This window comes from Thermodesulfobacteriota bacterium, assembly GCA_025062045.1.
Lineage (GTDB): Bacteria > Desulfobacterota > Syntrophorhabdia > Syntrophorhabdales > JANXAF01 > JANXAF01.
This window is the reverse complement of the sequence record JANXAF010000011.1, coordinates 1-56,632: the sequence shown is the minus strand read 5'-3', so window position 1 is coordinate 56,632 and position 56,632 is coordinate 1. Positions and strand designations below refer to the sequence as shown.

Annotated in this window: 51 protein-coding genes and 1 other RNA gene; 18 read left to right on the top strand and 34 right to left on the bottom strand. The window is 42.3% G+C overall.

The features are described 5' to 3' along the window. Nucleotides 1–213 (top strand): hypothetical protein (locus NZ583_07940; GenBank protein ID MCS7281530.1); only part of this gene is annotated, 213 nt, incomplete at its 5' end. Between the two features lie 225 nt (nt 214–438). Here NZ583_07940 and ssrA read toward each other — a convergent pair. From ssrA to NZ583_07900, 8 genes are all read right to left on the bottom strand, one after another. Beyond that, nucleotides 439–789, bottom strand: a transfer-messenger RNA (tmRNA) gene (ssrA, locus tag NZ583_07935). 10 nt (nt 790–799) lie between these two features. Then, a complete protein-coding gene (smpB, locus tag NZ583_07930) occupies nt 800–1,246 on the bottom strand; it encodes an SsrA-binding protein SmpB (GenBank protein ID MCS7281529.1) in 447 nt (148 codons plus the stop codon). A 31-nt stretch (nt 1,247–1,277) separates the two neighbouring features. Then, nucleotides 1,278–3,401, bottom strand: a complete 2,124-nt coding sequence (locus NZ583_07925) for an ATP-binding protein (GenBank protein MCS7281528.1) — start codon at nt 3,399–3,401, stop codon at nt 1,278–1,280. Continuing rightward, complete coding sequence (pgeF, locus tag NZ583_07920) at nt 3,398–4,102, bottom strand: peptidoglycan editing factor PgeF (GenBank protein ID MCS7281527.1); 705 nt, start codon at nt 4,100–4,102, stop codon at nt 3,398–3,400. The genes NZ583_07925 and pgeF overlap by 4 nt, the downstream gene beginning before the upstream one ends. Then, nucleotides 4,099–5,019: an RluA family pseudouridine synthase gene (locus tag NZ583_07915; GenBank protein MCS7281526.1), complete on the bottom strand. Its 921-nt coding sequence runs from the start codon at nt 5,017–5,019 to the stop codon at nt 4,099–4,101. The genes pgeF and NZ583_07915 overlap by 4 nt, the downstream gene beginning before the upstream one ends. Then, on the bottom strand, nt 5,012–6,427 hold the full coding sequence (gene selA, locus NZ583_07910; protein MCS7281525.1) for an L-seryl-tRNA(Sec) selenium transferase: 1,416 nt from the start codon (nt 6,425–6,427) through the stop codon (nt 5,012–5,014). The genes NZ583_07915 and selA overlap by 8 nt, the downstream gene beginning before the upstream one ends. Before the next feature lie 59 nt (nt 6,428–6,486). Continuing rightward, nucleotides 6,487–7,224: an amino acid racemase gene (locus tag NZ583_07905; GenBank protein MCS7281524.1), complete on the bottom strand. Its 738-nt coding sequence runs from the start codon at nt 7,222–7,224 to the stop codon at nt 6,487–6,489. Nucleotides 7,225–7,270: 46 nt separating this feature from the next. Further along, nucleotides 7,271–8,479, bottom strand: a complete 1,209-nt coding sequence (locus NZ583_07900) for a dicarboxylate/amino acid:cation symporter (GenBank protein MCS7281523.1) — start codon at nt 8,477–8,479, stop codon at nt 7,271–7,273. 154 nt (nt 8,480–8,633) lie between these two features. On the opposite strand from NZ583_07900, the gene NZ583_07895 reads away from it, so the two are divergent. The 3 genes from NZ583_07895 to bioB all read left to right on the top strand — a co-directional run bounded on the left by NZ583_07895 (nt 8,634) and on the right by bioB (nt 11,336). Then, nucleotides 8,634–9,662 carry a zinc-dependent alcohol dehydrogenase family protein gene (locus NZ583_07895; protein MCS7281522.1) on the top strand — a complete coding sequence of 343 codons (1,029 nt, stop codon included), beginning with the start codon at nt 8,634–8,636 and terminating at the stop codon, nt 9,660–9,662. Nucleotides 9,663–9,827: 165 nt separating this feature from the next. Next, nucleotides 9,828–10,316, top strand: coding sequence for an Rrf2 family transcriptional regulator (locus NZ583_07890; GenBank protein ID MCS7281521.1), 489 nt, complete (start codon nt 9,828–9,830; stop codon nt 10,314–10,316). Nucleotides 10,317–10,349: 33 nt separating this feature from the next. Then, nucleotides 10,350–11,336, top strand: a complete 987-nt coding sequence (gene bioB / locus NZ583_07885) for a biotin synthase BioB (GenBank protein MCS7281520.1) — start codon at nt 10,350–10,352, stop codon at nt 11,334–11,336. Here bioB and NZ583_07880 read toward each other — a convergent pair. The 9 genes from NZ583_07880 to NZ583_07840 form a co-directional block, all read right to left on the bottom strand. Further along, nucleotides 11,313–12,083 carry a hypothetical protein gene (locus NZ583_07880; protein ID MCS7281519.1) on the bottom strand — a complete coding sequence of 257 codons (771 nt, stop codon included), beginning with the start codon at nt 12,081–12,083 and terminating at the stop codon, nt 11,313–11,315. The two genes, bioB and NZ583_07880, sit on opposite strands and share 24 nt — an antisense overlap. After that, nucleotides 12,043–12,531, bottom strand: a complete 489-nt coding sequence (locus NZ583_07875) for an HIT domain-containing protein (GenBank protein ID MCS7281518.1) — start codon at nt 12,529–12,531, stop codon at nt 12,043–12,045. The genes NZ583_07880 and NZ583_07875 overlap by 41 nt, the downstream gene beginning before the upstream one ends. 3 nt (nt 12,532–12,534) lie before the next feature. After that, nucleotides 12,535–13,065 carry an HNH endonuclease gene (locus NZ583_07870; protein ID MCS7281517.1) on the bottom strand — a complete coding sequence of 177 codons (531 nt, stop codon included), beginning with the start codon at nt 13,063–13,065 and terminating at the stop codon, nt 12,535–12,537. 64 nt (nt 13,066–13,129) lie between these two features. After that, a complete protein-coding gene (murJ, locus tag NZ583_07865; protein MCS7281516.1) occupies nt 13,130–14,635 on the bottom strand; it encodes a murein biosynthesis integral membrane protein MurJ in 1,506 nt (501 codons plus the stop codon). Continuing rightward, on the bottom strand, nt 14,632–15,285 hold the full coding sequence (locus NZ583_07860; protein ID MCS7281515.1) for a protein-L-isoaspartate(D-aspartate) O-methyltransferase: 654 nt from the start codon (nt 15,283–15,285) through the stop codon (nt 14,632–14,634). The genes murJ and NZ583_07860 overlap by 4 nt, the downstream gene beginning before the upstream one ends. After that, a complete protein-coding gene (gene proC, locus NZ583_07855) occupies nt 15,282–16,082 on the bottom strand; it encodes a pyrroline-5-carboxylate reductase (protein ID MCS7281514.1) in 801 nt (266 codons plus the stop codon). Before proC ends, NZ583_07860 begins: the two co-directional genes overlap by 4 nt. Before the next feature lie 54 nt (nt 16,083–16,136). Next, complete coding sequence (locus NZ583_07850) at nt 16,137–17,849, bottom strand: aldehyde ferredoxin oxidoreductase (protein MCS7281513.1); 1,713 nt, start codon at nt 17,847–17,849, stop codon at nt 16,137–16,139. 81 nt (nt 17,850–17,930) lie between these two features. Then, a complete protein-coding gene (locus NZ583_07845) occupies nt 17,931–18,863 on the bottom strand; it encodes an ATP-binding cassette domain-containing protein (GenBank protein MCS7281512.1) in 933 nt (310 codons plus the stop codon). After that, on the bottom strand, nt 18,833–19,783 hold the full coding sequence (locus NZ583_07840) for an ABC transporter ATP-binding protein (GenBank protein ID MCS7281511.1): 951 nt from the start codon (nt 19,781–19,783) through the stop codon (nt 18,833–18,835). The genes NZ583_07845 and NZ583_07840 overlap by 31 nt, the downstream gene beginning before the upstream one ends. Nucleotides 19,784–19,921: 138 nt before the next feature. On the opposite strand from NZ583_07840, the gene guaB reads away from it, so the two are divergent. The 5 genes from guaB to NZ583_07815 are packed head-to-tail and all read left to right on the top strand — an operon-like array spanning nt 19,922 to nt 28,647. After that, nucleotides 19,922–21,379: an IMP dehydrogenase gene (gene guaB / locus NZ583_07835; protein MCS7281510.1), complete on the top strand. Its 1,458-nt coding sequence runs from the start codon at nt 19,922–19,924 to the stop codon at nt 21,377–21,379. Beyond that, nucleotides 21,379–22,923 (top strand): glutamine-hydrolyzing GMP synthase, encoded by a 1,545-nt coding sequence (guaA, locus tag NZ583_07830; protein ID MCS7281509.1) that lies wholly within the window; start codon nt 21,379–21,381, stop codon nt 22,921–22,923. The genes guaB and guaA overlap by 1 nt, the downstream gene beginning before the upstream one ends. 6 nt (nt 22,924–22,929) lie before the next feature. Then, nucleotides 22,930–26,367, top strand: coding sequence for a DNA polymerase III subunit alpha (locus NZ583_07825; protein ID MCS7281508.1), 3,438 nt, complete (start codon nt 22,930–22,932; stop codon nt 26,365–26,367). Then, nucleotides 26,364–27,317: an acetyl-CoA carboxylase carboxyltransferase subunit alpha gene (locus NZ583_07820; protein ID MCS7281507.1), complete on the top strand. Its 954-nt coding sequence runs from the start codon at nt 26,364–26,366 to the stop codon at nt 27,315–27,317. The genes NZ583_07825 and NZ583_07820 overlap by 4 nt, the downstream gene beginning before the upstream one ends. Nucleotide 27,318: 1 nt before the next feature. Then, the gene (locus tag NZ583_07815) at nt 27,319–28,647 is read left to right on the top strand and encodes a glucose-6-phosphate isomerase (protein MCS7281506.1); all 1,329 of its coding nucleotides are present in this window, start codon (nt 27,319–27,321) and stop codon (nt 28,645–28,647) included. On the opposite strand, the gene NZ583_07810 is transcribed toward NZ583_07815, so the two are convergent. Further along, nucleotides 28,631–32,782, bottom strand: a complete 4,152-nt coding sequence (locus NZ583_07810; GenBank protein MCS7281505.1) for an acyl-CoA dehydratase activase — start codon at nt 32,780–32,782, stop codon at nt 28,631–28,633. The genes NZ583_07815 and NZ583_07810 overlap by 17 nt on opposite strands. Nucleotides 32,783–32,868: 86 nt before the next feature. Here NZ583_07810 and NZ583_07805 point away from each other — a divergent pair, with 86 nt between their 5' ends. From NZ583_07805 to hemC, 5 genes are read left to right on the top strand one after another with little or no spacing between them, the layout of a single operon-like run. Further along, entirely contained in the window at nt 32,869–33,144 is a 276-nt protein-coding gene (locus NZ583_07805) for an acylphosphatase (GenBank protein ID MCS7281504.1), read from the top strand. After that, a complete protein-coding gene (locus tag NZ583_07800; GenBank protein ID MCS7281503.1) occupies nt 33,128–33,772 on the top strand; it encodes a bifunctional precorrin-2 dehydrogenase/sirohydrochlorin ferrochelatase in 645 nt (214 codons plus the stop codon). Before NZ583_07805 ends, NZ583_07800 begins: the two co-directional genes overlap by 17 nt. Further along, complete coding sequence (gene ccsB / locus NZ583_07795) at nt 33,769–34,584, top strand: c-type cytochrome biogenesis protein CcsB (protein MCS7281502.1); 816 nt, start codon at nt 33,769–33,771, stop codon at nt 34,582–34,584. The genes NZ583_07800 and ccsB overlap by 4 nt, the downstream gene beginning before the upstream one ends. Next, nucleotides 34,584–35,870 (top strand): glutamyl-tRNA reductase, encoded by a 1,287-nt coding sequence (gene hemA, locus NZ583_07790; protein ID MCS7281501.1) that lies wholly within the window; start codon nt 34,584–34,586, stop codon nt 35,868–35,870. Before ccsB ends, hemA begins: the two co-directional genes overlap by 1 nt. Then, nucleotides 35,833–36,741, top strand: coding sequence for a hydroxymethylbilane synthase (gene hemC / locus NZ583_07785; GenBank protein MCS7281500.1), 909 nt, complete (start codon nt 35,833–35,835; stop codon nt 36,739–36,741). Before hemA ends, hemC begins: the two co-directional genes overlap by 38 nt. On the opposite strand, the gene NZ583_07780 is transcribed toward hemC, so the two are convergent. After that, a complete protein-coding gene (locus NZ583_07780; protein MCS7281499.1) occupies nt 36,738–37,007 on the bottom strand; it encodes an HU family DNA-binding protein in 270 nt (89 codons plus the stop codon). The genes hemC and NZ583_07780 overlap by 4 nt on opposite strands. A 154-nt stretch (nt 37,008–37,161) precedes the next feature. Between NZ583_07780 and NZ583_07775 the strand changes: the two genes are divergently transcribed. Beyond that, nucleotides 37,162–37,782, top strand: coding sequence for a site-2 protease family protein (locus NZ583_07775; protein ID MCS7281498.1), 621 nt, complete (start codon nt 37,162–37,164; stop codon nt 37,780–37,782). Here NZ583_07775 and NZ583_07770 read toward each other — a convergent pair. The 7 genes from NZ583_07770 to tatA are packed head-to-tail and all read right to left on the bottom strand — an operon-like array spanning nt 37,779 to nt 44,648. Then, complete coding sequence (locus NZ583_07770) at nt 37,779–38,924, bottom strand: aminotransferase class V-fold PLP-dependent enzyme (GenBank protein ID MCS7281497.1); 1,146 nt, start codon at nt 38,922–38,924, stop codon at nt 37,779–37,781. The genes NZ583_07775 and NZ583_07770 overlap by 4 nt on opposite strands. 47 nt (nt 38,925–38,971) lie before the next feature. Beyond that, entirely contained in the window at nt 38,972–39,220 is a 249-nt protein-coding gene (locus NZ583_07765; GenBank protein MCS7281496.1) for a hypothetical protein, read from the bottom strand. A gap of 3 nt (nt 39,221–39,223) precedes the next feature. Then, a complete protein-coding gene (locus NZ583_07760) occupies nt 39,224–40,864 on the bottom strand; it encodes a diguanylate cyclase (protein ID MCS7281495.1) in 1,641 nt (546 codons plus the stop codon). Continuing rightward, nucleotides 40,857–42,677: a glutamine--fructose-6-phosphate transaminase (isomerizing) gene (glmS, locus tag NZ583_07755; GenBank protein MCS7281494.1), complete on the bottom strand. Its 1,821-nt coding sequence runs from the start codon at nt 42,675–42,677 to the stop codon at nt 40,857–40,859. Before glmS ends, NZ583_07760 begins: the two co-directional genes overlap by 8 nt. After that, nucleotides 42,653–43,678, bottom strand: a complete 1,026-nt coding sequence (locus NZ583_07750) for an NTP transferase domain-containing protein (GenBank protein ID MCS7281493.1) — start codon at nt 43,676–43,678, stop codon at nt 42,653–42,655. The genes glmS and NZ583_07750 overlap by 25 nt, the downstream gene beginning before the upstream one ends. After that, nucleotides 43,675–44,409 carry a twin-arginine translocase subunit TatC gene (gene tatC, locus NZ583_07745; protein ID MCS7281492.1) on the bottom strand — a complete coding sequence of 245 codons (735 nt, stop codon included), beginning with the start codon at nt 44,407–44,409 and terminating at the stop codon, nt 43,675–43,677. The genes NZ583_07750 and tatC overlap by 4 nt, the downstream gene beginning before the upstream one ends. Continuing rightward, entirely contained in the window at nt 44,409–44,648 is a 240-nt protein-coding gene (gene tatA, locus NZ583_07740; GenBank protein ID MCS7281491.1) for a twin-arginine translocase TatA/TatE family subunit, read from the bottom strand. Before tatA ends, tatC begins: the two co-directional genes overlap by 1 nt. Before the next feature lie 88 nt (nt 44,649–44,736). Between tatA and trpS the strand changes: the two genes are divergently transcribed. The 3 genes from trpS to NZ583_07725 are packed head-to-tail and all read left to right on the top strand — an operon-like array spanning nt 44,737 to nt 48,499. Further along, nucleotides 44,737–45,741 carry a tryptophan--tRNA ligase gene (trpS, locus tag NZ583_07735; protein ID MCS7281490.1) on the top strand — a complete coding sequence of 335 codons (1,005 nt, stop codon included), beginning with the start codon at nt 44,737–44,739 and terminating at the stop codon, nt 45,739–45,741. Next, nucleotides 45,738–46,562, top strand: coding sequence for a glutamate racemase (gene murI, locus NZ583_07730; GenBank protein ID MCS7281489.1), 825 nt, complete (start codon nt 45,738–45,740; stop codon nt 46,560–46,562). The genes trpS and murI overlap by 4 nt, the downstream gene beginning before the upstream one ends. Beyond that, the gene (locus tag NZ583_07725) at nt 46,517–48,499 is read left to right on the top strand and encodes a hypothetical protein (GenBank protein ID MCS7281488.1); all 1,983 of its coding nucleotides are present in this window, start codon (nt 46,517–46,519) and stop codon (nt 48,497–48,499) included. Before murI ends, NZ583_07725 begins: the two co-directional genes overlap by 46 nt. Before the next feature lie 30 nt (nt 48,500–48,529). Here the strand turns inward: NZ583_07725 and NZ583_07720 are convergent, their stop codons facing one another. The 8 genes from NZ583_07720 to NZ583_07685 form a co-directional block, all read right to left on the bottom strand. Further along, the gene (locus tag NZ583_07720) at nt 48,530–48,955 is read right to left on the bottom strand and encodes a hypothetical protein (protein MCS7281487.1); all 426 of its coding nucleotides are present in this window, start codon (nt 48,953–48,955) and stop codon (nt 48,530–48,532) included. A 171-nt stretch (nt 48,956–49,126) separates the two neighbouring features. Next, the gene (locus tag NZ583_07715; GenBank protein MCS7281486.1) at nt 49,127–50,503 is read right to left on the bottom strand and encodes a sigma-54 dependent transcriptional regulator; all 1,377 of its coding nucleotides are present in this window, start codon (nt 50,501–50,503) and stop codon (nt 49,127–49,129) included. Then, nucleotides 50,493–52,274, bottom strand: a complete 1,782-nt coding sequence (locus tag NZ583_07710) for an ATP-binding protein (protein MCS7281485.1) — start codon at nt 52,272–52,274, stop codon at nt 50,493–50,495. Before NZ583_07710 ends, NZ583_07715 begins: the two co-directional genes overlap by 11 nt. Beyond that, a complete protein-coding gene (gene gltX, locus NZ583_07705; GenBank protein ID MCS7281484.1) occupies nt 52,259–53,608 on the bottom strand; it encodes a glutamate--tRNA ligase in 1,350 nt (449 codons plus the stop codon). The genes NZ583_07710 and gltX overlap by 16 nt, the downstream gene beginning before the upstream one ends. After that, nucleotides 53,601–54,077: a 2-C-methyl-D-erythritol 2,4-cyclodiphosphate synthase gene (ispF, locus tag NZ583_07700; protein ID MCS7281483.1), complete on the bottom strand. Its 477-nt coding sequence runs from the start codon at nt 54,075–54,077 to the stop codon at nt 53,601–53,603. The genes gltX and ispF overlap by 8 nt, the downstream gene beginning before the upstream one ends. Nucleotides 54,078–54,096: 19 nt before the next feature. Next, the gene (ispD, locus tag NZ583_07695) at nt 54,097–54,795 is read right to left on the bottom strand and encodes a 2-C-methyl-D-erythritol 4-phosphate cytidylyltransferase (protein ID MCS7281482.1); all 699 of its coding nucleotides are present in this window, start codon (nt 54,793–54,795) and stop codon (nt 54,097–54,099) included. Further along, the gene (locus tag NZ583_07690; protein ID MCS7281481.1) at nt 54,796–55,842 is read right to left on the bottom strand and encodes a TRAM domain-containing protein; all 1,047 of its coding nucleotides are present in this window, start codon (nt 55,840–55,842) and stop codon (nt 54,796–54,798) included. It abuts the gene before it with no gap. A gap of 2 nt (nt 55,843–55,844) precedes the next feature. Next, nucleotides 55,845–56,369 carry a CarD family transcriptional regulator gene (locus NZ583_07685; protein ID MCS7281480.1) on the bottom strand — a complete coding sequence of 175 codons (525 nt, stop codon included), beginning with the start codon at nt 56,367–56,369 and terminating at the stop codon, nt 55,845–55,847. Nucleotides 56,370–56,632 lie beyond the last annotated feature (263 nt).

The window sequence follows — 56,632 nt, the reverse complement described above, 5'->3', positions numbered from 1 at the left end:
AACGAAGAGATTTTAAACTCAGATGCACTTCGGAGGATATGGGATTCGATAAGGAAAAAGTTCAATCTTGACAAAAGCTTCAGGTCATATGACGCAACGAGACATCCCTTCGCAAGTAATCTAATAAATCAGAACGTGCCTATTTCAAAGTGTCAAAACTTCTGGGACAGACCAATATTAAAACAACCGAAAGATACGCCCATGTCGATATAAACAGTTTGAAAGCTGATTTAAATAAAGTTTCAATTTTGCAGTTCAAAAAGGAAAAAGAAAAAAACTGAAAAGCAGTCTCGTTAAAAAAAAATTCCTTACAAAACATTTCTATACAATTTTCTATCCACAAGGACATGGTAAATCCGATTTTTTATCTGGGGACAGTTTGGGGACAGTTTTTTAGGGGGGTTCGAAAACGAAATCTAATAATTTCAATAACTTACATGGTGGAGGCGGCGGGAATCGAACCCGCGTCCAGAAAAGAGGAGACATAAGAGACTACATGCTTAGTCAGTGTTTTAGTCTCGGATAGGGAAACACCCACTGACAGGTTTTTCCCTTCCAAAGCCTATCTTTTTTCGCCAGTCCGTATAGGCGTCTGGACTGGCTATCCTGCTTGGTTTACACCACTCTGGACTTAAAGCAGGAGGAAAGTCCAGGTGATGTGGCCGCATTAAGCGGCCATCGCATACTCGTAAGAGTCTGCGGTTATGTTTATCTCTGCCTAAATACGGGAAGGCAGAAACCCGGCATGCCTCTCTGCCCCCTTCTTCCCTGTCGAAACCTGTCGCCCCCATTTTGTACATCATAAGTATTTTCTCTCCAACTCCTCGATCCTTTTTTCGTCTCTTTTCTTTATTGCTTCCCGTTTATCGTATTTTGATTTTCCTTTAGCCAAAGCTAATTCCACTTTAGCCCTATTGTTCTTGTCAAAGTATATGGAAAGGGGAACAAGTGTGTATCCCCTTTCTTTAACCTTCCCTAGAAGCTTCATAATTTCTCTTTTGTGCATAAGCAGCTTTCTTTCTCTTTCGGGATCGTGGTTATTCACATTCCCATATGAATACGGACTTATGTGCGAATTTATGAGGAAAATCTCACCATTTCTTATCTTCGCGTAGCTGTCCTTTATGTTCGCCCTCCCCTCTCTTAGGGCCTTCACTTCTGTACCTTTAAGTACTATACCGGCCTCATAAGTCTCTAATATTTCATAATCGTGTCTTGCTTTTCTATTCATGCAAACGACTTTCATGGACTAATTATAACACATAATGGAGACTTTTTCAGGTATGGGCTATGGGCAACCTAATAATGAACCTGGTCCCCTTAGGATGATTATCTTTTACCTCGATTGAACCGTGGTGTTCGAGAACGATTGAATTTACTATGGCAAGGCCAAGGCCCGTTCCTTCCTTGTCTTTTGTGAAATAGGGATCAAAAATTCTCGGCTTATCTTCATCCGCTATGCCTTTACCATTGTCAGCGACTTCCAGGGTTATATAACCGGATTCGGTGTCCTTATGCGTCCTAATCTCGATGATTCCTTCCTCACTGTCTATGGCTTTTAACGAATTCGTTACGAGATTTAGAAGTACCCTCTTTATCCCTTCTCTGTCGCAAAAAACTGGCGGTATTTCTCCTTTTTCAAATTTTATTAAAACATTAGGGACTACGTTTTTGTATAAATCTATTGCCTCTTCAACGATCCCGTTTAAATCTTCCTCTTTCTTTGAAGCTGGATAAGGAGCAATTCTTGTAAGATCGTTAACTATTCCCTTTATAACATCGGCGGAGTTGATTATGACCCTTGTGGACTCATCCAGTACCTCCTTATCCTTTCCTGAAAGCGACTTTAGAAACTTGCGCCTCAGCCTTTCTGCTGAAAGCAAAATCGGTGTTAGAGGATTCTTTATCTCGTGAGTGAGCTTCTTTGCCACTTCTTGCCAGAGAGAGAGTCTTTCGGCTTGGATAACGTGAGTTATATCATCAATTGCTATGATGAATCCCTCGGGCGACCCTTGATCTCCACATAGGGCAGTGATAGACGCTCTGACGTGCGTCACTTTATTTTTGAGATTGAGTTTTAAGTCCCTCATTACGGTTTTTCCACTTTCTCTCTTTAGCTCTCTTAGAAAAAGCCTAACGAATGGCCTCAAATCCTCACCCACTATTTGCATAATGGGTCTATTCTTCCAACTTTCCCCTTCAACACCCAGAATGCTTTTGGCAGCTCTGTTTAATAGCAGAACGTTTCCGTTCCTATCTGTACTTATGATACCGGTTGCCACGTTATCGAGGATAACCTCCATGTATCTCCTCTTTTCTTCTAGTTCGTCGGTAACTATTTTGAGCTGCCTCGCCATGGCGTTGAAAGCGGAGACCAGAGTACCGATCTCGTCTTTCGTTTTGTCCTCAAGATTTATGTCGAATTTGCCCTTGGCAATTATTGAAGCTCCCTCCTTGACCCGTTCAATAGGAACACTTATAGCTGTTGCGAGCTTCATGCCTACCCAGATTGAAAAAAATACGGTTATAATCGTGACGATAGAAAGCGGTATAAAAAAGCTGTACTTTACAAGTTTCTTATAGGCCCTCGATTTTTTGAATTCCTTCTGGAAAACTGTCATCTCCTTGAACTTCTCAGATGCCCGAATCTTCGAAGATTCTCCTAAAAATATGGCGAGTTCCAATGTGTCATTTTTCGACCGGATTCCATCTCCGGCTACATGAACCTCCCCTTTTTCGTCTTTTAAAACGTATCTAGCTTTGTTCTCTCTTCCCTTTAATTCAGCCATGTTTCGTACAAGGCTTTCCTCAATATTTGGCGGAAAGTTTCCACATATTTTTTTTCCATCCCCATCGACAACCAGAAAGTAATCGAAGGCCCCTTTCTTTTTCTCCTCCCTAAGAACGCTTTCTATGAGAGAGGTATTTAGAGGACTATTTTTCTCGTAAGATGCTTTTAGATACTTTAATACCCTTTCTTGCCTTTCAAAAATTTCTTCTTTGTATGTTTCGTAAACTTCATACGCGGAGTCAATGGCGTCTTCAATTTTCTGCCCGAACCACTTGTCCATACTCACCTGAAAAAATCCCGACGCCAGTACGAATAAGGTAAAGGAGGGAACAATCGAAATGAAAAGAAGGGTAGAGATGAGCTTTAGTTTCAGGCCGGAGCCCCATATGCCTCTTTTCTTTTCGATGTACGCCTTCATGAACGTTCTAGTTATGAGAAAGACAAGTAGAAGAATAAGGAGCAGATTTACATTAAGGAGTACCAGAACGAGTTTATTCTCCTCCACAGGGAGGAATTTTTTAAAATAGGGAAGCTGTGTCTCAAGGTAAAAGAGGGCAACAAATGCAATAGCGAAAAAAATAGCGGCCTTGAGTCCTTTTTTTCCTCTCATTTTATAATTACAAAGCTTATCTGTCTTTTGTCTTTGTCTCCCCGTCTATGCGAATAAAACGTGTCGGAGTTGCAAAAAGTGCAAAGATCTATAACCTCGATTTTGCTTACGCCCACTCTTGAAAGGAGAAAAATGTTTAACTTCCTAAGATCGAGATAGATCCTTCCTCCAAAGAAACTGAAATAGTCTTTATAACCGAACTCATTCAAAAAGAGTGAGAAGACCTCATCTCCTACGTTGTAGCAACATCTTCCAATGGAGGGTCCAACTACTGCGTATAGGTCTTTCGGTTCTGAACCCAGATCCTCCATAACTTTTACCGTCTTTTCAGCTATTCTCTTTAGGGTACCCTTATAACCGGCATGTATCACTGCAGCAATTTCATGCTTAGGATCCATAAGAACGATTGGGCAACAGTCCGCACTCTTTACTAAAGCCGCAACGTTTCTTTCAAGTACGACAAGCGCGTCTCCGGTTTGGGGGTTTTCCCCGTTTTTTATGATGTTTATCCGATCTGAGTGTTCCTGATTCATAACTACGAACCTTTTAAGCGAAAATACCTCAAGAAAAAAACTCGCATCTTTCGGGTCTTTTAGATCCGGTCCTCTTTTTGTGAAAAATCCATAAACAAAATGAGGACTAAGTTCGCAGGGTACGCTTAGATACTCCCACGGACCGGCATTAAAGGAGGAATAACTCATCTTTCGACCTTTTGCATATGTATTCTAACAAACTCCTTTATATCTTCTGGCTCTGGGGCAATCACTGATATTAACTTTTCCGTATATGGGTGTAAAAACTCAAGGCTAAATGCGTGAAGCAGAGGTCTCTCGGCAAGACCTTTTATCTTTTTCCCGTATACGCTGTCTCCTACGATTGGATGGCCGATCGAGGCGAAATGTACCCGTATCTGGTGAGTTCTCCCCGTATGAGGATACACTTCCACATAGCTATAACTTCCAAGGGGCTCGAGTAGTCTATACTCCGTCAATGCCTCTTTCCCACCCGTTTTCAAAACAGCCATTTTCTTCCTTTCTTTTGGATGGCGGCCTATGTTTCCCTCTATAACTCCTCTCTCATTTTTTAGCGAGCCCCAGACGATTGCTCTATAAACCTTCTTTACCTTTCTCTCTTTGAACATCTGCGAGAGCCTCTCCTGAACTTTGAAGTTTTTTGCTACAAGGATCACACCGGTTGTGTCTTTATCTAGCCTATGGACTATTCCCGGCCTTATGTTTTCCCCGGAGCAGAAAGGAACGGACAAACCAAGATAACCCATTATGGCATTGACAAGTGTGCCATTTTTGTGCCCAAAGGAGGGGTGGACAACCATGCCTTTGGGTTTATTTATTAGCATTAAAAACTCATCCTCGTAGAGTATGTGGAGGGGAATGTTTTGAGGTTCCAGTGCGGGTAAAGGTCCTTCGGGGATCTCGCCTTCAATGACCAAGTTCTTTTTGATTATTAGCGAAGGCTTTGCCTTTCTATCTCTTATCCTCACGTAGCCGGAATCTATCATGTGCTTAACTTTGGACCTTGTAAGAGAAAGCTTTTGGGAGAGAAAAACATCGAGCCTTAACCCGTCCGTATCTGCTTCTATTATGAACTTCTCACCCATCTTTTTCGTATCTTTTTAGCACCTCCACTATCTCGGAGACGAGTAAGGTATCTTCCTCTTCCTGAACCGTTCTCATATCGAAGATCAACTTCTCTTTTTCTATCCTTGCAACAATAGGCGTCTCTAAGCTCCTTATTGCCTCGTACAACACATTAACGCCTATTTTTTTGGGTGTTACGGAGAATCCTACAGATGGAATCTTAACTTCAGGAAGGGAACCCCCTCCAACTTCGGAATAGACTTCCTCTACCCTTAACTCCGCCGTGGGATAAGCGCTTTTTATACCCCTTATTACCTTTTTTACCCTTTTTTTTAGCAGATTAAGATCGTATGTGATCATTCTTAGCGTTGGAATTTCATTTTTTGCGGTATTTTCGTCAAGATAGAGATAGAGTGTTGCCTCCAGGGCGGCAAGGGTCATTTTATCGGGTCTAAGCGCTCTTATGAGCGGGTTTTTTTTCATTCTTTCGATGTACTCTTTTTTTCCGATGATGACCCCCGCTTGCGGTCCGCCAAGAAGTTTGTCCCCACTGAACGAGATAACGCTTATACCTTTTTTTGCCTCTTCAATCACATTAGGCTCGGAATTCTCTGAGAAAACGTTAATTGAAGATAAAAGTCCGCTTCCCGTATCGTAGTAGAAGGGGATACCGTACTTATCTGAGAGTAACTTTAGATCTTCGCTCTTTACGGTCTCCGTGAAGCCTTTTATCACGAAATTGCTCGTGTGTACCTTCATGATGAGAGCTGTATCAGGAGATATAGCATCTTCGTAATCTTTAAGACGGGTCCTGTTAGTTGTTCCAACTTCTTTTATTCTGGCCCCGCTTCTTTTCATAACGTCAGGTATCCTAAAAGAGCCTCCTATTTCCACAAGCTCACCTCTTGAGACTATTACTTCTCTATTTTCCGCCAAAGTATTGAGCACAAGATAAACAGCTGCTGCGTTATTATTAACGATAACTGCATCTTCTACACCTGTTAGCGTTTTTAGAATATGTGAGCAGTGTTCGTATCTATCTCCCCTTCTACCCTCTTTGAGATCATACTCTAGATTTGTGTAATACCTGGAGGTACGAATCAGAGCCTCAACCGCTTTTTCCGCAAGAAGGGATCTACCCAGATTCGTATGCACAATTATACCTGTTGCGTTGATAACTCTTTTAAGTCCAAATGATAAAATTCCTTTAAGCCTTTTTTCCGTTTCTGATAAGATCTCATCCGGTGTGGGAGGTAATGAGAGTTTTTCGAGTTTAATTTTCTCCCGTATCTCTGCAACTACTTCTTTTAAGACCTTCTTTGAAAGCTCAGGCGGGTAATTTCGTACTATGCGCATCCATCCTTCGTTCTTCATTAGTGTATCGATCTTTGGGATCTTCCTTAAGGCCTCTTCCTTTGAATTTTTCATCCGCTTGTATAAGTATCACAAAGGGTTTACCTTATCAATCGAAAAAGCCCTGTATTTTCTTAATCTCCCGGGAAAGGACACTCGGGGGCGGACATCCGTCCTTTGGCAACATCCACTGTTGCCCTAGCCAGAACAGTAAGGACATCGATAATAGGGACGGAAACGTCATCTTCTTTAAGGACAAGAGGGATCTCTGTACAACCCTCGATTATCGCCTGGGCCCCTTTATCTATAAGTTTTTTTACCGCTTCCAATATAAGATTTTTGGCCTTTTCATTCGCTCCTACTCTCTTTATTCCGTTTTCTCCGTAAATTGCCTCCATAACCAGTCTTTCCTGGTCAGAGGCATCTGGCGTGATGATCTTTCTTTTTAGCCTCTTTAAGGGCTCATCAAAAAGTTTCGCATTGATCGTTCCTGTTGTAGCCAAAAGCCCAAATTTCTCAAATTCCTGCTTTTTTATGTATCTTACAGTTTCCTCTATTATGCTAAGAATCGGGATTTTCACTGCCTTTTTTAAATCTGGCAAAAAGTAATGGGCGGTGACACAAGGAATCACTATGAAATCTGCCCCGGCTTTTTCGAGTAGCTTCGCACTTTCAATTAAGAACGGTAAAGGATCTTCAGCTTCCTTTTTTATCGAGAGCGTTCTATCCGGTATTTTGGGATTATTGTCTATTATGATCCTTAAATGGTCCTGATCTTTTTTCGCTCCCGTAAGTTCAAGAATTTTTGAAAAGAAATAAACTGTTGCAAAAGGCCCCATACCTCCTAGAATCCCGACTATCTTTTCTTTCATGGCAAAAAGATGCGTGCCCCTTCTAAGCGTAGAAGGGGCACCGTTTTTACCTTCCCGTTACTAGGATGTCCTCGGGTAAGCTTTCTTTCTCAGTTTTCCCAACTAAAACAGCTGCAACTGCATCATCAGTAACGTTCACGGCAGTTCGTGCCATGTCTAAAATCCTGTCTATCCCGGCAAGTAGCGCGATCCCCTCAAGAGGGATTCCAACTGAGCCGAGAACCATTCCTAACATTATTAACCCCGCTCCGGGTACCCCAGCTGTTCCGATCGAAGCAAGGAGGGCAACTATCCCTATCAAAACGTAGTGTTCAAAAGAGAGTTGGACTCCGAAGGCATTTGCCAAAAACACAGCACAGATTGCCTGATACATACCAGTCCCATCCATGTTAAGGGTCGCTCCCATAGGAAGTACGAAGCTTGTTGTCCCGTCCGATACACCAGCTGCCCTCGTCACTTTCATTGTCACAGGTAAGGTTGCAGAGCTGCTGCAGGTTGTAAAGGCAAAAAGAGGAGCCTCCTTTATCTTGTTTAAGTAACGGAAAGGTCTGATCTTGAAAAGTCTAAGGAGAACTGTATAAACACCGAAAACTTGGATGGCTGTGGCAAGATAAACAAGAAAGATCAAGTACGCATAGGGTTTTAGCACGGAAAGACCGTGGGTACCAACAGTGGAGGCCATAAGCGCAAAGACGCCTATCGGACCAAACCATAACACGTACCCCACAAGCTTATACATAGTCTCGGCAAGAGAGCTAAGAACGTTTCTTAGAGATTCTCCTTGACTTCCAGCAGCGGCCATCGACATACCCAAAACTATTGCAAAGAAGATAATAGGAAGCATATCCCCTTTTGCCAATGACTCGAACGGGTTCGTTGGAACAATCGCAAGTCCAATATCAACGAGCTTTGGAGGCGGTTTTACCTCGACTTTTTTCAACTCTCCCACAGGGAATCCGTGACCAGGGTCAGCCACTCCCGCAATAATTAATGCCACGATCATCGCTATGGCTCCGGTGAAATAGTAAAAGAAGTACGTCTTGCCGAACATCCTTCCAAATTTTCTCCCAGAGAAGGTGGAAACTCCAACAGCTAGAGTTGAAAAAACTAATGGAACGACAAGCATGCGAAGAAGATTAATAAATAGTGTTCCAAGAGGACGGATAACCGTAATTGGCTTCCCAACTATCGCTCCAACGATAATACCCAATACGAAACCTATTAGAATCCACCCTAGTACGCCTATTTTTTTCATAAGACCCCCCTGATTTTATTACTGACCTTTCGCAAATTTTACAGGGCTCATGATACATTGTCAATAATGAATAGCTTTTATCCATAACAGCCGTAGAGACGCGATTTTTTTGCCAACTTTTTCGTGCTAAAATAGCACTGAGAGGAGTTGGAATATGAAAGCCATGATTCTAGATGGAACGTACGATCTTAGGATCACGAAGAACCCTTTGAAACTCGCCGAAGTTCCTGTGCCTGAGCCACAAGATGACGAGGTTTTGATAAAAGTTTCAGCATGCGGGGTGTGCCATACAGAGATTGATGAGATTGAGGGAAGGGCCAAACCTAAAAAATTTCCAATAATTCCAGGGCACCAGATCGTTGGTAGGATTGAAAAGATTGGCAAAAAGGTAAAAAATCTAAAGGTTGGGGAAAGAGTCGGTGTGGGATGGATTAATTCTGCCTGTGGAAATTGTAAGTATTGCCTGGAAGGGAGGGAAAACCTTTGCGATTTCTTTGTAGCCACAGGTAAAGACGTAGACGGAGGATATGCTGAGTACACTAAGGTAAAGGAGGAATATGCTTTTAGAATACCCGAAACCTTTGCCGACTACGAGGCTTGTCCACTTCTTTGCGCAGGGGCCATAGGATACCGATCTCTAAGATTGGCAAATCCAAAGAACGGAGATACGATCGGTCTTATCGGCTTTGGAGCTTCGAATCATCTCGTGATCCAGATGATAACCTTTTTGTATCCCGCATCAAGGGTTTTTGTTTTTGCAAGAAGTGAAAGCGAAAGGAACTTTTCTTTGGAACTCGGAGCCTTTTGGGCAGGAGATATCGATGAAAAGCCTCCCGAAAAATTAAACGTTGCCATAGATACAACGCCAGTCTGGAGACCTGTAATATACGGACTTAAAAATCTCGCCAAAGGGGGAAGACTAGTCATAAACGCCATAAGGAAGGAGGATAAGGATAGATCCGAGCTTCTAAAATTGAGCTACGAAGAACACTTGTGGCACGAAAAGGAGATAAAGAGTGTGGCCAATGTGTCAGTAGCCGACATAAAGGAATTTTTAGACCTGGCAGATAGGATAAGGATAAAGCCAGAGTTTCAGGTATACCCATTGGTAGAAGCAAATCAAGTGATCATAGATATAGTTGAAAAAAAGATAAGGGGAGCAAAGGTTTTAGCTGTTGAATGATTTCAGTTTTTTCTTTTTCTCTGTCGCAAGTTATTTTAACTTATGTCTCTCGATCTTTTCCGAAATATGCCATTTATATTTTTTAAATGCGTCTAGCCGTAAGCATATTTAAAAGTTTGGTGCGAATGTCTTGTCAAGAAAATAGTCTTAATCTTGATTTTGTAAGTGACAAATGGTACGTTTTTTTACATGAAACTTCCAACCCAAATCCGATACGGCACAAGGGCGCTTTTTTACATGGCCTTCCAAAGGGGTGGAGGATTCACTCAGACAAAGGAGATTGCCGAGAAGGAAGGAATCCCAGCGAGATACATGGAGCAGATTTTTCAAAGGTTCAAAAAGGCAGGGATTGTGGGAAGCATGAGAGGGCCCACTGGTGGCTATTACCTTATTAAGAGACCTGAGGAAATAACGATAGGTGACATTGTCAGAGCTATCCTGGGGACAGATTTGGAACTTGTGCCCTGTGATGGAAAAAAGACGAAGAGCTCTTGTCAAAGGAAAGATAGATGTGTTGCGGCTGAAATATGGAGAACGGCATCGAACATAGTAATGGACTACTTCAATTCCATTACCCTAAAGGACATGTGTGAGAGAGCAAAGGAGATGGGGCTCGAAAGAGAAATAGAAAAAAGTCTCATATACTACATCTAGATAGCTCTTCCAGTAAGCTGAAAAATTGACCTTATGGATTCCCTTCTCCTTCTCAAGAAAAAGGCTCTCGAAAAAAAAGATTTAACCTTAGACGATGGGCTTGTCCTATATGAAGAGGGCAAAAAGAATCCCTATCTGCTTATAGCTTACGCTCGAGAGATAACCCATCATTTTAAGGGAGACTCTTTCGAGCTGTGCATGATCGTAAATGCAAAGTCAGGGCTTTGCCCTGAAGATTGCAAGTTCTGTGCTCAGTCCGTCCATTATAGTTCACCAATAGATGTATACCCCCTTATAGATAAAGAGAGGATTGTTGAAAAAGCTAAAGAGGCCCTAAAGGAGGGTGCATTCTTTTTCAGCATAGTAACAAGTGGACCAACAATCGAGAGGGACGATGAGTGGGAGACGATCCTAAGTTCAATAACCGAGATCAGTAAACTTGGGATTAAACCATGTGCATCTTTGGGCATGATAGACAAAACGCGAGCAGAAGCATTAAAAAAGGCAGGCCTTTTTCGGTACCATCACAATCTCGAAACTTCAAGGGAATACTTTAGGGAGATATGCTCGACCCATACGTACGATGATAAGTTGAAAACTATAAAGGATGTAAAAAGTGCTGGGCTTTCTGTCTGTTCTGGAGGGATAATAGGAATGGGTGAGACTATTATAGATAGGATAAAGCTTGCCATAGAGCTTAGGGAACTTGGGGTCGACTCCGTACCCATAAATATCCTCAATCCGCGACCTTTCACACCTTTAGCAAATGTCCCTCCAATTTCAGCTTTCGATGTGATTCTGACGATAGCAATATTTCGGTTCATGTTACCGGATAAGGACATAAGGTTATGTGCAGGGAAGGAACTGAGGCTTAGGCAACTTCTGCCCCTTGCGGTAGCTTCTGGCCTAAACGCAATGATGACAGGTAATTACCTCACAACCCGTGGTAGGAATCCTGCACTGGACAAGGAACTCATCGAAGACCTTGGCCTTAGACTAAAGAACACATTCTTGGAGTAGAAAGTCTAACATTCGGATAATTCCTTTTTTGAAGTTCTCCGAATGAAAGCCAAAGATCCATCTATCCTCCTTTAACTCGTCAGAGACCAAAAGAAAGGCTATTCCCTTCAACTTAAGCTCAGTGCAAGTTTTGTAGAACCGGTATGTTTCCATATCGACTGCGTAGGCTCCCCTCATCAAAAAATGTCTGATCTTCTTTTTAGTTTCCCTATATAGTTCGTCCGTACTCCAAACGCATGCTGGAATGATTCTCATTTTTTCAGTTTTTTCTTGCCACTCCATAAACCAGTTCGAATAGATCAAATGCTCATTCTCTGAAAACGACTCGGAGGTAAAATCTCCATCCCCTAAAGCACATTTTGCCATAATTGTATCTCCTATAGAGAAATCATCTACGATTGAGCCACAAAAACCGAATACTATTATCTCTTTGACTCCGAATTGAGCCAGTTCCTCTATGAGTATAGAAATGTTTGTGCCCGAAGGGTAAGACCTAGTAAAAACGGTGTCTCTTTCTGGCACTTCATAGATCTTTCTGTAAGGATACCAAAACCTGTTTAGATTTGCCTTTGTCTTTTTCTTTAAAAATTCTATCGTTCCCCTGTCGAAGGTTATTATGGCTCTTTTTTTTAGTTGGAGATGAAAAGGATTCCTCCGGGTAAATGAGCAGACCAATTCTTTCGGAGAAATAATCGGTTTTTCTTCGTCATTTGAGTTTTTCGGAAAATCTGGCTCTGAGTTTTTCATACGTAGAATAGAGGTGTTCTGAGATTACCTTAGTTTCCGCTATAACTGGCATGAAATTCGTGTCCCCAAACCATCTTGGGACAACATGTACATGGATGTGGTCTTCTAACCCTGCACCAGCTGCCCTACCTATGTTTAACCCTATATTAAGTCCCTGAGCTTTAAAATCCTCTTTGAATATTGTGCTTGCGATTTTCAATAGCCTCAAAATCTCTAAGGCTTCCTCCTCAGTTAGGTCCTCTATTAGACCCACATGCCTAATCGGTGCGATCATTACGTGTCCGCTAGAATAAGGGTATCGGTTCATGATGACGAAGGCCTTTTTTAATTTCGCCACAATGAGAGCCTTTTCTTCTTCAATCCCGTCTATACACAAGAAACACGGACTATCCGCCTTCTGAGGAGTCGTTATATACTCCACTCTCCAAGGAGCCCAAAGTCTTTCCATCTTTCAGTCCTTCATGAAGACGTATTCTTTCCAATCTTCCGGGAGGGTCCTTATGCCGGTGTGAAGCATTATCATATAAAAAGTAGTAGGTCTGGATGGTCTTTTCTTAAGTGACATTCCTGCTTCTTCTGGGAGTTTATCACCTTTTTTCATGTTGCACTCTATACAGGAGGTGACGATATTCGACCACTCAGTGATACCGCCCCTAGACTTGGGTACTATATGATCACAGGTTAGATACTTCGGTTCGAGTTTTCTTCCACAGTACTGGCACGTGTATCCATCCCTCAGGAAGATGTTCTTCCTCGAAAACTTAACGTTTCTATGGTTAGCGTTCTTCACAAACTTAAGGAGCCTTATAACAGCGGGCTGTTTCAACTCAACCGAAACCCCTTTTATGGTTCTATCGTACTCCTTCAAAACTTCCACTTTCCCCAAAAATAGCAAAGTGATAGCTTTTTTCCATGAGACTATACTTAGTGGCTCGTAGGAAGTGTTAAGAAGGAGTGTCTTGTCCATAACGTATGGAAACATAACGCTTTTTTTCGCCTTATGTCAAGTGAACGAAGCACACAAAACTTACAAATAAACCGTTCTTTTATCGAACTTCCGACCTTAAAATCTCTCGAAAGAATCTTCCAAAGCATCCATACATTAAAGCCCCTGCGAAAAGAACGTTAACAAAAATCAAAAATACGGGGTTTTTCGTCACAAACTTCGTCAAAAAGGTGAAAAACCAGATAATGATACCGCACACGAGCCCCTGAGCTAAAAAAGTAACCGTTTTTCTTTCTAAGCGGTAGCTAACCTTCCTTTTCAAAATCAAAAAGAGGATTATTGTATTTGAAAAGGAAACGATCGATGTTGCAAGGGAAATACCGAAGTTTTTATATGGGATCATAAGCAGAACGTCAAGTATGGCATTACTGACCACGCTTACGAGCCCTACAATGGCAGGTGTCTTAGTATCATGCATCGCATAGAAGATTCGAGTAAAAAGTACTGACGATCCGTAAAAAAGAAGGCCAATTGCGTAGCCTAAAAGAGCCCGTGCAGTAAGTTCAGTCTCAAAGGCTGAAAAGGCACCCCGCTCGTACAGAATTTTCACGATTTCAGTGCTTAGCCCGCACATAAGACCCAAAGAGGGAATAAGGGTAATTGTGAGTAAAATAATGGCATTATCAATGTGAGAGAAGAGCCCGTTTAAGTTTCTTTCGTGATAAAGCCTTGACACACTGGAAAAAGCAACTGTGTAAACCGGTACCGCAAAGAGACTGAAAGGAAGAATAAAGACTCTAAAAGCGTAAGCCAAAGAGGCCACATGTCCCTCGGGAAGAAATGACGCAATAAGCCTGTCTACAAAGCCGTTTATAGGTAGGATGGATGCTCCAATGAGAGCTCCGATAAAGAGTCTTTTGGCCTCCCGTAGAGAGTCGTGCGAAAAGTCAATCTTCCACGTGTACCTGATCCCATTTTTTCTAAGAAAAGGGTACTGCATGGCGACCTGTAGGAAAGAACCGAAACTCACCCCAATTGCCAAACTGTATATCCCAAATGAGCTGCTTAAAAACAAACAAAAGAGAATAAATACAACGTTCCATAGAATTCCCGAAAGTTCGGGAGCGGCAAAGTGGTCTTTGGCGTTCAGGAACGATTTTATGACAGAAAGCATCCCATGGGCCACAATAGTAGGTAGCATCAAAACGAAAAGGTTTTTGGTCAAAGCCTTAGCGGATGGGGAAAATCCAGGGGCTATAATCTTTACGATGCTTTCCGAAAAGAAAAAAGCCAAGACGGAAAATAAAAGCGTAATGAGAAGACTGATGTTTAAAAATGTAGAGTAAACGAGAGAGAATTCTTTCTCGTCTTTTAGGTATTTTGTGCAGATTGGAACGAGAATCGCACTACTCGCTCCAGTAAAGATTATTGTCTGAATAAGTTCAGGGAAGTTAAAAGCCACAATGAAAGCATCAACGAGAACCGTTGCTCCGAATACATAAGCCTGAATGGCTTCTCGAAGGTAGCCAAGGGGTCTACTTACGAGTGTGATGGCGGTTATTACGTAACCTTTTTTTAGGATGTGTTTTGCATCTTCTTCCCTCATTCTTTCCAGCCATATTCCCCTATCAGCTTCACGAAACGGCAGCCTCCGTAATTTTCTTCTTCATAATCATTCTCTCCAACCTTCGTATAAACTATTAGGTCTTGGGAAAATTCACCCCCAATAGGGATCACAAGCCTACCACCTATTTTCAACTGTTCAAGAAGGGGTTTCGGAACGTAAGGAGACGCGGCGGTAACTATAATACCGTCGAAGGGGGCGTACTCTTTCCAGCCAAGTGTACCATCCCCAATCTTAATTAGGACATTAGTGTAATTGAGCTCATCCAGAATCTTTCTTGCCCTTTTTGCAATTGATGGGATCCTCTCAATAGAGTAAACCTTTTCCGCAAGTTCAGCCAGAATGGCGGCCTGATACCCAGAGCCCGTTCCCACTTCAAGTACACTCTCATGCCCTTTAAGGTTCAGCTTCTCAGTCATAAGGGCCACAATGTATGGCTGGGAGATCGTCTGTCTTTCCCCTATCGGAAGAGGGTAATCTTCATAAGCCTGTGGCCAAAGAGCTTCATCAAGAAAGAGATGCCTTGGAACCTTCCGCATTGCCCTAATCACTCTCTCATCCTTTATCCCTCTTGCCACAATCTGTGTCTCCACCATATGTTCTCTTTTTGTTTTGAATTCGTTCGAATTTATGCGCAAAGTTCTCTCGCCCTCCTAAAGGAAGCTTCAAACGCTCTGACGATGGAGGCTTTAAAAGCTCTGTCTTCAAGTTCAAAGAGTCCTGCAATTGTTGTACCGGCAGGAGAACTTATCCTCTCCCTTAGAATCGTTGGATGCACTCTTTCGGTCCTCATAAGTCTTAACGTACCTTCTATGACTTTTTCCGATATCATTATGGCATCGTTTCTAGTAAAACCGATCTTCACACCCGCATCTATCATTGCCTCTAAAAAGAGAAGGAAAAAGGCTGGCCCGCTTCCGGAATAGGCGGTTAGTGCGTCGAACAGGTCTTCTTTTATCTCTAGAACTACTCCAAGACCTGAAAAGACTCCTTTAACGAACTCGAATTCCTCAAAACTTACGGAGTCATTCCTTGTGATTCCGATTACCCCTTCTTTCACCTTAACGCCCAGATTGGGCATTACCCTTATTACTTTTCCACTCCCTCCCAAGTAAGAAAGGATCTTCGATATAGAAACCCCTGCCATGACAGATATGATGACGTGGCTCTCTTTTATATAGGGCAAAAAATCTTCAAAGACCCCTTTTGCGTCAAAGGGCTTGACAGCAATAAGTATGTATTTTGCGTGTCTTAAAAGTTCCTCTGCTGAGAGACACTCCCTGATTCCATACTTTTCTTTCACATACTCCTTTCTCTTATCCGATATCTCCTTAAAAAGGATATTTTCTTTTTTTACGCCTATTTCAAGCAACCCACCTACTATAGCCTCTCCCATATTTCCTACACCAACTATTCCGAAACTTACCATAATTTCCTCCGGCTCAATTTATAGCACAGCCGCTTTTATTTTTAAAAAAATCTTTCAGAAATCGAAAACCATGTCTAACTCTTCTTCTGGAACGTCAAAGACCGTTTCTGCGCCAGGAAGTCTTTCTTTTAAGAAAAACTCCGGGAGTCTGTCATCCTTCCTTGTAAAACCCGCAAGTTCGTTGAACTTCCTCTCCGTCTTTAGGACTTCCTTTCCAAGCTCAAGTAAATAGTTTTCTTCGAGAGTCCTGCCTGTGATAGCGGATACGCAATCTACAAGATGTTTTTGAAGCTCCGGACTATCCAAAAGGGGCAAAGATGCGAATAGGCACAGACCCAAAGTATCTATTGCTGCAAAATACCTCTGGAGGAAAGAAGAGATTTGACCCTGGCCAGTACTCGATGTGGGATTGTAATCGGGATTTGCCGGGCTCGGCAGAGCGTTTCCACACGTGTGATCCGCTCCCATGGGAGATGTTGCGTAAGTAACGCCAGTACCTTTAAGCACCCTCGGATCGTATGCGGCTAAAGACTGCCCCTTAACTTGGGGTATCCTTTTAACACCTAGACTTTTTCCCGTAACTAAGCATCCATTGGCAAGCATTATCCCGTCCTTCGATCCTTTTCTTATGCCTTCAAGGAGACTCAGTACTTTTTTCCCCTCTCCCCATCCGATAAAACCAGCTTCCATCGCACACCCTAAAGCCGCACCAACTTCCATGGTGTCAAGTCCTAGATCGTTAAGAAGTCTATTGATCATGGCAATTTCGTCAAGACTTCCTATCATGCAGTTTGAACCTATCATCCCTATCGTTTCGTATTCGAGTCCTGAGACTATTTCATTTCCGTTTTCGTCTGTATAGATGTTTGAACAACTGATGATACAGCCGCTCATGCACCTGTGAGTCTTTACGCCTTTCGGTCTCTCATCAAGAATCTGAGCTAAGCTCTCGCCAGATATTTTCTCAGCATATTCAAAACTCCCCATCGAATAGTTTTTAGTTGGTAATGCTCCGGCGTTGTTTATCATCATAACAAGAAGTGGTGTGCCGAAAAGTTTCAAACCTTCTGCCAGAGGATGGGAAAGGATCCCCTTCGTGAGCTGAGAAACAGCAATTTTTAGTTTTTCCTGATCCTTAACTTCAACAGGCGACGTATCGGAATCGTCTATGATTATAGCTTTCAAATTCTTGGAACCCATAACTGCGCCAAGACCACCCCTTGAAGCCATCCTTATCTTAAAGTCAGGAGTAGTGACTGCGATGCTTGAGGCCAAAAGCTGCATTTCGCCTGCTAACCCTATGCTTATTATTGAGACATTTTCTCCGTGCTCTCTTCTTAGCCTTTCTATGCAGTCGTAATTTCCAAGCCCTTTGAGCGAATGAGCCTCCGATATAAAACATCCATCTTTGTTTATTTTCACTGTCACCATTTCTTCCGACCTTCCTTCCACAATCAATGCCGAAATTCCAAGCCTTGCAAGCTTTTGAGCCGCGCTTCCTCCTGAATTTGCCTCTTTGATCGTACGTGTGAGAGGGCTTTTTGCACCAATCGAAAGTCTCCCATTATTGGGAACAAGAGTCCCTGCGAGGAGTCCATGTGCGAATATAAGCTTATTTTCGTCTCCTAGGGGGTGAGCAAGAGGAGGTACTTCATCAAGAACGATCTTTGAAGTAAGCCCCCTACCACCGAAACCTGCGTATTTTTCAGGAAGTTCTTCGTATTCTACCTTTTTCTTTGATAAATTGACGCGCAGAATTTTGCCCATAGTTACCCCCTTTTAGTTTTTTTGCAATTTTAGGAAAATTTGAAAACAAAGGGCAAGAGCCATAATTAAAACACTATCTAGCTATAAGGAAAAAGAGAAGCAGGCAACCCTATGTGTTGTTTCTCCTACGAGAATTGGCGACTCAAAGTAGCATCTTGTCTTTCTTTCAGCACATCTATCGTAATAGACGCAGCCTTTTTGGGTTCCGTTTCCGCTCCTTTTTGCAAAAAACAATCCCTTTGAGTAGTTAAGGAGCATCCTCGTGTAAGGGTGCATTGGGTTGGAAAAGACCTCTTCTTTCTTTCCTTCTTCCACGATTCTTCCGCGGAACATCACGATAACCCTGTGGGAGATAAACTTTACGACATTTAGATCGTGGGAGATGAAGATCAAGGATAGTCTTTTGGCCTCCTTTATCTTTAGAAAAAGGCTTAAAATTTGGGCTTGTATCGATACGTCCAGAGAGGAGACCGGCTCATCCGCAACGATAAGGGAAGGATTGGTGGCGAGAGCCCTCGCTATCGCTACCCTTTGTCTCTGACCGCCGCTCATCTCGTGGGGATACTTGTACAAAAAGCTTTCATCAAGTCCAACATCCTGGAGTATATCGATGACAGCGTCTTTCGCTTCCGATTTATTTTTTAACTTAAAATTCATTATCGGTTCTGAGATTATGTCGATAACCCTTTTTCTGGGGTTAAGGGAAGAATACGGATCCTGAAAGACGATCTGAATCTGTTTTCGGAAAGGTTTAAGGTCTTTTTCCTTTAGATTTAAAAGATCGAAGCCCATAAAATTTATCGATCCAGAATCTGGTCTTTCGAGTAAAAGGATACATCTAGCAAGCGTGCTTTTTCCAGAACCACTCTCGCCCACAATCCCGAGCGTATCGCCTTCTTGCAGTTCGAAAGAAACATCATCCAGAGCTTTTATTTTGGTACTCGATATGGAAAAGACAGTCTTTTTAACTTCGTAGGTCTTTTTTAGATTCCGTACAAAAAGCACCGTACCCATCTACCATCTCCCTGATTTAAAAGTTCCGGCTCCTTCCGTAAGCAGACATCTCTTGAAAAGTCACATCTTGGATGGAATTTACACCCGTGAGGTATGTTTCTTAGGTCAGGCACGCTACCTCTTATCGGTTTCAATTCTTCACCTTTTATAAGGGCTGAATTTAGAAGGCCCTGACTGTACGGATGGAGAGGATTTCTAAAGAAATCTTCTTTTTTCTGTTCCTCAACTATCCTTCCGAGATACATTATTCCTATCCTATCGCATATCTTTTCTATTAGGTGAAGATCGTGGGTTATAAAGAGCATCGCCATTTTCTCTTCTTTAACCAGGCTGAGAAGAATGCTTAGCACTTCCCACTCTGAGGCCACATCGAGGGCTGTCGTTGGCTCATCACAGATGATAAGACTTGGTCTTAAAGATATCGCAATAGCAATTAATACCCTCTGTCTCTGGCCCCCACTTAGCTGATGTGGATACTGGTGGTACCTCTTTTCGGGATTTTCGAATCCCACCCTCCTTAAAAGCTCTATCGCCCGCTCTTTAGAGGTTTTTTTGTCTAATCCTAGATGGATTTTAAGCATCTCTCCTATCTGTTCACCTACCTTTATAACAGGGTTTAGCGATGTCATGGGCTCCTGAAAGACGATGGATATCTGTCTTCCTCTTATTTTTTGTATTTCTTTCTCTTCGAGAGATAAAAGATTCTGTCCCTTGAAGATGATACTACCCGTCTTTATCTTAAATCCATCGCCAAGAAGTTTCAAAATAGAAAGTGCGGTTACTGTTTTTCCGCATCCGCTCTCCCCAACAAGTCCGTATATCTCTCCTTCGTTTATCCCAAAACTCACATCCTCTATCACATCTAAGTATCCTAAATCTGTGAGAACGCTAACTGAGAGGTTTCTGATCTCGAGTAGCATGTAGAAGACTTTATGATTTGATTATTTGGACCCTATGAATTATACTACTTGCAAAGAAAATGACAAGCCCTATCAATGCACTTTTTTAAGTCCCTTAAGAAATCGTAAAATTTGAAAGGGGTTGAAAGGATGGCAACTATGATAGAGAATGAAGGTCTTACTTTTGACGATGTTTTACTTGTTCCAGCCTATAGTAGTGTACTTCCTCATGAGGTTGATGTCTCTACTTACCTCACACGGGAAATAAAGCTGAACATTCCCTTACTCAGTGCTGCGATGGATACTGTAACCGAGGCCAAAACGGCCATATGTCTTGCCCAGGAAGGAGGAATAGGCATAATCCACAGAAACATGTCTATAGAAGAGCAAGCCCGTGAGGTAGAGAAAGTAAAAAAATCTGAAAGCGGGATGATCATAGATCCTATCACGATTTCCCCCGAACACAGAATAAGGGATGCCCTTGAACTTATGGCCCAGTACAGGATATCAGGTATCCCAGTAACAGTTGGAAAAAAGCTCGTTGGCATTATCACAAATAGGGATTTGAGATTCGAGACTAACCTCGATGAAAAGGTTGGCAACGTTATGACAAAGGATAACTTAATAACAGTAGAGGAAGGTATAAGCCTTGAAGAATCAAAGAAGATCTTACACAAACACAGGATTGAAAAGCTGCTTGTGGTCGATAAAGAGTTTAACCTTAAGGGACTAATCACAATAAAGGACATTGAGAAGATGAGAAAATATCCTAACTCCTGTAAGGACTATCTTGGAAGATTGAGAGTCGGTGCAGCAATAGGGGTTGGGAAGGAGGCTATAAGAAGAGCGGAGGCACTCCTTAGGGCCGGCTGCGATGTGATCGTCATCGATACAGCCCATGGCCATTCAAAGAACGTTATAGACACTATACGGGAGTTGAAAAGCTCCTTCCCAAACGCGCAGGTCATTGCCGGGAACATAGCAACTCAAGAGGCATGCGAAGATCTTATCAAGGCGGGGTGCGACGCAGTAAAAGTCGGGGTCGGTCCCGGATCCATATGCACAACGAGGGTAATTGCTGGTATTGGTGTTCCTCAGATAACAGCCATAATGGAGGTGGCTAAGGTCGCTAAAAGGCACGGAATTCCAGTAATAGCCGACGGCGGAATAAAGTACTCCGGGGATATCACAAAGGCCATTGCAGCCGGCGCCGATTCCGTAATGATAGGTAATTTATTTGCCGGAACGGACGAGTCTCCGGGCGAGATCGTTCTTTACCAAGGGAGGACTTACAAGGTCTATAGGGGTATGGGGTCAATAGAGGCACTCAAGGCTGGAAGGGCAAGGGATAGATACTGTTCTGCTGATATAGAGGACGAGACGAAAATAGTACCTGAAGGGATAGAGGGTAGGGTTCCGTATAGAGGATCACTCTCTATGGTTATTCACCAGCTCGTAGGTGGGTTGAAGGCGGGAATGGGTTATACTGGTTGCAGAACAATCCGTGAACTTCAAGAGAATGCGAGATTCATGAAGATGACCCCTGCGGGCCTGAGAGAAAGTCATGTCCACGATGTGATAATTACTAAGGAAGCTCCCAACTACCGTTTGGAGTGATGGATTACCATCGTGAACTCATCCTTATTCTCGATTTCGGATCCCAGTACACGCAGCTTATAGCGAGAAGAATAAGGGAGCTTGGAGTTTACTCCGAGATCCATCCTTATAATATGAGCCTTTCAGAGATAGTATCTAAAAAGCCAATAGGGATTGTGCTTTCAGGGGGTCCGAAAAGCGTAAGGGATGAGAACGCACCTTTCTGCGACAGACGAATATTTGATCTTAAGATCCCCATTTTAGGCATATGTTACGGCTTACAGCTCATCACGTACTTCTTCGGAGGCGATGTAGAGAGGGCAAAAAAAGCAGAGTATGGAAAGTCAATTTTAAAAATTGGAAGGTCCGATCCTTTCTTTGAAGGACTTGGCTCAGAGCTAGTTGTATGGATGAGCCACAAGGACCAGGTTGTCAAACTCCCGGATGGCTTTTCTAGCCTGGCCTCCACTGAAAATTCTCCTTACGCTGTTGTGAGGTCTGATACATCCCCCATCTATGGAGTTCAGTTCCATCCTGAGGTCCACCACACAGAAAGAGGTAAAGATATTCTCAAAAACTTTCTCTTTAAGATCTGTGGGGCACGCGGGCTTTATAGTCCCGCCTCATTTATCGAGGAGTCTATAAAAAAGATACGCCAAGAAGTTGGAAACGAAAATGTCATCTGTGCCCTAAGTGGCGGCGTAGACTCATCATGCGTCGCAGCTTTAATGCACAGAGCTATTGGCGATAGATTACACTGTGTTTTTGTGAATAATGGTTTGCTTAGGAAAAACGAGGTGCACGAGGTACTTTCGGCATTCGAGGAGACCCTAAAAATAAGGGTCCATTACGTTGACAAAGAAGCGGAGTTTTTAAGGAGACTGAAAGGTGTAAAGGACCCTGAGAAAAAGAGAAAGATCATAGGGAGGCTATTTATTAGAACCTTCGAGGAGGAAGCAAAAAAAATAGGGAATATAAGTTACCTTGCCCAGGGTACACTCTATCCTGACCTAATAGAGAGCAGATCTCACAAGGGTCCCTCAGCTACTATTAAGACTCACCATAATGTTGGAGGTCTTCCAAAAAGGATGAAGTTTAAACTCATCGAGCCGTTAAAAGAGCTATTCAAAGACGAGGTAAGGATTGTTGGAAGGCTCCTTGGATTACCGGATTATCTTGTTGAGAGACAACCCTTTCCCGGGCCCGGTTTGGCTGTTCGGATAATCGGAGAGGTAACTCATTGGAGGCTCAAAATACTAAGGGAAGCGGACGCCATAATCAGGGAAGAGATCGAAAATAAACCGGATTTTAAGGATCTTTGGCAATCGTTTGCAGTACTCATTCCCGTAAAGACGGTGGGCGTTATGGGGGATGAGAGAACTTATGCTTATGTTATAGCTATTAGGGCTGTTCATAGTGTTGACGGTATGACTGCTGATTGGGCAAGACTCCCGTACGAGACCCTTGATCACATCGCCCGTCGTATAATAAATGAAGTTGAAGGTGTAAACAGGGTGGTATACGACATTACGTCCAAGCCACCTGGAACGATAGAATGGGAATGATGAGCCATGAGTGAATTTGTGCATCTACATGTCCATTCCCAGTACAGCCTTCTAGATGGTGCCATAAGATTTGAAAACCTTTTTGAAAGGATGAGAGAGTTCGGGATGACCTCTTGCGCCTTGACAGACCATGGCTGCATGTTTGGGGCAGCCGAATTTTACTTTTCGGCAAAAGAAAGAGGCATAAAGCCCATAATAGGATGTGAAGCTTATATCGCTCCAAAATCAAGGTTTGAACAGAAAAAAATTAAAGGGGAGGAGAACGCCTATCACCTTGTGCTTTTAGCGATGGATAATACAGGGTACAAAAACCTTATTAAACTTGTGACTCTAGCCCAGTTCGAAGGTTTTTATTACGTACCCCGTATAGACAAGGAGCTACTTGTAAAGTATAACGAAGGTCTGATATGCCTTACAGCCTGCCTCAAAGGGGAGATTCCTTACCTCATACTCAAAGAAGACGAAACCGCTTTAAAAAAGGCGATCGAGGATTACATCTCCATCTTTGAAAATCGGCTTTATTTCGAACTTCAGTATAACGGGCTTGAGGAACAGAAAAAGGTCAACGAATCTTTAATTAAACTTGCAAAATACTTTGGTATTCCTCTTGTCGCTACAAACGATTGTCATTATTTGAGAAGAGAGGAGTACAAATCGCATGAAATTCTCCTTTCGATCCAGACCGGAAAAAAAGTTTCGGATAAAGACAGGCTTTCATTCAAAACTGATCAGTTTTACTTCAAATCGGCCAAAGAGATGGAAAGTATCTTTTCAGATTGCAAAGAGGCTATAAAAAGTACACTCGAAATCTCGGAGATGTGCAATTTGGAGATCGAATCCGGAACCTATCACTTTCCAGAATTCAAAATTTCGGAAAATATAAGTCTTGAGGAGTATTTCGAGCAGGTAACAAGGAGAGGTTTTGAAAAGAAAATAGAGGAAATAAAAAAGAATTACGAGAATTTTTCGGAAGAGATTTTAAAAAAGTACGAGGGACGTCTGAACTACGAAATAGATGTCATAAAGAAGACCGGTTTTGTCGGTTACTTCCTTATCGTCTCTGACTTTATAGACTTTGCCAAAAAAAACGGTATACCTGTCGGTCCAGGCAGGGGTTCTGCAGCTGGCAGTTTGGTTGCTTACTGCTTAAACATAACAGACATAGACCCTATAAGGTATGATCTTTTGTTCGAGAGGTTCTTGAATCCCGATCGTGTCTCACCTCCTGACATAGATGTAGACTTCTGCATGGAAGGAAGGGAGAAAGTAATCGAGTATGTTATGAACAAATACGGAAAAGAAAACGTTGCTCAGATCATCACCTTCGGGACTATGCAGTCTAGGGCTGCTATAAGGGATGTGGGAAGGGCTCTAGGACTATCGTACGGAGAGGTAGACAGGATAGCAAAACTTGTCCCTCCTTTTGCAAAAAGCATAGAGGCTGCTTTGTCTACTGAACCTGCCCTGAAAGAGCTATACGAGAGAGACGAAAGGGTAAAAGAACTCCTCGATACAGCTATCTCCCTTGAGGGCCTTGCAAGACACGCCTCCACCCACGCGGCAGGTATCGTTATATCTAATAAGCCATTGACGGAATACCTTCCTCTCTACAGAGGAACCAATGGCGAGACAGTAACCCAGTACCCGATGAAAATGATCGAAAAGATAGGGCTTGTTAAGTTCGACTTTTTAGGACTTAAGACCCTCACGATAATAGACACAGTAGTTAAAATGTTAAAAGAAAACGGCATAGACCTTGACATCTCCAAGATCCCCCTTGATGATAAAAAGACATACGAGTTACTATCGTCGGGAAACACATCAGGGGTGTTCCAGCTTGAAAGTAGAGGGATGAGGGAGCTTCTTGTGAGACTCAGGCCTTCAAAGTTTGAAGACATAATAGCGCTTATAGCCTTATACAGACCAGGCCCCCTTACAAGCGGAATGATCGAAGAGTTCATAAAGAGGAAGAATAACCCTGCCCTTATCACTTTTGAGGTGGAAAAGCTAAGACCTATTCTGAGCGACACCTACGGAGTTATAGTCTACCAGGAACAGATAATGAGGATGGCTTCCGAGCTTGCCGGCTTTTCAATGAAGGAGGCCGACGCTTTAAGGAAGGCTATAAGCAAGAAGATTCCGGAAGAATTAAAGAACTACAGGGAAAGTTTTCTAGAGGGCTGTCTTAGAAACGGGGTTCAAAAGGATGTGGCAGAAAGAATATACGACGTTATTTTGAGATTCGGAGAATACGGATTTAACAAGTCTCACAGTGCAGCTTATGCACTTGTGGCTTATCAGACCGCGTACCTTAAGGCCCATTATCCAACATACTTTATGGCTGCCCTTCTCACAAGCGAGGTCACGAACACGGATAACATGCTAAGGTACATAACGGAGTGTCGAGAACAGGGTATCAAGGTCCTACCGCCTGACATAAATGAGAGTGATAGATCGTTTACCGTAAAGGACGGGATGATAAGATATGGACTTGAAGGTATCAAAAATGTCGGAGATGCGGCAATAGAGAACATTTTGGAGACGAGAAAGAAGGTTGGAAGGTTTGAGTCCCTTATGCAGTTTCTCGCAATTGTTGATTCGAGAAAGGTAAACAAAAAAGTTTTGGAAAGTCTTGCAAAGGCAGGATGTTTTGATTCCTTTGGGCTTAGGCGCTCCCAAATACTTTACATTTTGAGCCAGAGGTCCGAGCTATCCCAGAGGGAGAGCGAAAAGCAAAAACAGCCCTCCATATTTGACGATATGCGGGATATGCATTTTATGCCGATCCCGGACATAGAGGAACTCTCTAGAGAGGAGATACTATTTGGCGAAAAAGAGGCTTTTGGATTTTACTTTTCCGAACATCCTTTGAGTTCCTACACAGAACTCATAAAAAACATCACGCCTTACGATACTCAGAAACTTAAGGAGATCGAGGAATTAGAGGACCATGAGGTGAAACTTGTGGGTATAGTCAATACTTTAAGGGAGATAAAGACGAAAAAAGGTGAAAAGATGGCATACATTACCTTGGAAGACACCAAGGGGATGGTGGAAGTTGTAGTCTTTCCTGACCTTTTGCAAAAAGTTTCCCATCTTTTGAGGGATGATAAACCAATCGTGGTTCTGGGAACAGTAGAAAAAGGCGAAAACGATGTGGTAAAGTTAAGGGCCAAGAACGTGAGCTCTTTTGAACTTCCACGGAACGGTCCCACCAAAAAGGTGCATATATCTATCGATTGCAATTTTGTAAAAAAAGAAGATCTAAAAAGGCTTAAAGATGTCCTTTTTACAATCAGAGGCGATTCTGAGCTTCACATTCACTTTCTTGAAAATGGAGAAGAAAGAAGCATAAGAGTAGAAAATTTGAAGATAAATCCTGAGCGACTTGAAATCTTAAAAAGATATTTTCCTTTTGGTGTAACATATAAGGTTTCTCCATGAAACACTACCTCGATTTTGAGATGAAATTAAAACCGCTTGAGGCCAGGCTAGAGGAGATAAGAAAGTTTCACGACCCTAACGATCCTCACTTTGCAAAAGAGATAAGGAGCTTAGAGCGGAAAATAGCAAAACTCGAAAAAGAGATTTACAGTGATCTCTCTCCCTGGCAGAAGACCCAGATTTCAAGACATCTCAATAGACCAAGAACTCTCGATTACGTAAGTAACCTTTTTAACGATTATTTCGAAATTCATGGAGATAGAAAGTTTAAAGACGATCCCGCACTAGTAGGTGGTTTTGGGAAGTTTAACGGAAGATCTGTTGCTTTTCTCGGACACCAAAAGGGAAGGGACATAAAAGAGATGGCCTATAGGAATTTCGGAATGGCCCACCCAGAAGGATATAGAAAAGCGATAAGAATAATGGATTTGGCAAACAGGTGGAAGAAACCTCTCATCACGTTTATCGATACACCGGGAGCTTATCCGGGTGTGGGGGCAGAGGAAAGGGGACAGGCAGAGGCGATCGCCTCAAGCATATATTTCATGTTTACCCTCGAGATACCCATAGTTAGCGTAGTTATAGGTGAGGGAGGAAGCGGTGGAGCATTGGCTATTGGGGTCGCCGATAGGATTCTTATGCTCGAAAACTCGATTTACTCCGTTATATCCCCTGAAGGGTGTGCTGCCATCCTTTGGAGGGACGGGACAAAAGCACACCAGGCTGCTTCATCTTTAAAGTTGACCGCCCAGGACCTTTACGAACTTAAAGTCGTGGATCAAATAGTCAAAGAACCTTTTGGAGGAGCCCACAGAAATTGGAGTGAAACTTTTATGAACACAAAAGAGGCTATCCAGGCCCACCTTCAAGAATTGACGAACATTCCACCTGAAGAGCTAAAGGAAAGAAGATACGAGAAATTTAAAAGAATGGGAATATTTCTCGAGTAACATGATTCATCTAGACTACACTTACTGCCTAAAAAGAAAAAACCCTTCTGGAGTCTCGGAGGAGGAGCTTGCACAAACGATAAGTAGACTTGAAATCCTAAACGAAAAACTACACGAAAATCCCTATCCCTTTATGAGGCTTCCCTTTGAGAAATACGAGCTCTACGAGATGAAGCAGAAGGCAGATGAGATTAAAAATGGACAAATAGAAGATATTCTTCTTTTGGGGATAGGAGGTTCTGCCCTAGGTGCCTACGCTATATTCAATGCCCTTCTGAGTCCTTATCACAATTATTTAAAAAAACCAAGATACTGGATTTTGGACAACATAGACCCTCTCACGATAAAAACGGTTGCAGAACTCCTAAATAAAGAAAAAACGATCCTTATTGTGATCAGTAAGTCGGGAGAAACCCCGGAGACACTAACTCAATTTATGTTCTTTTTTAAGCTGCTTGAGGATCTTCCCGATCTAAAAAATAGGATAGTCGTGATAACAGACAAAAAAAGGGGATCTTTAAAGAGAATCGCCGATGAAGAAAGACTTTTTACCCTTTCTGTTCCGGAAGATGTGGGTGGTAGGTTTTCCGTTCTAAGTCCCGTTGGTATGTTTCCTTCTTTACTTTTGGGTCTAGATGTCGAAAGCATTCTTCTCGGTGCAAAAAAGATGGCCGAACATATAAAAGGGTCAAATGGGGAAAAGAATATTGGCCTTCTCCTTTGCGCTCTTCTTTACCTCATGGATAAAAAGGGGAAGAAGATCCACGTGATGATGCCTTACTGTGACAGGCTTTACGGTTTTTCAGAGTGGTTTAGGCAGCTTGAGGCCGAAAGCTTAGGTAAAGACGGAAAAGGGCCCACCCCACTTTTGGCAAGGGGTGTGACTGACCAACATTCCCAGCTTCAACTCTACGTGGGAGGACCCAAAGATAAATTCTTGATCTTTATCTTTGCACCGTCTATAGATCTGCCCATTCCTATGAGTTTCCCCTACGTGGATGAGCTTAATTATCTTTCCGGTAGAACATTTGGCCAACTCTTTCTCTCTGAATTTAAGGCCACAAAACTCTCTGCCAGTGAGGCAGGAGTACCAGTATTAGAGATAGATCTCGATAATGTATCTTGCGAGACAATCGGCGCTTTATTTTACCTTTTCGAGATGGCGATCGTACTTTTCGGCGAACTTTTAGGAATTAACCCCTTCGATCAGCCCGGAGTTGAAAAAGGAAAGATCTACACAAAGGCCTTTATGGGCTCTCCTAGCTACAGTGATTTACTTTCACAACTTAAAGCTCAAGAAGGCCTAGAAGAATTTAAAGTCTCGTTTTGAGCTTCTTTCTTTCGAAGTGTTCCCAAACCTGATACATGAATGCTTCAATCCTCGTATTTATGTTTGACAGGCCTTGACCATCAAAAGCTATGTTCAAAACTGGAACTCCGTATCTTTTCTGAATAAGTCTCATAATCGCACTCGATATAGTGCCTGGCATACACGTAAAAGGCATTGCATTGATTATTCCGGAAACACCCTTCTCTATAAAGTCTATCGATTTTCCAACCGTAAGGATAGCCTCACCCTCAAAACTCTCGTGTATGTACGGACTCGCCTTCTTTAGGATGCTCTCTATTTCGGGCTCTTTCCCATAGCTTATATGCTCTAGGAAGATCCTTTCCATCTCATGTTCATCCTTTTTCTGGAAATACTCGGTAAGTAGGATGCTAAAAAGGCTCGAATAACTTTTAAACCTTAAAGCCTTCTTCTTTCCCATGTGGTTTATGTAGGAGATCCATTCTGTAATCGGGGCAAGCCAAGCTATTCCTCCATATTCTTCCACCTTCTTCACTATCTCGCTGTTACTGAAAGCGTTCTGTCTTACGTATATCTCTCCGACTATTCCAACGATCGGCCTTTCGTCATTGTATCTTGGGACTGAAAGCATGGCTCTTAGAACATCTTGTAAAACCTCCATAAAGTCTATGGCGTCCCTTTCTATGGAGCGGCAAACCTTCTCAAGGCATTCCTTATAAACCCTGTCCGCCTCTCCTTTATTTATCTCTCTAGGCCTTATCTCATGAAGAAGTTTTGTCATAAGATCCACAGAAACAATTGCCTTCCAGCCTAGCCTTTTGAACTTCTTTCCCATTATGTTCAATTCCTGGTAAAACCTATGATCCTGATTTGGAGCGTAGATAGGAACATCTTCAAAGCCTAACTCGTCTAAGACAAGCCTATGGAATCTATGGTACTGACCGAACCTGCACGGACCACCTCCCGAGGGCATAAAAAACGCGCTCCTTTTGGGGTCAAAGTCTTCCCTTAAGGCGGTTTTTACCATATCACCGGTTGTTAAAATGCATGGATAACATTCCCTGCCAGACGTGAATTTCCTACCTAAAACCAAAGTATCCTCATTGGACGGTTCCATAACCTCTGCATCGACCCCACAAGCCCTAAAAGCACTTGCAAACGGATAAGAATGGTCACACATATGGGGGATGTATATCTTTCTTTTCCCATTGGTCGTAAATACTCTAATCTTTTTCACAGTTTGACTCTCTTTTCTCTTTGCGTGCCTTATACTATCCAAAAAAGCTTCCAGTCTCGTAATAATACCCGCATCTGCGCTGTGTTCGTCTATCTCCAGCTGTAAAAAAGGCTTTGAACCTACGATCCTTTTGAAGAAATGGGTGATGAATGAGTCAGGGCCACATCCGAAGTTCGTTATGTAGATGGGGTAAAGGTTCTGCCTTTCTTTTACAAACTTTGCTGCCCTCAAGATCTTCTGTCCGTATCCCCAGTACATGTCTTTGAGATCCTCATCATCTTCAGCACCTTCAAGGATAGGTAGCATATCATACGGGACCGGAAAAACTCCAAGATCCATAAGCTTCCTATGGATATTCAGGTTAGCTCCCGGATCGAAGCTATTGTACGGCCTTCCAATTATTACCATTCCCATCTTTTCATCGCCTAGCATTTCGAGATACTCCATACCGAGCTTGAGGCATCTTTTATAAAACTCATCCTGAACTTTTTTTGCCACTTCGTATGCTCTCTTCACATCTTTCTTTGATCTTTTTATCTTCTTTCCAAAATCGATGAGGTTTTTAAGGGTCAAATCCTCACCCTGGCCGAAATACACAACTGGAGTTAGAACCTTTACCCCTTTTTCATCAAAATCGATGGAACCTTTCACAGTGTAAGGGAAGGACTGTGCGTACGGACATACAAAAGTATTCGATACTATTCTTGAAGGACTCTTGATATTTATCACACTGGGCAAAAATATGGTCTTTACACCTTTTTCTATGAGGTTTAGGACATGTCCATGCGCAAGTTTAACCGGAAAACAACTCTCGACGATCACGTTTTCCACGCCTTCTCTTATTATCCTTTTGTTTGTCGGATCTGATGGAACAACCGAAAACCCAAGCTCTGAGAGAAAAGCCTTCCAGAAAGGAAAGAACTCGTGAGAGTAGAGAATCAAAGGAACACCGATAGGCTCTCCACTACTTTCTCTGTCATAAGTTTTTATGAGTAGCTCCTCCCTGATCTTAAAGTAGTCCTTCATCTCCACTTTTTTTGTCCTTCTTACAACATCGTACTTCTCACACCTACTTCCGTAATAGAGAGGTGATTCTCCCTCCACCTTGACCTTCCTTATCTCACAGAGATTTTCACATCCTTTACACTCGAAGGTCTCGATCTCGTAGTTCCTTTTGCTCAAATCGAACCCTTTAAATGAACTCTTTTCCCATGTACGCTCTTTCATGGCAAGGATTGCAACTCCTATTGCTCCTGTCACGTCATGGTGAGGGGGAACCCTTATGGGCCTTTTAAGCACAGTCTCAAAGGCAGCCACAACCCCTTTGTTAAAGGCTGTCCCTCCCTGAAAGAATATCCTATTTCCTATTTTTCTATCCCCAACGACCTTGTTTATGTAGTTCTTTACTATTGAGTACGAAAGACCGCTTACTAGGTCTTCCGTTTTTGCTCCTTTCTGCTGATGATGGACAAGATCGGACTCAATAAAGACCGTGCACCGTTCACCCATTTTTACCGGATTTTTCGATTCTAAGGCTAGTTTCCCAAACTCCTCTTTTATCGATATGCCAAGCCTTTCTGCCTGTTCTTCAAGGAAGGATCCTGTTCCGGCAGCACAGGCCTTATTCATTTCAAAGTCTACGATTACCCCTCTGTCTATGCTTATGTACTTTGAATCCTGACCACCAATCTCGAATATCGTATCGACCTCGGGGTCTATGTTTATCGCTGCCTCCGCTTGTGCTGTTATTTCGTTTCTCACTATGTCCGCTCCGATAAAATCTGCGGTAAGGTACCTTCCTGAACCTGTCGTACCAGCTCCAACTATTATCACCTTGTCTCCTATCTCCTCGCCTATCTCTTTTAATCCCCTCTTTACGGCCTCAAGGGGCCTTCCTTCAGTCATAAGGTACCTTTTCGCTAGAACGTTTTTATCTTTGTCTATTACGACAAGATTTGTACTTATTGAGCCCACATCAACACCGAGGTAAGCTTCTGTCTTTTCCGTAATTGGCTTTATCTCATACGAGACATTGAGATTCTCTTGAGATATTGAAAGTCTTTCCTGGGTCTCACCTTCCATTTCCAATCTAAGATACTCATCTAGCTCATCGAAACCCTTAAAATCTTGCCTCAAGGACAGATTTTCGAGTACCGCAAAAACCGCTCCTATGGCACCCATAGATGTGAAGTGTTGAGGGATTATTAGATCTCCGTCTTCAAGTGAAAATACGTCCTTTATAGCTTTTATCATCCCCTTGTTTGCCGCAACTCCACCAACAAACGCAACAGGCTTTTCAACGTCCTTTCCTTTGGCTATGTTACCTTTGAAATTGCGTGCCAATGCGTAACAAAGACCGGCCACGATCTCGTAGTCGGGTGTTGCGATCTGTTGAAGGTGGATCATGTCAGTTTTAGCAAAAACTGTACACCTTCCTGCTATCCTCGGAGGATTTTTCGACTTTAGGGCTATATCTCCGAACTCTTCTATCGTAAGCTTAAGTCTCGATGCCTGCTGGTCTAAAAATGAACCGGTCCCGGCGGCACATAAAGTGTTCATTGAAAAGTCTTTTATCTTTAACTTTCCATCTACGCTTTCAAAAATTATCAGTTTTGAATCCTCCCCGCCTATGTCTATAACCGTCTTTATGTGTGGGTATAGACGGCTAAAAGACTTGGAAAGAGCCACAATTTCGTTTACGAATGTGGCTCCTATCTTTTGGGCAAAGATCTTTGCGCCTGTGCCCGTTGTGGAGATAAAGTCTATATCGTAATCTTTCATAGCTTGTTTTACTACTTCTTTTGCGACTTCCAAAGGTCTTCCTTTATGTCTAATGTACCTTTCGAATACGATATCGTTTTTGTCGTCCATCACAACCACATTTACGCTTATGGAACCGATATCGAGACCCAAGTACATGCTCTCCTCCCGGTTTTTTGATTTTGGAAAAACCTTTATGTTATTTATAATGAAACGCCCTTCTTAAATCAATTGGACGAGAACAAATGAAAGAGAGGGCCCACATCATTGTAAAAGGGATAGTCCAAGGGGTCTTTTTCAGGCACAACACGATGAAGATGGCACAAAAGCTCAAAATAACAGGATGGGTTAGAAACTTAAGGGACGGAAGTGTAGAGATCGTATGCGAGGGAGAAAGCAAAGACATAGATGAACTCGTAAAATGGTGCTGGATAGGGCCGCCAGGTGCATCTGTTGACAGTGTGGAGGTAAAAAAGGAAGAGTACAAGGGAGAATTTAACACTTTTGAGATCAGATACTGAGCTCAAGTACTTCCCTCTTTTTCTTGACCTTTCACGTAAAAGATTTCTTATTGTCGGTGGAGGAAAAGTTGCTGAAAGAAAGATACGCATGCTATTACGTTTTAAAGCTAAAATAAAAGTCGTTAGTCCCAACCTAAGAAAAGGGCTCAGACTACTTGGTAACAAAGGACTTATAGAGGTTATAGAGAAAAAATACGATCCTCAGGATTTGGACGGTGTTGATTTTGTGATTTCCGCAACTAATGATAATGAAATTAATAAAAAGGTGGTCTTTGATGCGAAAGAAAGAGGTCTTCTTGTAAGTTCAGTTGATGACCCATCCCTTTGCGATTTTATTATGCCTTCCATAGTAAAGAGGGGCTCGATCGTAATTGCTATATCTACGCAGGGTAAACTTCCTCATCTCTCCAAAAGGCTAAAACGAGAGATCGGAAAATTTTTAACGAAAGATTACGTTAAATACCTATCAAAGATAGGAAAATTGAGGGCAGAACTCATAAGTAAAGTAAAGGAGGAAGAAAAGCGGAAGCTTCTATTCGAAAAGATTTCTGGCTTTACTGTCGAGGAACTGGCAAATATGAGCACGAAAAAGATAAAAGAGTTAATAGCAGGGTTGGATAAGGAATGAATATCTACATTTTTTACGCTTCTCTCGTCTTTTACCTCATCTCCACATTTTTTTACCTTTTATACTTCGCTTTAGGAAGGGAGGCACTAGAAAAAAAAGGGTTCTTTTTCCTTTTGGGAGGGGTTTCGGTCCATTTTTTAAGTCTCATTGTGAGATACATCGAAGCAGGTTATACTCCAATAACTAACCTTTATGAGTCATTATCCTTTTTAGCCTTTTTAGTTGGGTCTTTCTTCATCTTTTTGAGGGATGCTTATAGTGCGAAAGTTCTTGGTTCTTTTATTCTTCCCGCAATCTCTATAATCCTCATTATATCCACCTTCCTTCCCCACGAGATAAAACCCCTCCCTCCCATCCTTAGAAGTCACTATCTACCGATCCACACGATATTCTCATTTATTGGACACGCGGTATTTTTCACAAGCTTTATGGTCTCTGTTCTCTACCTCATAACTGAAAGCTACATAAAAAAGAAAAGGCTTCCCCCCTTTATAAAAAAACTACCCTCCCTTGAACTTCTTGATCGGATAAATGTGAGGTGCATATCGATAGGTTTTCCTTTCCTAACAACCGGAATAATTACGGGTTCTCTTTGGGCTAGTTTAGCCTGGGGTTCCTACTGGAGCTGGGACCCAAAGGAGGTCTGGTCCCTTATTACGTGGCTTATTTACGCAATTTTAATCCACAGGAGGCTTCTAGTGGGCTGGATGGGAAGAAAGACTGCCTACGTTATGATCTTGGGCTTTCTCTGCATACTCATAACTTTTTTAGGGGTTAACTACTTAATGGGAGGGAGGCACTCGTACCTCTGATGCAGATAGTAGTTTTGGGTCTCAACCATAAAACGGCACCCCTAGAGATAAGGGAGAAGTTTTACCTTAACGAAGAAAAAATAAGCGATCTTACAAGCGAATTGAAAAGAAGGGGAATTAGGGAAGTCGTTTTTCTTTCAACTTGTAACAGAACGGAGGTCTACCTTTTTTCGGAAGAACCGGAAGTTGAGCTTGCCCTCGTGAAAGACTCTTTAAGGGAGTTTTTAAAAGTGGATGAATCGATTCTCAACGACCATACGTATCGTCTTTATGGGGAAGACGCGTATAGGCATCTTTTATTTGTCGCATGCGGACTCGATTCCATGGTAATAGGGGAACCCCAGATTCTAGGTCAGGTCAAGGAAGCTTATAGGATTGCCACTTTTAACAATTCGACTGGTTTTTTCTCCAATAAAATCTTCCATCGGGTATTTAGTGTGGCAAAAAGAGTAAGAACAGAAACAAAGATCGGTTATAATCCCCTTTCTGTAAGTTCCATGGCATGCGAGATGGCAAAAAAGATATTCGGAAATCTGAAGGAAAAAAAGATACTGACGATAGGCGCTGGAGAGATGACAAAGATAGCGCTAAAGCATTTCAAAAAAGAAGGGATCGCAAAGGTCTACATCGTTAACAGGACATTTTCAAATGCGAAAAAGCTCGCAGAAGAGATAGTGGGAGAAGCTTTGCCTTTTTCCGAAATGGAAAGATTACTTACGGAGGTTGATCTTATCCTCACATCTACCGGAAGCCAGGAGTTTATCCTAAAAAAGGAGACTGTCCTTAAGGCTATGAGAATTAGGAAATTTAAGCCCCTCTTCATAATCGACATAGCTCTGCCTAGGGATGTTGACCCGGATGTGAATGATATCGAGAATGTATACCTTTTTAACATAGACGATCTTAAAGAACTTTCGGAAAAACATTTAAAGGACAGGATGAATGAGGCTCAAAGGGCTAAAGAGATAATCGAGGAGGAAACAAAAAAACTTCCCCTCATTTTGGACCACTTCGATACTAAGCCTTTAATAATCCATATGATAAATTACGCAGAAACTATGAGGAAGAACGAGGTTAAAAAGGCCCTAAAAAAAATTGAGAGCCCTAACGAAGCTCTTTACGAAACTCTAGATTATCTTACTCGGTCCATAGTAAAAAAGCTTTTGCATCCCTATATAGAGCTAGTAAAGAGGAATCCGGACTTTGAGACGATAGAAAGGGTAAAAAAGCTTTTTAGGTTTGAAAAAAATGAAGAAGAGGCTTATTGTAGGAACGAGAGGGAGTAGGCTTGCCTTAAAGCAGACAGAAATCGCCATAGAAGCCCTAAAGTCTCTAAATCCTGACATAGAAGTTAGGGTAAAAGTTATAAAGACTACAGGGGATACTATCTGGGACAAACCATTGCACGAAATAAAAGGAAAGGGTTTCTTCATAAAGGAGATAGAAGAGGCTCTTATCGCCAAAGAAATAGACATAGCTGTACATAGTATGAAAGACGTTCCAACAGAGTTAAAAGATGGCTTAAAGATCGCAGCCGTTTTAGAGAGGGATGATCCCCGTGATGCCTTTGTTTCCTTTAATTACGAGACCCTTTTTGAGCTTCCTGAAGACTCGAAGATAGGCACAAGCAGTGTAAGACGAACCGTACAACTTCTTGGACTTCTGGGCAAGGTTCAATTTGTACCGATCAGGGGTAACGTTGAAACCAGGATAAAAAAAATAGCTACCGAAAATTTACACGGAATTATCCTCGCCTACTGTGGACTTAAAAGGTTGGGACTCGAAAGATACGCCAAATCCATCATTCCCCAAGATCTTCTTGTGCCGTGTGCTGGCCAAGGGGCAATCGGCATAGAAGTGAGAGAAGATTCCGAGTTTTTCGACATTGTAAGTAGAATTAACCACGAAAAGACGTGGAAGGAAGTTGAGCTTGAAAGAAAGATCCAGAAACTCATAGGAGGAGGTTGTCACGTTCCTTTGGGAGTTAACGTGGAATCGGAAGGTGATTTTTTTACCCTTTACGTTTTTTTTGGTTCTCAGGATGGAAGTACTTTTGGGAAAATCAAAGAAAAAGGATCATGGGAATCCGCTGACGAGTTGGCAAGGCAACTAGTAGAGAAACTCAAAGCCCCCCGAAGGGGGGCCGATACCATCTAAACAGCCTCTCTTAGAGCTTTTCCTGCTGTGAACTTAGGAACAGTCCGCGCAGGTATTTTGATCTCCTTACCGGTTCTTGGGTTTCTACCCTTCCTTGCCTTCCTCTTTACCACGCTAAATGTCCCAAACCCGACAAGAGTAACCTTTTCCTCCTTCTTTAAAGCCGACTTTACAGCCTCAACAAATGCATCCAGGGCTTTACTCGCAGCGGCTTTTGTAATTCCTGCACTTTCTGCCATTTTGCTTACGAGTTCTGCCTTTGTCATAGACCCCCTCCTTTATCCATTTTTTTTGTGGCTTTGCCACACTCTGTAAACACTTAATATAGCTAATTTTGCAAAATATGCAAGTCTTTTTCGTTGATTTTTCTTAAAAAAATCGACTTGATACGAAAAACCGTACTGTGGTACAAAAGTACGCGTGCTTATAGAACTGCTTTTCGAGAACCCTCTAGCCTTCTTCTGCCTCTCAATCCCACTTATCTACGCGATCGTCTTTCACGAGGTTGCCCACGCCTATTCAGCCTACGTTCTGGGAGACAGAAGCCAAAGGTGGTATGGAAGGTTGACGCTTAATCCGCTAAAACATCTCGATCCAATAGGGACTTTGACTCTGTTTCTTTTTGGATTCGGATGGGCAAAGCCGGTTCCTGTGAATTTTTATAGCCTTAGAGACACGAAATGGGCAACGATCTTTGTTTCCGCATCAGGAATACTCACAAACATCCTACTTGCCTTTTTCTCATTGTTTCTCATAAAAGTTCTGGCTTTTTCTTTTGGATCCGTCCCTTATTTGGTTCTCTCATACTTTGCGCGGGTCAATATCATTCTTGCCTCTTTTAACCTCATCCCTATTCCACCACTTGATGGCTCAAAGATCCTTATGGGATTTGTCTCTGGAGATCTAAAATACACGCTCATCAAGTTGGAACCATACGGTTTCTACATAATAATCGCACTTCTGCTCCTCGGAGTACTCGATCCTATTGTGGAATCGATAAGGTCGCTTATTGTTGCGCTTTTGGAACTTATCGTCTCCTAGCCTTTCACGATCTTCTTTATGGCCTCTACCACAAAATCAATCTCTCCTTCGTCTGTGAAAAGACCCAAAGAGAGTCTTACGGTTCCTTGAGGAAAGGTCCCTATAGTTTTGTGGGCAGATGGCGAGCAATGAAGTCCAGGTCTTGTCATTATGTTGAACTCTTCATCCAGTCTTAAAGAGATATCGGAAGGAGAGATGCCCTCTACGCTAAAGGAGATTATAGGTATCATCCTTTCTGGGTCTTTTGGGCCGTATATCTTTACGCCTCTAATAGCACTCAACTTTGCTAGTATCTTATCTGTGAGTTTTAGCTCCTTTTCCCTTATCTTTTCTATCCCGTGATCCTTTAAAAATTTCAACGATGCCAAAAGTCCAGCGATTCCAACTGTATTTGGTGTTCCTGCCTCAAAACGGTCAGGCATAAAATCTGGATGCTCTTCGAATTCTGATCTGCTTCCCGTTCCTCCCTCTTCTTGAGGCTCTATTTCATACTCCAGTCCCTTCCTTATGTAGAGACCTCCTGTACCTTGCGGGCCAAAGAGGGATTTGTGACCTGTGAAAAAAAGGACATCGATACCCAATTTTTCCACATCTATCGTTAGGCTTCCTGCGGTTTGGGCCGCATCAACACAGAAGATTAAACCGTTTCTCTTTATCCTTTCTGATATCTCTTTTATCGGCATTAATGTTCCTGTCACATTTGATGCGTGTGTCACGATCACGGCTTTTGTGTTAAATTTGATCTCCCTTTCGATATCTTCGACCCTTATCGATCCATCCTGAAAACACCTAACAACAGAGACCGAAACTCCCTTTCTTTCCAGACTCCTAAGTGGTCTCATAACAGAATTATGCTCCATGCTTGAGGTTATCACATGATCTCCAGGTTTAAGTAACCCTTTTAAGACGATGTTTATCGCTTCTGTTGCGTTCTTCGTAAAAACAATCCGGTTTGGGTCCGAAACCCCAAAAATATTGGCCAAAAGCTCCCTTGCCTCGAATATGATCCTTGCGGCCTCCAAAGAGAGTCTATGGCCGGATCTACCTGGATTTGCGCCTATCCTTTCCATAAAAGACACCATGGCCTCAATCACCGTTTGGGGTTTCGGCCATGAGGTGGCTGCATTATCGAGGTATACCACATTTCTCGGGGGATTAGTTGAAATAGGAAAGAGATGCACAAGCTCTCCTAATTTAGGATGTTGAAGGTAGTTGGAACCTTTTTCTTACAGACAGGACAGATGGGTTCGATTAGGGTTACGACCTTTCCCAGAGTTTCAACCTTTCTGAAATACACACCCGGGGCATCGTATATATCTTTTTCGGTGAAGATCTTCCCGCAGGAACATACCGGCATCTCCTGTCTAATGAATGTTCCCCGGAAAGCTTCTTCCATGTATTTTGCGAGAATCTTCTTCTCTTTCTCCGTCACAATCATAATCTAATCCAGCTCAGCCTCACCGTCAAGGGAAGCAAGCGTCCCTTCCTCGTATATCTTAAAACCGTCCCTACTTGCCTGTTTCACTTGATACATGGCCAAATCTGCCTTCCTCAAAAGTGTTTCTATATCGGTTCCGTGAATTGGGTAGAGTGCAAAACCGATGCTTACACTGATCAAAAATTTTTGGTCCCGGACTACAATCGGACTCTTGAACTGGCCATGTACTTTATTTCCTATCGTTGCCACATCCTCTAAGTTCTTGATGTTGGTAAATATTCCAATAAATTCGTCTCCCCCCATCCTTGCGATTGTGTCAGTCCTCCTAATCACACTTTTAAGCCTCTCTGCCACCTCCTTAAGTACCATATCCCCAACTGTGTGGCCGTAAAAATCGTTTATTTCCTTGAACCTGTCAAGGTCGAGCATCATAACAGCCACCATGGTCTTCATCCTTTTTGCGTAGGCTATGGCGATCTCAAGTCTGTCAACAAAAAGTGATCTATTTGGCAGACCTGTCAGTAAATCGTGGAATGCCATGTACCTCATCTTCTCTTCGGTCCTCTTTTTCTCGGTTATGTCTCGCACAATCCCCTGGTACTGTGCGATCTTTCCCGTCTCGTCCCTTATGGCCGTAACAGTAACTAGACAGTGTAGTACCTCTCCGTTCGCCTTTCTCAGCCTTATTTCGAAGTCCTTTACAAAGCCGTGCCTCCCTATGGCTGATTTAAGTCTCAATTTCTCGTCGTCGGTTACGTATGCGTCCTTTGCAGATTTCTTTAAAATCTCCTCCTTCTTTTCCCCGAAAAGATCACAGAAGGCAGGATTCACATCCAGAAATCTTCCGTCGGATGAAGTTATGTATATTGCGTCCCTGGAGTTTTCAAAAAGCGATCTGTATCTTCTTTCGCTCTCAACAAGTTCCCTCTCCATGGCTTTAAAAGGGGTTACATCCCTTGATGTGATTACTCTTCTTTCGTCTAAGACTTCAACTTTAATCTCAACCTCTTTGACACTCCCGTCTTTACATACAAGTGGAAAGACAATAGCCTTATCCTCACCCTTTTTTATTGTGCTCTTTAACAAATCGAAAAAATTGCGTCTTCTTTCTGAGTCGGGAATAACCTTCCTTATAAGGATCTTAACATGCGGTATCTCTTCTTGCGCGTACCCTGTTATTTTTGTAAACTCCCGGTTTATCATAAGGATTCTACCATCCCTTTCGGTGACAACTATCCCGAGAGGAAGAGTATCATAGACTAAAAAGGGGCTCAGACTTTCCCATCTGATGTACCCATGAGCAGGATCCAAAAAGACCAACAAAAAGAGGGAAGGTTTTTCTTTTCTTAGGGGTACTGCCATGAGCTTTATGACCCTTTTTGGGGGCGAAGAACTATGAAGAGAGTCTATGTAGAGTTCGTCTTTCGTTATGGCGGCGTTTATTACCTGAGATAGACCTAAAGATCTAAGCTTTTCATTCTCTTCTATACTTTTTCCGAATTCTTCCTCTGCGAATGAGAAAAACTTCGCAGCTTCTCTATTGGCGTACCTTATCTTTCCACTCTCTTCTACGATAAGAATAGGTAAAGGAAGACAATCAAGCCCAGAACTTATAATGCCATCTTCAAGCCTAAGGCTATTCAACCGTCACACTCTTTGCTAAGTTTCTCGGTTGATCAACGTCAGTTCCTAGAAAGTTTGCAACGTAATAGGCAAAAAGCTGTAACGGGACAATCCCGGTTATGGGCTGGAGTTCGTATATAGTTTGGGGAATCGTTATTACTTCGTTCACTTTTTTTGCCATGTCGTGGTACTCAGTATCTGTCAAAAGGATGACCTTCCCCCTTCTTGAAATCACCTCTTCTATATTAGCACAAGTTTTTGCATATGTGATATCGTTAGGGGATAGACAAATAACTGGCATATTTTCATCGATTAGCGCGATGGGACCATGTTTCATCTCGCCTGCAGCGTAGCCTTCCGCGTGTATGTATGAGATTTCTTTGAGTTTCAGTGCCCCCTCCAAAATAGTTGGGTAGTTTATTCCCCTTCCTATGTAGAGAAAGTCTCTATACTTGTAGTATTTTTTTGCAATCTCCTCTATATGGCTTGACCTTTCTAGGATCTCGTTTACCTTGTGCGGTATTTTTCTCAGCTCTAAAATCATGTTTTTTACTTCTTCTTCCGTTTTTGTCCTTAGTATGGCCGAAAAGTGGAGCATAAGCATAAAAAGAACGACTATCTGCGTAACGAAAGACTTTGTTGAGGCTACCCCAATCTCGGGTCCCGCATGGGTAAATATCGTTCCATCCGATTCCCTCGAAAGAGTACTCCCCAGAACATTGCATATGGAGAGAGTGTAGATTCCCCTTTTTTTTCCTTCCCTCATTGCGGCAATTGTGTCTGCGGTCTCTCCTGACTGGGAAAGGAGTATAAGTAAATCGTCCTTGTCCATCGGTGGTTCCCTGTAGCGAAACTCAGATGCAATGTCCACTTCAACAGGGATCCTCAAGTTCTTCTCAAAAATGTACTTCCCGATTAGGCATGCGTGATAGGAAGTTCCACAGGCGACCATCCAGAATCTCCGTATCGGTTTATTTTTTCTCCACGTCCATTCTTCGAAATGGATTTCTCCCCTCTCCTCTTTGAGCCTTCCTATCATAGTATCCGATATTGCACGGGGTTGCTCGTAGATCTCTTTGAGCATGAAATGTTTAAAGCCGCCTTTTTCCGCCATCATAGGCGACCAATTGACTGTGTGTATTTTTCTTTGGACAATTTCTCCTTTCTCGTTTAAGATTTTGACCCCCTCATCTGTAAGGACCACTACGTCGCCGTCTTCGAGAAATATAAAACGGTTCGTCCTTGAGATAACTGCCGGTGCATCGGATGCCAAAAAGTATTCGTTTTGGCCAAGTCCGACAAGTAATGGGCTTTCTCTTTTTGCTCCTATTAGGACTCTCTCTCTTTCCCTCATTAGGGCAATAGCCCAAGAACCTTTAAGCTCTGAGAGGGCAAACCTTACAGAGTCTATAAAACTGTTTCCCTGCCTTAAATAGAAGGCAACGAGATGGGCTATAACCTCTGTATCTGTGTCAGATAAGAATCTATGGCCACGCCTTTTTAGTTTCTCCTTTAACTCCAGATAGTTCTCTATGATGCCATTGTGAACGACAACTATATCGTAGGCCCTGTGAGGATGAGCATTCTGATCAGAAGGAATCCCGTGGGTTGCCCATCTTGTGTGACCGATCCCTATCGTCCCGGATGGTGCATCCATAAAGACGAGCTCTTTAAGTTCATCTACCTTTCCCTTCTTTTTGATCACCTTTATAGTATCTCTCTCTAAAATTGCGATGCCTGCCGAATCGTAACCTCTGTACTCAAGTCTTTTTAGAGCATCCAAAACTATCTCCTTCGCTTCTCCTCTACCTATGTATCCCACGATCCCACACACGGCCTCCCTCCTTCACTTGAAAAGAAATTGGGTATTTTCTCACCACGCCCTACTTTAAATCCATCTAGGTAAACGAAGGATCCTATCTTTGCACCCCCCTCAATGATAGAATCTTTTATCACCACAAAGGAGCCTATCTCAACCCTCTCTCCAATGGTTGTGTTTCCGATGATTAAAGAGTTTCCCCAAATCTTCGTATCCTTCCCTATCGACACATTAGGGCCGATCGTGACACTTTTTTCAAAAATTATAACCCCGTTTTCTAAATGCTTTTTTATGATCCTCTCCCTCATTACACAGTTTGCGAAAAAGAGGTCCTCCTTTGTGTTTATGCCCAAAACCTCCAAAGGGTCATGATGTATAAAGGCCTTTACTTTCTTTCCAGCTTCTTTAGCCAAAAGACATATATCTGTGAGATAGAATTCTTGACTTTTATTTTTGTTCGAAATCCGCCTAATTAAAGGAAAGGCAAAAGAAGGTATGACACAGACCCCCGTATTTACCATCTTTATCTTTAGTTCCGAACTTATTGCCTCCTTTTCTTCAACTATTTTTTCAATCGAATCCCCTTTAAGTATAACCCTTCCATAACCCTTTGGGTCTTTTAGCTTCGTCACGAGAAAGGTGATATCTTTTGTTTTTTCAAAAAAGCCAATGAAATTTTTTAACGTCTCTTCTTTAATTAGCGGCACATCACCATAAAGGACAAGAACGTCCCCATCTTTCACCTCTTCTTCCGCACATAGAAGCGCATGGGCTGTCCCTTTCTGTTCTTCTTGGATGCATATCCTAATATCCTCGTCTTTTATGCAATCGATCACCTCGTCTTTTCCAAAACCCAAAACTACAACTATCTTTTTGGGATTTATCCCCTTTGCTATACGGATCACATATCGGATCATAGGCTCAAAGAGTATCTCGTGCATCACCTTGGGAATTTTTGATCTCATCCTCTTTCCTTCTCCAGCGGCAAGGATAACGACGTTCAATCGATCCGTCATCTTTTTTTCCCAAAGACTTTAAGTATCAGTATACTTATTTCATAAAGGCCTATAAGTGGGAAAGCAAGAAGAATCTGGCTTGTCACATCAGGGGGGGTGAGAAAGGCTGAAACTATGAATATCCCAAGAATTGCAAATTTTCTTTTCCTTTTTAGTGTCTCGGAGGAGATTACTCCTGCTTTACCGAGATAGTACATAACAAGAGGAAGTTCGAAGACAAAACCAAATAGGATGAGCATCTTAAGTGTGAGGCCCATGTATCCTTTTAAGTCAGGCATGGGCACGACAAACTCCTGTGCAAAACTCACAAAGAATCTATAAACATACGGAATGACAACAAAATAAGAGAATAAAGCTCCCGAAACGAATAAGATAGACCCAAAAAAGATGAAGGGATAGACGTATCTTTTTTCGTGCTCGTAAAGCCCTGGTGCAACAAACATCCAGATCTCGTAGAGGATGAGAGGGGACGCAAGAAAGATTGCGGCAACAAAAGCGACTTTAAGGTACGTAACGAAGGCCTCGGTAATGTAGGTGAATATAAAGCCGCTTTGATCTGGCATAACCTTAAGGTATGGCTTCATTAAGAATTCGAATATTCTCTCTTTGAAGCTGTAGGTAATGATGAAAGAAAAACCGATACCCGAAAGACATACGATAAGTCTTCTCCTTAGCTCTTCAAGATGGGCAAGAAACGGCTTTTTGTCTCCGTTTTCTCTTTGGTGAGACATTAAGACTGGGGTTCTCTATCTTCTTTCGAGTCTCTCTCTTTTTGACCCTTTTCTTCGATTTCTCTATCTATGACCACCATCTCTTCCTTTATCGTCTCTTTGACGTCATCGGCCATCCTTCTTAGTTCGTCTAATGTCCTTCCGATCGATTTAGCCACCTCCGGCAGTTTCGAAGGACCAAAAAGAAGGAGTGCAACAACTAGTATAACTATTATTTCTGGTAGACCCAGTCCGAACATTAAGATTAGATTAGCACACCCCTTGCCAAAATGGAATAGAACCGTTGAAAAGACTGTCTCTTTTGATGTAAATTTTCGTGTTTTCTAAATGAAAAGGATATTTAGCGGGATTCAGCCAACAGGCGAAATCCACATAGGAAATTACGTAGGCGCCATAAGGGAGTGGGTAAAACTCACGGGGAGTTATGACTGTATTTACTGCGTTGTCGATTACCATGCCATAACGGTTGAGTACAATGTCGGAGAGTTGGCAAAAAGAACCATAGATACGGCTCTAGCTCTCATCGCCTGTGGACTAACCCCAGATAAATGCAAGCTTTTTATCCAGTCCCAGGTTCCAGAGCATACAGAACTCACATGGATATTCAACTGCGTCACACCTGTTGGCGATTTAGAGAGGATGACCCAATTTAAGGAAAAGTCGAGACAGCATAAAAGGAACGTGAATATGGGTCTTATGGATTACCCAGTCTTACAAGCCGCAGACATTCTCATCTATAAAGCGGAGCTCGTGCCCGTAGGAGAAGACCAAATCCAGCACATAGAACTTTCGAGAGAGATAGCGAGAAGATTCAACTCTAGGTTTAAGCCGATCTTTCCAGAACCGAAAGTCATCCTTTCTCGGGCTCCGAGAATTCTAGGAATCGACGGCAAGTCAAAGATGTCAAAGAGCCAGAACAATTACATAGGAATTCTTGAGAATGAAGATTCGATTTGGGAAAAACTGAGGGTTGCAGTAACAGATACGAGTAGAGTTAGGCGTTACGACAAAGGCAACCCAGAGCTTTGTAACGTATTTACAATACACACTGCCTTTTCAGAAGAGGACATCCTTGGGGAAGTCGAAAAGGGATGCAGGACAGCTCAAATAGGCTGTATAGATTGTAAAAAGATTCTCTTCGAGAGGATTCAAAGAGAGCTCTCCCCTATAAAAGAAAGGGCGGAAAGACTAAAAAGGGATATTGGGTACGTTTTGGATGTGGTAAATAGTTGTGCGAAGGATGTGCGAAGGATCGCTAAAGAGACTATAGATGAGGTAAGGGAAGCCATAGGACTCTACGATGCCAAAAAAAACTTTAGTCCCTCTTCATGAAAGCTCTCTCTATCGGAATATTCGATTCTGGGGTTGGCGGTTTAACTGTTCTAAAAGAGATAAAAAAGCTCCTCCCTTCTGAGAATCTCATCTACTTGGGTGATACTGCCCGAGTTCCCTACGGTGGAAGATCACCCCAGGCAATAACGAGGTACGCCTTAGAGTGTGCACTTTTTTTATTAACTAAGGGCATAAAACTCTTAGTTATAGCTTGCAACGTCTCCTCCGCATACGCTTTACCGATCATAAAAAGAAAATTTCCAATCCCTGTTCTCGGTGTAATAGAGCCCGGTGTGAAGGAGGCAATCAGGGTAACGAGAAAAAAGAGGGTAGGAATTATAGGAACAAAGGGAACGATAAGGAGCGGAGTCTATGAGAGGTACATAAAGAAGATCGATCCACAAATCCTAGTCTTCTCTAAGGCCTGTCCACTTTTTGTTCCAATTGTCGAAGAAGGCTTAGAAAATGACGAGATAGCCTATCTTTCTGCAAAAAAGTACCTTTATGAGCTAAAGGATGCTGACGTCGACACTCTCGTTTTGGGCTGCACCCACTATCCTGTTTTAGAAAATGTCATAAAGGCTGTTCTTGGAGATGAAATAAGAATAGTTCACAGTGGTCAGGAAGTTGCCAAAGCTGTAAGGGATCTGCTCGAAAAAAAGAATTTACTTGCAAAAAACAGATCCGGTACTTTGAAGTACTTCGTAACCGACCTTCCCGGTTCATTTATAGAGATAGGATCGAGGATCATGGGAGAACCCATAACGTCAGTAAGGTGGGTAAGACAGATGGATTTCCGGAACATCTTCTTTTCTTCATGATTGTCGATATTGCTTTACCGTATCCTTTATCCCATTCCTTCTCATACAATGTACCCCCAAATTGGAAACCCTACATTTTTGAATCCCAAAGGGTGATAGTTCCATTTAAGGAAAGACAAAAAAAAGGATACGTAGTAGGATTAAGGGAAGGGGAGGACCCAGCCCTAAAGGAGATCTTTGAACCCATAGATCTTTTTCCCCTCCTTACCCCAAACATCTTAAAACTCATCTCCTGGATAAAGGATAACTTTTTGATCCCGCAGGGAATCCTTATGAAGTATGCTCTCTCGGATAAAGTTGGATTAGAAGATTTTGTAATCGTAAGAACCGAAGAGAAAAGTGATATCGATGGTCTTACCCTGAAGAAAGCCATAAAGAAATACGGAAAAGAGACCCTCTTTTTTCTTTTCAAATCGGGTAGGATAAGTTTCCAAGAAATATTTCACATGAGAGCTATTGGACCTTATGTGGAAATTGCAAAGAATCTTAAATCGAAAGGAACGATTTTTGTTGGTCCCTTTGAGAAAAGAGTAGGTATGTACATCTCTGAGATCGATACTCTCCTCAAAAACGGTAAAAGCTGCCTCTTTTTTGTCCCTCCGTATGGTTTCAGCGGCAAGTTCTTTTTCGAGATCTTAAAGGAGAGGTTTAAAGATAGGGTTTTCTGGTTAGGCCACGAAACAAAAAAGAGAGAAAGGATGAAAATCTTTCTAACTTTACGGAGCCTTCATGGATACGTAATTTTGTCGAACGTTCTAGGTCTTTTTTTGCCTGTCTCCCACCTTGGGCTTCTTATCTTGGAAAGACCGGAAGACTCTTATTTTCCAATAGATACTGATTTTGGTTTAAGTTTGCTCGATTCTGTGATCGAAAGATCGAAAATCGAAGGTGTACCATTGCTTATTGGCACTATCTCACCACCTCTTTCCCTCAAAAAGAGCATCGATTCGTTTGAAGTCATAAAGGATATGGCAGATTTTTTCAGCTTTAAAATGGAAATACAAGAAAGGGAAAGAAGATATGACGAGGCATCCTCCCTTTTCGCTATCAAAGAGAAATTGATTGTCTCAATTGGAAAAGGGGAGGATACTGCCATCTTTTTTCCCAGAAGATATTACGCAGGAAAAATGGAATGTTTAAACTGTAAAAGGGTGCTTTTCTGTCCCAAATGCAAAAAAAACCTCTCATTCAGCAAGGAAAAGAGATGCGCCTTCTGCCAAAGATGCGAACAATCGGTAAATTACGAAGGGAATTGCCCTTTTTGCAAAAGTCCCTATGTGGCTTTGCGTTCTTTTGGAATTGAATTCCTAAAGGAACTCATTGAAAAAGAGAGTTTTGATGCCAAAATCCTTCTTTTGGATGAGGACAAACAAGATGAGTTAAGAGACCTAAAAGAAAAAAAGGAAAAACCCGCCGTTATTTTAGGCACTAAAACACTCTCTTATCTTTATTTTCCGACCCATAACCTCATCCTTGCCGGATGGAAAGAACTAAAAAAAATCTGGGGTTACTCTGCCTACGAAAAATTCTTTCAACTCTTTTACAACCTTTTCGACTCACTAAAACCGAAAAAGGTTTACTTTTTTGGAGCAAAACCTGACGATCTGGAGATTCTATATATCAGGGAGCCCGAAAGGTTCTACGAGGAGGAACTGAAAAAAAGGGAGGAACTCGGTTTTCCACCTTCAAAGAGGCTGATCCTCATTGAAGTTTCAAGAAAAGAAAGAGAAAGACTCGAAAAGATAAGGCTTAAGATAGAAGAGTACCTCTCCAATGAGGGGCTCAAACCTTATCTTTACGGTGAAAGGCTATATAGACAGAAAACCGGTTTTACCCTCAGAATCATACTTAGCGCGCCCAAAGAACTTTCATCCAAAATATTCCCGCTTTTCGATCTTTACGGAGTCAAAATCAGGGTAGATCCTGACACAATTTAGGGGGACTAAAAAGTCCCCCTTTTTTCATTCTCACTTCTTAGGTGGAGCTGGTTTTTCGGCTGGCTTCTCTGCTGCAGGCTTTTCTGCTGGTTTTTCCTCTTTCTTTTTTGGGGCCGGCTTCTTCACCGAGGAAGCAACTAGCTTACCTTCCTTTTCCGTGTACTTCACAACGACCTTGTCGCCTGCCTTGAAGTCCTCAGGCTTAAAGCCTTTAACTCCCGAGACGTCGAAGGTCTTCTCCTCCTTGTCCTTCTTTACGACAAGAGTTGTGGCGTCAACCCTCACAACCTCCCCTGTGAACTGTCTGGCCTTCGGCTTTTCCACTTTCTCAGCCGCAGGCTTCTCAGGAGGAGCTGGCTTCTCAGGAGCCTTTGCCTTTTCTGCCTGAGCAAATACACCCAAAGCAAAGGCAAAGCTCACAAGGATTGCTAAAGCAACGAGAACTAGCCTTTTCACACCAATTCACCTCCTTTCTTTTTTATGTCACTCATCTTATTTACCATATTTGCACTCTCTATGCCAAAAAAAACCTGCTATTTTTGCGTTTTTTTTAAATAGAGGCAGGAAAACTTCGTAATTTTTAAGATAATTAGCCCTTTCGGTTCGTAAAATTAACGAAAATTACATCTAACTTAGGTCTTCCGGTATCTCTCCCTTTTCCCTCATCCTTTTTACCTTAAGCCAGAATGTATCGTAAGGCATAGAAAGAAGTTTTGCCGCCTGTGTGAGTCTTCCATTAGCTTTGACTATGGCCTTCTTAATTAGCTCTTTTTCTAGCTTCGCAAGATCTATCCCTTCATCCGGAATCTCGATAAGACGCTCGAATGAGACTTTTGTTTTTTTTACCTCATCTGGTAAGTGCTCGACTCCTATTCTTTCACCATCGCAGAGGATGTAAGCCCTCTCCACAACCGACTGAAGCTGCCTTACATTTCCAGGCCAGTGATATTCCATAAGAATTTTTAATGCCTCTTTCGACATCACCTTTTTCTCTGAGCTTGCCTGGTTGAGTTTCTTAAGGAAGTGTTCCACAAGGAGTGGAATATCGGTTACCCTTTCCCTCAAAGGAGGGATTGTAAAAGATATCACATTGAGCCTGTAGAAGAGGTCCTCCCGGAAACGACCCTTTTTTATCTCCTCCTCCAGGCGTTTGTTCGTTGCCGCAATTATGCGAACATCTAGTTTTATGACCTCTTCCCCTCCGATCCTCCTTATCTCTTTTTCCTGTATTGCCCGCAGAAGCTTTGCCTGAGTGGAAAGCGATAGATCCGCAACCTCATCGAGGAAAAGCGTGCTTCCGTTTGCCTGCTCCAAAAGTCCTATGTGTCTTGTATAGGCGCCTGTGAAGGCTCCTTTTTCGTATCCGAAAAGCTCGCTTTCAAGCAAGGTCTCTGGAATCGAAGCACAGTTTATGGCAAAAAACGGTTTTTCCCTCCTTTGGCTATTATAGTGTATGCTTCTTGCGAAGAGTTCCTTTCCTGTTCCACTTTCCCCGTAAATTAGGACAGTCGAATTTGTGGGTGCGATCTTCTTTACAAGTCTAAAGAGTTCCTGCATCTTTTGATGTTCGCCAACTATGTTGTCGAGACTGAATTTCTCTTTAAGCTGCGTTTTAAGGAGAATATTATCCTTTGCAAGTCTTACCTGGGATATGGCGTTATTTACGTGGATGAGTAACTCTCCCTTATCGAAAGGCTTCTCCAAGTAGTAGAAGGCTCCCATTTTTGTCGCTTCAACGGCAGAAGGTATCGAACCATACGCAGTGATTATTATTACGTGGCATGGGGCTTTTTCCATCTTCGCAACCTTTACAACCTCAATACCGTCTATATCAGGAAGTTTTAGATCAGTGATAACAAGATCGAAACCGTTCTCTTTTATCATCTCGATAGCCTTTTTCCCCTCTCCCACATCTTCCACGTAGAATCCTTCCTTAAGAAGGATCGTCTTTATGATCTGCCTCTGTTTTGGATCGTCTTCCACAAGAAGTATCTTAGCCTTCATAGTCCGGCAAAAGGATCATAACTTTCGTTCCCTTTTTTGGTTCCGATTCTATCTTTATCTCACCGCCGTGCTCATTTACGAATCTTTTTGCCAGAGTAAGACCGAGACCTATTCCAAATTTCTTCGTCGAAAAATAAGGTTCAAAAACTTTCTCTAGGGAATCCTTATCTATACCTACGCCATTGTCGCAGATAGTTATGTATTTCATACTATCTTCTCTGCCATAGTCTATCGATATTGCTCCTTTCTCTTCTAAGGCCTCAATTGCATTTAGGATGAGGTTTAGAAGGGAAAGTCTCATATACTCTTTATCACAGAGCACAGTCTCTTCCTTTTCTGCAACTTTCACCTCTATCCCATTTTTAAACTTGTCTTTTAGGAGATACAGGGCCTCTTCCACAAGCGTTTTAATCTCTATCCTTTCCTTCTTTAGGGTTATTCCTTTTCCGAGGAAGAGGAAATTGTGGATGAGCTCATTTACCTTTTTTATCTCGTTCATTACACTCTCTAGAAGGTACACAATCTCATCCTTTTCTTTGAATTCTTTTTCCAGTATCGTTTCTTTCACGTGGCTTACAGAAAGGGAAATGAAATTTAAGGGGTTTCTTATCTCGTGGGCTATCCCGGACGATATCTGTCCTATAAGGGATAGCCTCTCAGATTCTTTTAGCCTTTCTTCCAGCCTTTTCCTCTCAGTCATCTTTTCTATCATCTCGTTATAGCTTTCGATTAGCGTTCCTATCTCGTCTTTCCTTTCCGTTCTCTCTATCTTTTTTAAATTTCCCTCGATTATGCTTTTGCTTGCCTCGGCAATCTCTTTTATCGGTCGAGTGTACTTTTCAGCAAGAAAAAGACAGAGAATGGCTCCAATGGCAAAGATAGATAAAGTTGCGATTACCCTTTTTATGTGGTTTCTTTTTTGGATGAGTTTATAGTCGTCGAGCACCATGCTAATATGTATGTATCCAAGGTGTTTTCCCTTAACAGATACAGGCATTATGACGTTATAGGGCCTTTGGGTCTCCTTTTTCCCTTCCTCTCCAAGTCTCGCAACTATAAATAAATCTTTTTTCAACTTCTTTTCCACTCTTACCCTTTTTGGCACAACATTAGGAAAGAACTCCTCAAGAACGAACCTATTTAACCTTACAAGATCCCTTTCGCTTTTCGATTCTTCGTAAGATTTTTTAAGTTTCTCGATGTAATCTTTCGTCTCTTTTGGTATCTTTGCGAATCCTTCTTTAGATAGCACGAAACTCCAAAGATCGGGGATCCGTAAAAGCTCATTTAACCAGTCTATCGTGTTAGCCTGCGAACTGAGCTGGTATGGAAGGTTGAGATTAGAAATCTCAATACAAAGTCTCTCTATCTCCTGTCTACTTTTGAATTCTAAAGGTGAAAAATCGGCAAGAGCGATCTTTTCGTCTATCGTCTCCTTATGCCCTACCTTTTTTGGATTCGAAGAGGCTATGACCTCTGACCTGTCACTTATTATGCTTATCTCTTTTATACCTTTCTTATTGAGCGTATCCACGTAAGCTTTAAGCCTCGTTGTAGAATCGCCTCTATATGTCAATTCTTCAACGCTTATCTGGATCGCCTTAGTTAGGTCGTCTATATTTTCAGTTATCTTCTGGATGATGAGATCCTCAGTTCTGGAATATATGATCGTAAGGGATGTTAAAGATCCGATAAGGAGAAAAAAAAGGATAAGTAAGAGTTGGGTCTTCAATGAAAAGCTCATAAATTTCGATTTTAAGCTTTTAACCATTTTAGCCTTCCTTTTATGGTCTCTTCCGGAATGAACCTCAGTATGGAATCTATTGGGGGGCCTGTCTTCTTTCCAGTCAAAAGGACCCTCAAGGCCAAAATCTCTTCCTTTGTGCGAAGGACCCCAAGCCTTTTTAGTCTTTCAACTATGGATGCGAAAGAAAAGCCTTCTTTAGCCTCTAAGACATCTTTGAGCGCACATGCGATCTTTTCTGAGGTCTCTACCGTTTTTAAAAACTCAAAACCCTCTTCCGATATCATCGGTTCTTTGAAAAGCCGGATAGACTCTTTTAGATCATTTAAGGTCTCCGCGTTCTCTTTTAGAGCATCTATAACTTCTTTTTCTTCGTCTTTAAGACCCAAAAGTGCTGTAAGCTCATCTGACGGGAGTTTTTTTATGTAATTTCTATTGAACCACAAGAGCTTATCGAAATCGAATACCGCATCCGATCTAGATATGGATTCTATTGAGAAAGATTCAACCATTTCTGGAAGATCCATGATCTCTTTTTCCGTTTTTCTTCCAAGAACTGTAAGATAGTTAAATACGGCAGAAGGAAGTATCCCCATCTCCCTCAATGTCCTTATCTTATTAGAACCTTCCCTTTTGCTTAAGGGTTTTCCATCTTTTCCCAAAAGAAGAGAATGGTGGGCATACACCGGATGGGGCCTTCCTAGTGCCTCGAATATGAGGATCTGTTTTGGCGTGTTAGGGATGTGGTCCTTTCCCCTTATTACGTGGGTTATGCCCATAAGCATATCATCCACTGCGGCAGCGAAATTATACGATGGGGTTCCATCGGCCTTCATGATTATGAAGTCGTCAAGGTAATCTTTAGGAAAGGTTATACGCCCAAATACTGAGTCTAAAAACTCTACGGTTCTTTCCGGCGTAGAAAATCTTATAACTGAAGGTATGCCTTCCGATTCAAGTCTTTTTCTTTCAGAATCGCTAAGATTCTTACACCTTTTATCGTACCTTGGAGGCTCTTTCCTTTTTTCACATTCTTCCTTTAGTTTTCGTAGCCTCTCCTTAGAACAGAAGCACTTATACGCGTATCCCTTATCTATTAAGGTCTTCGCATACTCATGGTAGATATGGAGCCTTTGGGACTGCCTATAGATCTTTTCATCCCATTTTACTCCGAGCCATAAAAGGTCTTCAAGGATCGAAGATTCAAAATGTGGATCCGAGCGTGCCCGATCCGTATCCTCTATTCGCAAAAGAAAGTGACCCCCGTTCTTTTTCGCAAAAAGAAAGTTTAAAATCGCAGTCCTTGCGTTTCCTACGTGAAGGTATCCTGTTGGGCTTGGCGCAAATCTCACTCTAACCATCTTTTTCAATAAGGACTACCGCGTAAGCCTCAATCCCCTCTTTCTTCCCCACAAATCCAAAACCTTCCTTAGTCTTTGCTTTTACGGAAATGCTTTCTTCGGAAAGGCCAGTGATCCTCGATAGGTTCTTTACTATCCTTTCCCTAAAAGGCGAAATTTTAGGTTCTTCAAGAATCACAACCGAATCTATGTTCAGTATGCGAAACCCCTTCTCTTTTAACATCCACATACACTCGAGAAGGATTCTTTCACTTTCAAGACCCAAGTACTCTGGGTCCGTATCCGGAAAATGGCTACCTATGTCTTTTGATGATATAGCCCCTAAGATTGCATCGCATATGGCATGGATTAGAACATCTCCGTCAGAATGGCCAAGAGGCCCTTTCTCGTAGGGTATCTCGATTCCTCCGAGCACAAATCTCCTGCCAGGCACAAGCCTGTGGCAGTCATAACCTAAACCTACTTTCATCGCTCGGATTTATAAGGCATTATACCATGCTTTTTAAATGGGAGAGAAGACCTTGGGCTATTATGAGATCTTCTGGTGTGGTTATCTTTATGTTAAAGGGTGAACCTTCAATAACTTTTACTTTCTTTCCAAGATATTCGATAAACGTTGAATCATCGTAGCCAAAGAGCTTCTTTTCCATCCCGTCCCTATATGCCTTGATTATAAGGTCGTATTTGAATGTCTGAGGTGTCTGAACCGACCAGAGCGAACTCCTCTCCAAGGTCTTTTGCACAAACCCCTCTTTCGATACGACCTTTATCGTCTCTTTTACAGGAAGCCCAGGGATTATAGCATCGTATAACTCCATAAGGGCTACGGATTTCTCTATGAATGAAGGGGAGACAAAGGGCCTTGCTCCATCGTGTATGACAACAATATCGCACTTACAGTCTATCGCCTCAAGACCGTTTCTTACGGAGTCCTGCCTTAGCCTTCCTCCGATCACTATCTTTGATAGTTTGCTAAACTTATACTGCTCTAAGACCTCTTCCTGGAAAATCGGAAGATCCTTTTGGTTCACAACCAGATATATATCGTGGATAGCCCTACATTCCTCGAATATCTCAAGGGTATTCACAATTATCGGTTTTCCATCGAGTAAGAGAAACTGCTTATTCGTTGGAGCACCCATCCTTTTTCCAGTCCCACCGGCAAGGATTATCGCTATTACCCTCATCTATCTTATTTGCTCCTCGTATCTATACTCGTCGGGAAAGTAAAATTCCCTCTCCGCATGCTCTTTTAATTTTCCGAACACCATCCTTCCGGACGGTGTCTGCAAAACACTGGTAACTATTATATCCACGTTTTTTCCTATGTGTCTTCTTCCATCTTCGATCACAACCATAGTTCCATCTTCAAGGTAACCTATGCCCTGACCGAACTCCTTCCCCTCTTTTACAACCCTAATATTTAGCGGCTCACCCGGCAAAATCGGTGGTTTTAGGGCGTATGCGAGTTGATTGATATTTAAAACCTCTATTCCCTGTAATTCGGCAACCTTATTCAAATTGTAGTCATTAGTCACTATCTTTCCCGAAAATCTCTTGGCAATGGCGATAAGCTTCATATCCACATCTTTTAATTTTGGAAAATCATAATCGACTATCTTTACTGGGATTATGTTCTGCTTTTGAAGCCTATGGAGAATCTCTAAACCCCTTCTTCCTTTCACCCTCTTTATATGGTCGGGCGAGTCAGCTATATGCTGGATCTCGTATAGCACAAACTGGGGAATGACTAGTGTTCCCTCTATAAATCCAGTCTCTACCACATCAGCGATCCTTCCATCTATGATTGCGCTCGTATCTAATATCTTTGCTCCCTCTAGCTCCTGGAATTTCTCAAATACGGGAAGCTTTGAAAGATCTAGACTTTTACTCTTTTCGACCCCGATCCTAAAACCGAGGTAACCCATAACGAAGTAGATAAGGACGTATATTGGAAGGGTAATTGGCATCTTCTCGGATATGCTGAATAGAAGCTTCGATATGAATAGGTTTGCAATCACAAGGCCAACTATAATTCCAAGAAGGGAACCGACTATCACCTTTAGGGGTATATCCTTTAGCCTTCTTTCTAGCTTTACGATAATATAGCCGAAAATTATACCCGCTATTGCACCAACTAAAGAGAGGATGAAACTCTGGAAGATCTCTTTGAATATGAAGTATCCGGAAAGGGCTGTGACAAGAAGGAGGAATATCTGGACTATGAGATCCACAGTTATCCTCTGTGGTTCTTTTTGAATATGCTTTCTATTTCAGCCTCAATTACGTCTTCTTCCTTGTTTAAGGCAAAAGAAAGCTCCTTTTTTAAGAGGTTTTTTGCCATCTCAAACATCTTTTTTTCTCCAAAGGATAGCTCTTTTAAGAGTTTTAGACCGTAAAGCTCCCTTAGGACGGATGCCACTTCAAATATGGAGCCACTCTTTATCTTTTCCATGTATTCTTTGTATCTTCTATTCCACGGAGATGTGTCAGGGATTACGTCTTTCTCTTTTAGGATCTCGTAAACCTTCTTTACCTCTTCTTCCCCTATTATGCATCTTAAGCCAGAATTTTCAGCACCATCAACAGGAACCATAATCGTCATATCAGTATCTAGGATCCTCATAATGTAGAAAGCCTTCCTTGTCCCAGAAAACTCCCTCTCCTCAATAGACTCTATCCTTCCTACTCCATGTCCTGGATATACGGCAACCTCTCCAACTGAGAACTTCTTTTTACTCTGGGGGTTCTTTCCTGACATGGATAAAAATTATACAACTTTTTTCGATTACCATCAAGGGAGGGGGGAAATAAAAAAAGGGGGCTTTAAGCCCCCTTTTGGATGGCTTTTAGAAGAAGTAGTAGGCTCCGAATCTGTAGATGTTATTGACGCCTCTCTTCTTTAGTTTATCTGTGCTTGCTATGTCCTGGTCACGTACTGAAGACTTCGCTAAACCAACTCCCGCAAACTTCACCTTCTCCCTCTCCCAATCGAAGGTGAATTTCAGTGCAGGGTTAGGATCG

Excerpts from the sequence above, each read along its gene's own strand:
- smpB (MCS7281529.1), bottom strand. The coding sequence starts at position 1,246 with ATGAAAGTCGTTTGCATGAATAGAAAAGCAAGACACGATTATGAAATA.
- NZ583_07925 (MCS7281528.1), bottom strand. The coding sequence starts at position 3,401 with ATGAGAGGAAAAAAAGGACTCAAGGCCGCTATTTTTTTCGCTATTGCA.
- pgeF (MCS7281527.1), bottom strand. The coding sequence starts at position 4,102 with ATGAGTTATTCCTCCTTTAATGCCGGTCCGTGGGAGTATCTAAGCGTA.
- NZ583_07915 (MCS7281526.1), bottom strand. The coding sequence starts at position 5,019 with ATGGGTGAGAAGTTCATAATAGAAGCAGATACGGACGGGTTAAGGCTC.
- selA (MCS7281525.1), bottom strand. The coding sequence starts at position 6,427 with ATGAAAAATTCAAAGGAAGAGGCCTTAAGGAAGATCCCAAAGATCGAT.
- NZ583_07905 (MCS7281524.1), bottom strand. The coding sequence starts at position 7,224 with ATGAAAGAAAAGATAGTCGGGATTCTAGGAGGTATGGGGCCTTTTGCA.
- NZ583_07900 (MCS7281523.1), bottom strand. The coding sequence starts at position 8,479 with ATGAAAAAAATAGGCGTACTAGGGTGGATTCTAATAGGTTTCGTATTG.
- NZ583_07895 (MCS7281522.1), top strand. The coding sequence starts at position 8,634 with ATGAAAGCCATGATTCTAGATGGAACGTACGATCTTAGGATCACGAAG.
- bioB (MCS7281520.1), top strand. The coding sequence starts at position 10,350 with ATGGATTCCCTTCTCCTTCTCAAGAAAAAGGCTCTCGAAAAAAAAGAT.
- NZ583_07880 (MCS7281519.1), bottom strand. The coding sequence starts at position 12,083 with ATGAAAAACTCAGAGCCAGATTTTCCGAAAAACTCAAATGACGAAGAA.
- NZ583_07875 (MCS7281518.1), bottom strand. The coding sequence starts at position 12,531 with ATGGAAAGACTTTGGGCTCCTTGGAGAGTGGAGTATATAACGACTCCT.
- NZ583_07870 (MCS7281517.1), bottom strand. The coding sequence starts at position 13,065 with ATGTTTCCATACGTTATGGACAAGACACTCCTTCTTAACACTTCCTAC.
- murJ (MCS7281516.1), bottom strand. The coding sequence starts at position 14,635 with ATGAGGGAAGAAGATGCAAAACACATCCTAAAAAAAGGTTACGTAATA.
- proC (MCS7281514.1), bottom strand. The coding sequence starts at position 16,082 with ATGGTAAGTTTCGGAATAGTTGGTGTAGGAAATATGGGAGAGGCTATA.
- NZ583_07850 (MCS7281513.1), bottom strand. The coding sequence starts at position 17,849 with ATGGGCAAAATTCTGCGCGTCAATTTATCAAAGAAAAAGGTAGAATAC.
- NZ583_07845 (MCS7281512.1), bottom strand. The coding sequence starts at position 18,863 with ATGGGTACGGTGCTTTTTGTACGGAATCTAAAAAAGACCTACGAAGTT.
- NZ583_07840 (MCS7281511.1), bottom strand. The coding sequence starts at position 19,783 with ATGCTACTCGAGATCAGAAACCTCTCAGTTAGCGTTCTCACAGATTTA.
- guaB (MCS7281510.1), top strand. The coding sequence starts at position 19,922 with ATGATAGAGAATGAAGGTCTTACTTTTGACGATGTTTTACTTGTTCCA.
- guaA (MCS7281509.1), top strand. The coding sequence starts at position 21,379 with ATGGATTACCATCGTGAACTCATCCTTATTCTCGATTTCGGATCCCAG.
- NZ583_07825 (MCS7281508.1), top strand. The coding sequence starts at position 22,930 with ATGAGTGAATTTGTGCATCTACATGTCCATTCCCAGTACAGCCTTCTA.
- NZ583_07820 (MCS7281507.1), top strand. The coding sequence starts at position 26,364 with ATGAAACACTACCTCGATTTTGAGATGAAATTAAAACCGCTTGAGGCC.
- NZ583_07815 (MCS7281506.1), top strand. The coding sequence starts at position 27,319 with ATGATTCATCTAGACTACACTTACTGCCTAAAAAGAAAAAACCCTTCT.
- NZ583_07810 (MCS7281505.1), bottom strand. The coding sequence starts at position 32,782 with ATGTACTTGGGTCTCGATATCGGTTCCATAAGCGTAAATGTGGTTGTG.
- NZ583_07805 (MCS7281504.1), top strand. The coding sequence starts at position 32,869 with ATGAAAGAGAGGGCCCACATCATTGTAAAAGGGATAGTCCAAGGGGTC.
- ccsB (MCS7281502.1), top strand. The coding sequence starts at position 33,769 with ATGAATATCTACATTTTTTACGCTTCTCTCGTCTTTTACCTCATCTCC.
- hemA (MCS7281501.1), top strand. The coding sequence starts at position 34,584 with ATGCAGATAGTAGTTTTGGGTCTCAACCATAAAACGGCACCCCTAGAG.
- hemC (MCS7281500.1), top strand. The coding sequence starts at position 35,833 with ATGAAGAAGAGGCTTATTGTAGGAACGAGAGGGAGTAGGCTTGCCTTA.
- NZ583_07780 (MCS7281499.1), bottom strand. The coding sequence starts at position 37,007 with ATGACAAAGGCAGAACTCGTAAGCAAAATGGCAGAAAGTGCAGGAATT.
- NZ583_07765 (MCS7281496.1), bottom strand. The coding sequence starts at position 39,220 with ATGATTGTGACGGAGAAAGAGAAGAAGATTCTCGCAAAATACATGGAA.
- NZ583_07750 (MCS7281493.1), bottom strand. The coding sequence starts at position 43,678 with ATGACGGATCGATTGAACGTCGTTATCCTTGCCGCTGGAGAAGGAAAG.
- tatC (MCS7281492.1), bottom strand. The coding sequence starts at position 44,409 with ATGTCTCACCAAAGAGAAAACGGAGACAAAAAGCCGTTTCTTGCCCAT.
- tatA (MCS7281491.1), bottom strand. The coding sequence starts at position 44,648 with ATGTTCGGACTGGGTCTACCAGAAATAATAGTTATACTAGTTGTTGCA.
- trpS (MCS7281490.1), top strand. The coding sequence starts at position 44,737 with ATGAAAAGGATATTTAGCGGGATTCAGCCAACAGGCGAAATCCACATA.
- murI (MCS7281489.1), top strand. The coding sequence starts at position 45,738 with ATGAAAGCTCTCTCTATCGGAATATTCGATTCTGGGGTTGGCGGTTTA.
- NZ583_07715 (MCS7281486.1), bottom strand. The coding sequence starts at position 50,503 with ATGAAGGCTAAGATACTTCTTGTGGAAGACGATCCAAAACAGAGGCAG.
- NZ583_07710 (MCS7281485.1), bottom strand. The coding sequence starts at position 52,274 with ATGGTTAAAAGCTTAAAATCGAAATTTATGAGCTTTTCATTGAAGACC.
- gltX (MCS7281484.1), bottom strand. The coding sequence starts at position 53,608 with ATGGTTAGAGTGAGATTTGCGCCAAGCCCAACAGGATACCTTCACGTA.
- ispF (MCS7281483.1), bottom strand. The coding sequence starts at position 54,077 with ATGAAAGTAGGTTTAGGTTATGACTGCCACAGGCTTGTGCCTGGCAGG.
- ispD (MCS7281482.1), bottom strand. The coding sequence starts at position 54,795 with ATGAGGGTAATAGCGATAATCCTTGCCGGTGGGACTGGAAAAAGGATG.
- NZ583_07685 (MCS7281480.1), bottom strand. The coding sequence starts at position 56,369 with ATGTCAGGAAAGAACCCCCAGAGTAAAAAGAAGTTCTCAGTTGGAGAG.